General features: G+C 75.5%; 53 protein-coding genes and 2 pseudogenes (2 of these 55 only partly in view). 21 read left to right on the forward strand and 34 right to left on the reverse strand.

All coding sequences use genetic code 11. From position 1 onward, the window contains the following. Together IG69_RS0100770 and IG69_RS0100775 are read right to left on the reverse strand one after the other, a co-directional pair. Positions 1–512 carry the start of a cupin domain-containing protein gene (locus tag IG69_RS0100770; RefSeq protein ID WP_084696507.1) on the reverse strand. 724 nt of this gene lie to the left of the window's left edge, so only the first 512 of its 1236 coding nucleotides appear in the window; the start codon lies at positions 510–512; its stop codon lies beyond the left edge, outside the window. Continuing rightward, complete coding sequence (locus IG69_RS0100775) at positions 512–772, reverse strand: hypothetical protein (RefSeq protein ID WP_030526281.1); 261 nt, start codon at positions 770–772, stop codon at positions 512–514. The genes IG69_RS0100770 and IG69_RS0100775 overlap by 1 nt, the downstream gene beginning before the upstream one ends. 106 nt (positions 773–878) lie before the next feature. Between IG69_RS0100775 and IG69_RS0100780 the strand changes: the two genes are divergently transcribed. Next, positions 879–2750, forward strand: a complete 1872-nt coding sequence (locus IG69_RS0100780; RefSeq protein ID WP_030526282.1) for a DUF294 nucleotidyltransferase-like domain-containing protein — start codon at positions 879–881, stop codon at positions 2748–2750. Between the two features lie 10 nt (positions 2751–2760). Further along, complete coding sequence (locus IG69_RS0100785; protein ID WP_036828615.1) at positions 2761–3456, forward strand: exonuclease domain-containing protein; 696 nt, start codon at positions 2761–2763, stop codon at positions 3454–3456. Between the two features lie 37 nt (positions 3457–3493). Here IG69_RS0100785 and IG69_RS21925 read toward each other — a convergent pair whose 3' ends face one another. Then, a complete protein-coding gene (locus tag IG69_RS21925; protein ID WP_157577255.1) occupies positions 3494–3661 on the reverse strand; it encodes a hypothetical protein in 168 nt (55 codons plus the stop codon). Positions 3662–3742: 81 nt separating this feature from the next. Between IG69_RS21925 and IG69_RS0100795 the strand changes: the two genes are divergently transcribed. Further along, complete coding sequence (locus IG69_RS0100795) at positions 3743–4657, forward strand: LysR family transcriptional regulator (protein WP_030526284.1); 915 nt, start codon at positions 3743–3745, stop codon at positions 4655–4657. 18 nt (positions 4658–4675) lie between these two features. Here IG69_RS0100795 and IG69_RS0100800 read toward each other — a convergent pair whose 3' ends face one another. The 9 genes from IG69_RS0100800 to IG69_RS0100840 form a co-directional block, all read right to left on the reverse strand. Then, positions 4676–4888: a ferredoxin gene (locus IG69_RS0100800; RefSeq protein WP_030526285.1), complete on the reverse strand. Its 213-nt coding sequence runs from the start codon at positions 4886–4888 to the stop codon at positions 4676–4678. Further along, positions 4872–5969 (reverse strand): NADH-ubiquinone oxidoreductase-F iron-sulfur binding region domain-containing protein, encoded by a 1098-nt coding sequence (locus IG69_RS0100805; protein ID WP_030526286.1) that lies wholly within the window; start codon positions 5967–5969, stop codon positions 4872–4874. Before IG69_RS0100805 ends, IG69_RS0100800 begins: the two co-directional genes overlap by 17 nt. Beyond that, a complete protein-coding gene (locus IG69_RS0100810) occupies positions 5966–6529 on the reverse strand; it encodes a ferric reductase-like transmembrane domain-containing protein (protein ID WP_030526287.1) in 564 nt (187 codons plus the stop codon). Before IG69_RS0100810 ends, IG69_RS0100805 begins: the two co-directional genes overlap by 4 nt. Beyond that, positions 6526–7476 carry an FAD:protein FMN transferase gene (locus IG69_RS0100815; protein WP_051749971.1) on the reverse strand — a complete coding sequence of 317 codons (951 nt, stop codon included), beginning with the start codon at positions 7474–7476 and terminating at the stop codon, positions 6526–6528. Before IG69_RS0100815 ends, IG69_RS0100810 begins: the two co-directional genes overlap by 4 nt. A gap of 10 nt (positions 7477–7486) precedes the next feature. Continuing rightward, positions 7487–7777 carry a hypothetical protein gene (locus tag IG69_RS19800; protein WP_030526289.1) on the reverse strand — a complete coding sequence of 97 codons (291 nt, stop codon included), beginning with the start codon at positions 7775–7777 and terminating at the stop codon, positions 7487–7489. A 105-nt stretch (positions 7778–7882) separates the two neighbouring features. Continuing rightward, the gene (locus IG69_RS0100825) at positions 7883–10480 is read right to left on the reverse strand and encodes an MMPL family transporter (protein WP_051749972.1); all 2598 of its coding nucleotides are present in this window, start codon (positions 10478–10480) and stop codon (positions 7883–7885) included. A gap of 39 nt (positions 10481–10519) precedes the next feature. Next, complete coding sequence (locus IG69_RS20710) at positions 10520–11161, reverse strand: TetR/AcrR family transcriptional regulator (RefSeq protein ID WP_051749973.1); 642 nt, start codon at positions 11159–11161, stop codon at positions 10520–10522. A 185-nt stretch (positions 11162–11346) separates the two neighbouring features. Beyond that, entirely contained in the window at positions 11347–12210 is an 864-nt protein-coding gene (locus tag IG69_RS0100835) for a hypothetical protein (protein WP_051749974.1), read from the reverse strand. A gap of 40 nt (positions 12211–12250) precedes the next feature. Beyond that, the gene (locus tag IG69_RS0100840; RefSeq protein ID WP_030526293.1) at positions 12251–12964 is read right to left on the reverse strand and encodes a hypothetical protein; all 714 of its coding nucleotides are present in this window, start codon (positions 12962–12964) and stop codon (positions 12251–12253) included. Positions 12965–13076: 112 nt separating this feature from the next. On the opposite strand from IG69_RS0100840, the gene IG69_RS0100845 reads away from it, so the two are divergent. Continuing rightward, positions 13077–14795, forward strand: coding sequence for an aminotransferase class V-fold PLP-dependent enzyme (locus IG69_RS0100845; RefSeq protein ID WP_030526294.1), 1719 nt, complete (start codon positions 13077–13079; stop codon positions 14793–14795). A 16-nt stretch (positions 14796–14811) separates the two neighbouring features. Here IG69_RS0100845 and IG69_RS0100850 read toward each other — a convergent pair whose 3' ends face one another. Next, the gene (locus tag IG69_RS0100850; protein ID WP_030526295.1) at positions 14812–15129 is read right to left on the reverse strand and encodes a DUF952 domain-containing protein; all 318 of its coding nucleotides are present in this window, start codon (positions 15127–15129) and stop codon (positions 14812–14814) included. A 60-nt stretch (positions 15130–15189) separates the two neighbouring features. Here IG69_RS0100850 and IG69_RS0100855 point away from each other — a divergent pair, with 60 nt between their 5' ends. After that, complete coding sequence (locus IG69_RS0100855) at positions 15190–15675, forward strand: GNAT family N-acetyltransferase (RefSeq protein ID WP_030526296.1); 486 nt, start codon at positions 15190–15192, stop codon at positions 15673–15675. Between the two features lie 45 nt (positions 15676–15720). Here the strand turns inward: IG69_RS0100855 and IG69_RS23220 are convergent, their stop codons facing one another. The 5 genes and pseudogenes from IG69_RS23220 to IG69_RS0100880 all read right to left on the reverse strand — a co-directional run bounded on the left by IG69_RS23220 (position 15721) and on the right by IG69_RS0100880 (position 20783). Next, a complete protein-coding gene (locus IG69_RS23220) occupies positions 15721–16155 on the reverse strand; it encodes a DUF2690 domain-containing protein (protein ID WP_084696553.1) in 435 nt (144 codons plus the stop codon). A 46-nt stretch (positions 16156–16201) separates the two neighbouring features. Further along, a pseudogene (locus IG69_RS23225) lies at positions 16202–16543 on the reverse strand (DUF2690 domain-containing protein); the annotation flags it as partial. A 100-nt stretch (positions 16544–16643) separates the two neighbouring features. Next, positions 16644–18080 (reverse strand): annotated as a pseudogene (locus IG69_RS22405) (fused MFS/spermidine synthase); the annotation flags it as partial. Next, positions 18041–20125, reverse strand: a complete 2085-nt coding sequence (locus IG69_RS0100875; protein ID WP_030526299.1) for an NAD(+) synthase — start codon at positions 20123–20125, stop codon at positions 18041–18043. The pseudogene IG69_RS22405 and the gene IG69_RS0100875, both read right to left, overlap by 40 nt. Before the next feature lie 40 nt (positions 20126–20165). Beyond that, positions 20166–20783, reverse strand: coding sequence for a TetR/AcrR family transcriptional regulator (locus IG69_RS0100880; protein WP_051749975.1), 618 nt, complete (start codon positions 20781–20783; stop codon positions 20166–20168). A gap of 71 nt (positions 20784–20854) precedes the next feature. Here IG69_RS0100880 and IG69_RS0100885 point away from each other — a divergent pair, with 71 nt between their 5' ends. Continuing rightward, positions 20855–21487: a P-loop NTPase family protein gene (locus tag IG69_RS0100885; RefSeq protein WP_036828618.1), complete on the forward strand. Its 633-nt coding sequence runs from the start codon at positions 20855–20857 to the stop codon at positions 21485–21487. Next, positions 21484–23463, forward strand: a complete 1980-nt coding sequence (locus IG69_RS0100890; protein ID WP_030526302.1) for a YhgE/Pip domain-containing protein — start codon at positions 21484–21486, stop codon at positions 23461–23463. Before IG69_RS0100885 ends, IG69_RS0100890 begins: the two co-directional genes overlap by 4 nt. Positions 23464–23551: 88 nt before the next feature. On the opposite strand, the gene IG69_RS0100895 is transcribed toward IG69_RS0100890, so the two are convergent. Next, entirely contained in the window at positions 23552–24058 is a 507-nt protein-coding gene (locus IG69_RS0100895) for a DUF2231 domain-containing protein (RefSeq protein ID WP_030526303.1), read from the reverse strand. Positions 24059–24197: 139 nt separating this feature from the next. Continuing rightward, positions 24198–25184 (reverse strand): NADPH:quinone oxidoreductase family protein, encoded by a 987-nt coding sequence (locus IG69_RS0100900; RefSeq protein ID WP_030526304.1) that lies wholly within the window; start codon positions 25182–25184, stop codon positions 24198–24200. Positions 25185–25301: 117 nt separating this feature from the next. Between IG69_RS0100900 and IG69_RS0100905 the strand changes: the two genes are divergently transcribed. Then, positions 25302–26522: an MFS transporter gene (locus tag IG69_RS0100905; RefSeq protein WP_211250942.1), complete on the forward strand. Its 1221-nt coding sequence runs from the start codon at positions 25302–25304 to the stop codon at positions 26520–26522. An 84-nt stretch (positions 26523–26606) separates the two neighbouring features. Here IG69_RS0100905 and IG69_RS0100910 read toward each other — a convergent pair whose 3' ends face one another. Together IG69_RS0100910 and IG69_RS0100915 are read right to left on the reverse strand one after the other, a co-directional pair. Further along, positions 26607–27701 carry an alkene reductase gene (locus tag IG69_RS0100910; protein WP_030526306.1) on the reverse strand — a complete coding sequence of 365 codons (1095 nt, stop codon included), beginning with the start codon at positions 27699–27701 and terminating at the stop codon, positions 26607–26609. A 149-nt stretch (positions 27702–27850) separates the two neighbouring features. After that, the gene (locus tag IG69_RS0100915) at positions 27851–28243 is read right to left on the reverse strand and encodes a tautomerase family protein (protein WP_030526307.1); all 393 of its coding nucleotides are present in this window, start codon (positions 28241–28243) and stop codon (positions 27851–27853) included. 109 nt (positions 28244–28352) lie between these two features. Between IG69_RS0100915 and IG69_RS0100920 the strand changes: the two genes are divergently transcribed. After that, positions 28353–29150: a crotonase/enoyl-CoA hydratase family protein gene (locus tag IG69_RS0100920; RefSeq protein WP_030526308.1), complete on the forward strand. Its 798-nt coding sequence runs from the start codon at positions 28353–28355 to the stop codon at positions 29148–29150. Further along, the gene (locus IG69_RS0100925) at positions 29147–31297 is read left to right on the forward strand and encodes a molybdopterin-dependent oxidoreductase (protein WP_030526309.1); all 2151 of its coding nucleotides are present in this window, start codon (positions 29147–29149) and stop codon (positions 31295–31297) included. Before IG69_RS0100920 ends, IG69_RS0100925 begins: the two co-directional genes overlap by 4 nt. Before the next feature lie 200 nt (positions 31298–31497). Here IG69_RS0100925 and IG69_RS0100930 read toward each other — a convergent pair whose 3' ends face one another. After that, positions 31498–32103, reverse strand: a complete 606-nt coding sequence (locus IG69_RS0100930; RefSeq protein WP_211250943.1) for a TetR/AcrR family transcriptional regulator — start codon at positions 32101–32103, stop codon at positions 31498–31500. Between the two features lie 40 nt (positions 32104–32143). On the opposite strand from IG69_RS0100930, the gene IG69_RS0100935 reads away from it, so the two are divergent. From IG69_RS0100935 to IG69_RS0100955, 5 genes are read left to right on the forward strand one after another with little or no spacing between them, the layout of a single operon-like run. Beyond that, entirely contained in the window at positions 32144–33418 is a 1275-nt protein-coding gene (locus IG69_RS0100935; RefSeq protein WP_030526311.1) for an acyl-CoA dehydrogenase family protein, read from the forward strand. Further along, entirely contained in the window at positions 33415–34224 is an 810-nt protein-coding gene (locus tag IG69_RS0100940; protein WP_036828619.1) for an SDR family NAD(P)-dependent oxidoreductase, read from the forward strand. Before IG69_RS0100935 ends, IG69_RS0100940 begins: the two co-directional genes overlap by 4 nt. Then, positions 34221–35297, forward strand: a complete 1077-nt coding sequence (locus tag IG69_RS0100945) for a phosphotransferase family protein (protein ID WP_030526313.1) — start codon at positions 34221–34223, stop codon at positions 35295–35297. Before IG69_RS0100940 ends, IG69_RS0100945 begins: the two co-directional genes overlap by 4 nt. A 56-nt stretch (positions 35298–35353) precedes the next feature. Then, positions 35354–36103: an SDR family oxidoreductase gene (locus IG69_RS0100950; protein WP_030526314.1), complete on the forward strand. Its 750-nt coding sequence runs from the start codon at positions 35354–35356 to the stop codon at positions 36101–36103. Further along, entirely contained in the window at positions 36100–37065 is a 966-nt protein-coding gene (locus IG69_RS0100955; protein ID WP_425414786.1) for a 2-hydroxyacid dehydrogenase, read from the forward strand. The genes IG69_RS0100950 and IG69_RS0100955 overlap by 4 nt, the downstream gene beginning before the upstream one ends. Positions 37066–37232: 167 nt before the next feature. Here IG69_RS0100955 and IG69_RS0100960 read toward each other — a convergent pair whose 3' ends face one another. The 3 genes from IG69_RS0100960 to IG69_RS0100970 form a co-directional block, all read right to left on the reverse strand. Then, the gene (locus tag IG69_RS0100960) at positions 37233–37412 is read right to left on the reverse strand and encodes a hypothetical protein (protein ID WP_030526316.1); all 180 of its coding nucleotides are present in this window, start codon (positions 37410–37412) and stop codon (positions 37233–37235) included. 161 nt (positions 37413–37573) lie between these two features. Then, complete coding sequence (locus tag IG69_RS0100965; RefSeq protein WP_030526317.1) at positions 37574–38065, reverse strand: GNAT family N-acetyltransferase; 492 nt, start codon at positions 38063–38065, stop codon at positions 37574–37576. 16 nt (positions 38066–38081) lie between these two features. Next, entirely contained in the window at positions 38082–38513 is a 432-nt protein-coding gene (locus IG69_RS0100970) for a pyridoxamine 5'-phosphate oxidase family protein (protein WP_030526318.1), read from the reverse strand. A 103-nt stretch (positions 38514–38616) separates the two neighbouring features. Here IG69_RS0100970 and IG69_RS0100975 point away from each other — a divergent pair, with 103 nt between their 5' ends. Next, on the forward strand, positions 38617–39783 hold the full coding sequence (locus tag IG69_RS0100975; RefSeq protein ID WP_030526319.1) for a flavin-containing monooxygenase: 1167 nt from the start codon (positions 38617–38619) through the stop codon (positions 39781–39783). Positions 39784–39787: 4 nt separating this feature from the next. On the opposite strand, the gene IG69_RS0100980 is transcribed toward IG69_RS0100975, so the two are convergent. After that, positions 39788–41050, reverse strand: a complete 1263-nt coding sequence (locus IG69_RS0100980; RefSeq protein ID WP_030526320.1) for a saccharopine dehydrogenase family protein — start codon at positions 41048–41050, stop codon at positions 39788–39790. A 50-nt stretch (positions 41051–41100) separates the two neighbouring features. On the opposite strand from IG69_RS0100980, the gene IG69_RS0100985 reads away from it, so the two are divergent. Next, positions 41101–42315 (forward strand): glucose-1-phosphate adenylyltransferase family protein, encoded by a 1215-nt coding sequence (locus tag IG69_RS0100985; protein WP_030526321.1) that lies wholly within the window; start codon positions 41101–41103, stop codon positions 42313–42315. An 85-nt stretch (positions 42316–42400) separates the two neighbouring features. Here the strand turns inward: IG69_RS0100985 and xylB are convergent, their stop codons facing one another. Continuing rightward, a complete protein-coding gene (gene xylB, locus IG69_RS0100990; RefSeq protein WP_030526322.1) occupies positions 42401–43819 on the reverse strand; it encodes a xylulokinase in 1419 nt (472 codons plus the stop codon). A gap of 86 nt (positions 43820–43905) precedes the next feature. On the opposite strand from xylB, the gene IG69_RS0100995 reads away from it, so the two are divergent. Further along, a complete protein-coding gene (locus tag IG69_RS0100995) occupies positions 43906–44895 on the forward strand; it encodes a sugar-binding transcriptional regulator (protein WP_084696510.1) in 990 nt (329 codons plus the stop codon). Positions 44896–44952: 57 nt separating this feature from the next. Here IG69_RS0100995 and IG69_RS0101000 read toward each other — a convergent pair whose 3' ends face one another. After that, on the reverse strand, positions 44953–46023 hold the full coding sequence (locus IG69_RS0101000; protein ID WP_036828621.1) for an SGNH/GDSL hydrolase family protein: 1071 nt from the start codon (positions 46021–46023) through the stop codon (positions 44953–44955). Between the two features lie 135 nt (positions 46024–46158). Between IG69_RS0101000 and IG69_RS0101005 the strand changes: the two genes are divergently transcribed. Next, a complete protein-coding gene (locus IG69_RS0101005; RefSeq protein ID WP_051749977.1) occupies positions 46159–47052 on the forward strand; it encodes a ferredoxin family protein in 894 nt (297 codons plus the stop codon). A gap of 62 nt (positions 47053–47114) precedes the next feature. Here IG69_RS0101005 and IG69_RS0101010 read toward each other — a convergent pair whose 3' ends face one another. After that, positions 47115–48269 carry a S1 family peptidase gene (locus IG69_RS0101010; RefSeq protein WP_030526326.1) on the reverse strand — a complete coding sequence of 385 codons (1155 nt, stop codon included), beginning with the start codon at positions 48267–48269 and terminating at the stop codon, positions 47115–47117. Between the two features lie 254 nt (positions 48270–48523). Beyond that, positions 48524–50734, reverse strand: a complete 2211-nt coding sequence (locus IG69_RS20715) for a DUF998 domain-containing protein (RefSeq protein ID WP_051749978.1) — start codon at positions 50732–50734, stop codon at positions 48524–48526. Between the two features lie 623 nt (positions 50735–51357). Between IG69_RS20715 and IG69_RS0101025 the strand changes: the two genes are divergently transcribed. Next, positions 51358–52083, forward strand: a complete 726-nt coding sequence (locus tag IG69_RS0101025) for an HAD-IA family hydrolase (RefSeq protein ID WP_051749979.1) — start codon at positions 51358–51360, stop codon at positions 52081–52083. A 10-nt stretch (positions 52084–52093) separates the two neighbouring features. Beyond that, a complete protein-coding gene (locus IG69_RS0101030; protein ID WP_030526328.1) occupies positions 52094–53767 on the forward strand; it encodes an FAD-binding dehydrogenase in 1674 nt (557 codons plus the stop codon). 36 nt (positions 53768–53803) lie between these two features. Here the strand turns inward: IG69_RS0101030 and IG69_RS0101035 are convergent, their stop codons facing one another. The 3 genes from IG69_RS0101035 to IG69_RS0101045 form a co-directional block, all read right to left on the reverse strand. After that, entirely contained in the window at positions 53804–54943 is a 1140-nt protein-coding gene (locus IG69_RS0101035; protein WP_084696512.1) for a TDT family transporter, read from the reverse strand. 50 nt (positions 54944–54993) lie between these two features. Continuing rightward, entirely contained in the window at positions 54994–55920 is a 927-nt protein-coding gene (locus IG69_RS0101040) for a LysR family transcriptional regulator (protein WP_030526330.1), read from the reverse strand. Between the two features lie 69 nt (positions 55921–55989). Continuing rightward, a protein-coding gene (locus tag IG69_RS0101045; protein ID WP_211250944.1) for a zinc-dependent alcohol dehydrogenase family protein crosses the window boundary here: on the reverse strand, positions 55990–56013 show its final stretch. The gene runs 1095 nt beyond the window's last position; the window shows 24 of its 1119 coding nt (coding positions 1096–1119); its start codon lies off the right edge, out of view; its stop codon occupies positions 55990–55992.

Below are 56013 nucleotides of genomic sequence, written 5' to 3' on the forward strand. Positions count from 1 at the left end.
ACGACGAACACGTCGTGGACGTCGTAGTGGTCGTCGAAGCCGCGGTTCTGCGGCGGCGTGACGTAGGCGTTGACCTGCACCGGGTGGCCCAACGCCGTCGACAGCCCGCGGGCGGTGTCGGACACCGGGGCCCACGTGCGGTGCAGCCCCTGGAGGACGATCGTCGCGCCGTCGGCGAAGTGCCGCAGGACCTTGTCCTCGCTCACCTGGTCGGTGATGCTCGCGCCCACCCCGCCACCGAGGGTCAGCTCGCGCGCCTCGAGGGTCGAGCCCTCCTTGGCCATCCGCAGGAACGGCGTGCGCAGCCCGCGGCGGGAGAGCAGCTCGTCGACGGCGTCGGGGCCGAAGCCGTGCGTCGGGGCGGGCAGCTCGGTCGCGCGGGTCAGCAGCGGCGCGCGGTCCCAGTGCTCGGCCGCGAAGCGCTCCGGGGGCAGGGCGACGAACGGCCCGAGCCCCCGGCCGGTCCCCGTGGGGAGCGCGGCCGGGGGCCCGGGGTGGTGCGCGTCGGTCATCAGGACCCGTCGGCCCCGCCGTCGGCGCCACCGTCCTGCTCGCCGGGCGTGCCCGGCTCGCCGGCGCCGCTGTCGGCCGGACCCTCGGCGTCGCCGTCGGCGCCACCGTCCTCCTGGCCGGGGACGGTCTCCTGGCCCGCGCCGCTGTCGGCGGGACCCTCGGCGCCGGCGCCGCCGTCGGCGCCGCCGTCGTGCTCGCCGGGGATGCCGGGCTCGCCGGCGTCGCTGTCGGCCGGTCCTTCGGTCGGGTTCTCGCTCATCGTGCCCACCCTTTCGCCGGGGCGCCGGTGCGGCACCCGAGTGACCTCATCCCAGCAGGTCAGCGCCCCGTTGTGTGGCTCGCGTGCACGCTGGGACGATGGCTGCATGACCCTCGACGTCGAGCTGGCCGAGGTGCGCGACTTCCTCGCCGCCCACGAGCCGTTCGCCGGGCTGCCCCCGCAGGTCCTCGAGCGGCTGCCGGCGCGGATGTCGGTCGAGTACGTGCGCCGTGGGCGCGAGATCATCGGCCGCGGGCACGACAACCACCACCTGCACGTCCTGCGGGCCGGGGCCGCCGACGTCCGCGACGCCCAGGGCACGCTCGTCGACCGCGGCGAGGCCGGCAGCACCTTCGGGTCCATCACCCTGACCCAGGGCAACCCGTCGACCTTCTCGGTCACCGCGATCGAGGACTGCCTCCTCCTCCTGCTGCCCGAGGACGACTTCCACGCCCTCTGCCGCGAGCACCCCGACGTCGACGCGTTCTTCGACGCGCAGCGCCGCAGCCGGATGAGCGGGGCGGTCGCCGGGCTGCACGTCTCGGGGTCGGGGCACGCCATCCTCACGACCCCCGTGCACGAGCTCGTCGCCCGCGGCGTCGTCTCGGTGCCGGCGAGCGCGAGCATCCGCGAGGCCGCGACGACGATGACCGAGCAGCGCGTCTCCTCCCTCGTCGTCCTCGACGGCGACCGCCTCGTCGGCATCCTCACCGACCGCGACCTGCGCAGCCGGGTGCTCGCGGCCGGAGCGGACCCCGCGGCCGCCGTCACGACGGTGATGACGCCCGACCCGGTGACGGCGCCGGCCGAGTCGCTGGCCTTCGAGGCGCTGCTGACGATGACGAGCCGGCGCATCCACCACCTGCCGCTCGTCGACGCCGCCGGCCGGCCCGCGGGAGTCGTGACGACGACCGACCTCCTGCGGCTCGAGGAGGCGAACCCCGTCTACCTCGCGGGCGACGTCGCCCGGCAGGCCGACATCGAGGGCGTGGCCCGCGCGGCGTCGCGGCTGCCCCAGGTCGTCGAGGGCCTCGTCGGCCAGGACGCCAGCGCCGACGACATCGGCCGGGTCGTCACCGCGGTCGGCGATGCGGTCGAGCGCCGGCTCATCGCGCTCGTCGAGGAGGAGATGGGCCCGGCGCCCGTGCCCTACTGCTGGATGGCCCTGGGGTCGCGCGCGCGGCTGGAGCAGGCGCTCGCGACCGACCAGGACACCGCGCTCGTCATCGACGACGCCGTGGACGACGCCGGGCTCGCGTGGTTCGCGACCTTCGCCGAGCGGGTCACCGAGGCGCTCGTGCGCTGCGGCTACCCCCGGTGCACCGGCGGCGTCATGGCCTCGAGCCCGCAATGGCGCCGGACCCTGCGCGCCTGGCGCCGCGAGGTGTCCTCGTGGGTCGCCTCCCCGACGCCCGAGGCGGTGCTGCACTCGGCGGTGTTCTTCGACATGCGCCCGGTCCACGGGGACGAGTCGCTCCACGCCCGGCTCCAGCAGCACACCCTCGCGTCGACCCCGGGGGCGGCGACGTTCCTCGCGCACCTCGCCAAGGACGCCGGTGTGCACGAGCCGCCGCTCGGCTTCTTCCGCGGGCTCGTGCTCGAGAAGGCGGGTGAGCACAAGGACCGGCTCGAGATCAAGCGCGGCGGCATCCTGCCCGTCGTCGAGCTCGCCCGGGTCCACGCCCTCGCGACGGGGTCGCCGGCCGTCAACACCCGCGCCCGGCTCGAGGCCGCCCGGCTCGCCGGGGTGATCGGCGACGAGCTCGCCGACGACCTGCGCGACGCCTTCGAGTTCATCGGCTACGTGCGGCTGCGCCACCAGTCCGCGCAGGTCCGGGACGGACGCCCGCCCGACAACTTCGTCGACCCCGCGACCCTGTCGAGCTTCGAGAAGCGCCACCTGCGCGAGGCCTTCGCGATCGTCCGGTCCGCGCAGCAGTCGCTCGGCCGCCGCCACCTCACGCAGTTCGTCTCGTGAGCGGGGCCCGGTGAGCCTGCTGCGCCGACCGGTCGCCGCGCGCCGCGAGCGCGCCCTGCGCCGGTGCGCCCCGGGGCCGCTCGCCGACCTGCTCGCCTCCCCGTCGCCGGAGCGGGACACCCCGCTGGAGCGCCTGCCGCTGCTCGCGGTCGACATCGAGACGACCGGCCTGGACCCGGTCCGCGACCGCGTGCTGGCGGTGGGCTGGGTGCCGGTCGACGGCGGCCGGGTCGACCTCGGCGGGGCCGGCGGCCACGTCGTCGCCGACGCGGGCGAGGTCGGCCGCAGTGCCACCGTCCACGGCATCACCGACGACGCGCTGGCCGCCGGGCTGCCGCTGGAGGACGTGCTCGGCGCGCTCCTGCGGGCGCTCGCCGGGCGGGTGCTGCTCGCGCACTTCGCGCGGATCGAGACGACCTTCCTCGGGGCGGCCTGCGAGCGGCGGTGGGGGGCCGGCCTCCCCGTCGAGGTCGTCGACACCTTCGAGCTGGAGCGCCGCGCGCGGGGCGGGGGGTGGGACGCCGCGTCCGAGCCCGGGGCGCTGCGGCTGTGGACCGCCCGCGCCCGCTACGGGCTGCCGGTCTACCGGGCCCACGAGGCGCTGACCGACGCCCTCGCCTGCGCCGAGCTCTACCTCGCCCAGCGGGCGCACCTCGACGAGGAGGCCCCGGAGACGACGACGACCCTCCGCCACGTCGTGGCGTGAGGGTCGGTCTGCGTGCTGCTGGGCCCCCGGTGGGTGCTCAGATGTGACGCGGGGTGGCGGACTGCGCGAGGAGGTAGATCTCGTGCGTCTCGCGGACGAGGTCGCGGTCGACCTGCCCGTCCCAGCCGCGCCCGGAGAGGCGGTTGGTGCGGAGGGTCTGCGCGAGGTGACGGGCCTTCTGGACGGAGAGCGATGCGGCGTTCATGGGTCCTATGTTCCGCCTCCTGACCGTGCAGCACAACGCGACTTTGCTTCAGAATCCCGCAGTATCGCTTAACATTGGTGCATGCTCGACCCGCACCGTCTCACGGTCTTCCGCTCGGTCGTCGCCAGCGGCTCGGTCCAGGCCGCCGCCGACAACCTCGGGCTCACCTCCTCGGCGGTCAGCCAGCACCTCGCGGCGCTCCAGCGCGAGACCGGGCTGACCCTCTTCCAGCGCTCGGGCCGGGGCATCGTGCCGACCGAGGCCGCCCTCGTCCTCGACGCCCAGAGCGACGAGGCGATGAGCCAGTGGAGCCGCCTCGAGCACGTCGTCTCGGACCTGCGCGACGGCCGGTCGGGGCGGCTGTCCATCGGCTACTTCGCGAGCGCCGGGTCGGCGTGGATGCCGAGCCTCGTGCGGCGGCTGACGACCGAGTTCCCCGACCTCGTCCTCGAGCTGCGGCTCAACGAGGTCGAGCAGCGCGGGCCGCGCCCGGACCTCGACCTGGCGATCGACCCGCCCGACACCCCGCTGCCCGCCGGCCTGCGCCGGGTCGACCTCACCGACGACCCGTTCGTCGCCGTGCTCCCGCGCGACCACCCGCTCGCCGGCGAGGCGCAGATCGCGCTGACCGACCTGCGCGGCGAGACGTGGGTGAGCAGCGACTACCCCCATGCCGTCGGCCACCGGCTGCTCGTGGCCGCGTGCGCGGCGGTCGGCCTGCGGCCCCGGTTCACCGTGCAGGCCCAGGACCACCACACGGCCATCGGCTTCGTGGCGGCCGGGGTCGGCGTCTCGGTGATGCCCGGCCTCGCCGCGCGGGGGCTGCCGCCATCGGTCGTGCGCGTCGACCTCGCCCCGCCGGCGCCGGTGCGCCACCTCTCGGCGGTCGTCCGGCAGCTGGGGGCCTCGAGCGCCCCGGCCGAGCGCGCGGTGCAGCTCCTCGAGGAGCTCATCTCGCACCCGGCCTGGTCGCCGCGGCGCCGCTCGGCCCGCTGAGCGGCGGCCCGGCCGCGGTCAGGGCCGGTCGGACCAGTAGAGGGCGCGGGCGGGACAGAACGTGAGGGCGCGGTCGCCGTCCGGGCGGGGGACCTGCGGGTCGTCGACGACGGGGTAGCCCCACTCGTCGAGGCGGACCCGCCCGGCGAGGAGGGTGGCGCACACCCCGTGGCCGGTGCAGGCGACCCGGTCTACCCGCAGGGCCGGTGCGGCGTCAGGCGTGGTGGGCACGGGCGAGGCTCCCTTCGGTGGGACAGGTCCCGACGGCGTGCGCGTCGAGGTGGGGGCCGAGCACCTGCAGCGCCGAGGCGGCGAAGCGCGAGACGCCGTCGGGGAAGCGGCAGGCGCCGCGGTCGGGGAGGAGGCCTGCGTGCCGGCGCACCTCGTGGGTGGCGGCCGGGCCGGGGTCGGCGAGGAGCCGGTCCCAGGCGCCGGCCAGCGCCGGCACGCCGAACATGCACGGCCCGCACTGCCCCGCGGTCTCGCCGGCCGCATACCGCAGGTACCCGGCGACGGTGCGGACGGGGCAGCGCTGCGGGTCGAGGAGGTCGAGGATGCCGGGCCCGAGGCTCGCGCCGACCCGGGCCAGGTCGTCGGAGGACCAGCGCAGGGCGCGCAGCCGGTGCAGCGGCACGAGGGCGCCCCCGAGCCCGCCGACGACGACGTGCTCGGCGCCGCGCGCGGGCTCGGCCGCCGCGAGGAGCTCGGCGAGGGGGGTGCCGGCCTGCGTCTCGAGGACGCCCGGCCAGGAGACCGCACCGGTCAGGGTGACCAGCCGGGGGCCCGGCTCGGCCTCGGTGCCGAACGACCGGAACCAGGTCGGGCCGTGCTCGGCGACCTGGGCGACGCGCCACACCGTCTCGGCGTTGAGGACGACGGTCGGCGGCACGCGGCGGCCGTCGGCGTCCCGGCCGCCGGTGACGAACGGCCGGCGCTTGGTCATCGGCCGGGCCAGGCCACCTTGCGCGGCCGAGACGAGGGCGCTCTCCTCCGAGGACACGTAGCGGCCGGGGACGTCGAGGACGTCGAGCCCGGCGGCGGTGAGGAGAGCGGCCGTCCGCGACCCGCGGTGGGCGGCGAAGCGGATGGTGCGGCGCCGGCCGGGCGCCACGAGGTGGGCGCCGCGCAGGAGCTCCTCGAGGTGGTGCTCGACGACGAACGCGTCCTTGGCGGCGCCGATCTCGCCGTCGCAGGCGTTGACGACGAGGTGCGCGCCGTGGTCGTGGGCGGCGTCGACCTTGACGCCGGTGCTGAAGGCGGCCCCGCCCCGGCCGGTCAGGCCGGCGGCGTGGAGGTCGTCGACGAGGCTCACGACCACTCACCCCCGAGGACGACGTCGCGGCGGGCGCGGTCGGCGTGCGTGGCGAGCAGCCGCCACAGGACGGCCACGACGCCGATGCCGCCGCACGCCACGGTGACGGCCCGCAGGCCCGGCTGGTCCGAGGTGCCGAGGGCGAGCCCGTGGACCAGGGCCGACGGCCACAGGGCGTAGGTGGCGCGGTGCACCCAGCGCCACACCCGCTCGGGCAGGCGCGGCCGCAGCCACGACGTGGCGGCGACGACGGCGAGGAGGTCGACCGCGAGGGTGCCGAGGCCGACCCAGAACGGCTCGTACCCGCTCGTGAAGGGCAGCACCGCCGACACCGCGTCGATGCTCACGTAGGTCTCGGCGACCGCCGTCGCGACGTGAGCCGTGACGAAGGTGAGCATCCCGAGGGAGAGCCAGCGGTGGACGGCCATGACGACGGTCGCGGAGCCGCCGTGGGGCCGGCGCCGGCCGGCCGTGACGACGCCGAGGACGACGACGGCCGTCAGCAGGGCGATGCTCGCCACGCCGGTCGCGCGCGAGAGGTACCAGAGCGCCTCGTTCACGAGGTCGCCTCCGTCGGGTCGGGCCAGCCGGGGGTCGTGACGACGGCGTGGCCGGTGTCGAGCCGGGCGGGCAGGCCGGTGCCGGCCAGCCAGGCGGGGGCGTCGTCGCCGAGCACGACGGCGGCGGTGGAGGCCGCGTTGGCCTCGAGGGCGCTCGCAGCGACCACGGTGACCTGGGCCCACGTGGCCGGGGCCGTGGCCCCGGTGCGGGGGTCGAGGACGTGGTGGCGGGTGCTGCCGTCGGCGACCGCCCAGGTGCGCCGCCGGGTCGAGCTCGTCGCGACCGCCTGGCCGCGCCGGAGGGCCAGGACCTGGACGACGTGGCCGTCAACGTCCTCGACGCCGACCCGCCAGCCCCCCTCCGGGGCCGGGCCGCCGACCGCGAGGTCGCCGCCCAGGTCGACGAGGAAGCCGCCGCGCAGCCGGGTCGCCAACCGGTCGGCGAGGACGTCGGCGGCGTGCGCCTTCGCGGTCGCCCCGAGGTCGAGCAGGCAGCCGGCGGGGACCTCGACGCGGTCGGTCGCCGGGTCGAGGTGGACGCTGCGCCAGCCGGGGACGGACGCCGCCGGCCGCAGGGGCGCGGTGCGGCCGCGAACGACGGCGAGGTCGGCGTCGTAGCCGGACGCGGCGACCGCCCGACCGACGGTCGGGTCGACGAGCCCGTCGGTGAGGCGGGCCGCGCGCAGGGCCGCCCGCAGGCTGCTCGCGAGGACGGGGGAGGCGACGAGGCCGGCCGGCCCGTGGGCCGCGGCGGCGGCGAGCCGGCTCACCTCCGAGTCGGGGCGGAAGCGCGAGGCCGCGCGGTCCAGCGCCGCGAGGTGGTCGCGCACGATCGCCTCGGCCTCGGCGAGGGCGACCGGCTCGGTCACGAGGAGGCGGACGGTCGTCCCGATCGCCTCGAGCTCGGCCACCGTCGGCGAGGTGAGGGTCGACGGGGCGGGGGGCACGGCGGGCGCCTCAGGACCCGTGGGTCGTCGACTGCGACGACCCGCTGCTGCCGGAGACCCCGCCGGGGGAGGAGAACCCGGAGGTCCCGGAGGAGCTGCTGCTCGAGCCGGACGAGGTGCTCGAGCCGGACGAGCCCGACGAGCCGTCGTCGGAGGAGCCGGTCGTCGCCGCGCTCGCGGTGGTGGTCGTCGTCGCGGTCGCCAGGTGGTAGCCGGCGACCCCGGTCGTCAGGGCCGCCGCGGCGACGGCGCCGGCCGTCCAGGCCTTGGCCTGTTGCAGGGCACGAGGGGTGGTACGCATGGTGGTCGCCTCCGGGGTCGGGACGTGCTGACCCCTCGACGGTCCGCCCCGGCGCTGTGGCGGACCTGTGCGACCTCGATGGCTCCTCTGTGCCCTGCCGGCGGGTCAGGCGCGGGGCGCGACCGGCTCGCGCTCCGCGGCGTCGGTGGTGCCGGTCGGCGCGTGCCGGGCGTCCTCCTGCGCGAGGTGGTCGGCCAGCCTGACGCCCTCGACGTCGAGGTCGGGCAGCAGCCGGTCGAGCCAGCGCGGCATCCACCAGGCGCGCTCGCCGAGGAGGTGCATGACGGCGGGCGTCAGCGTCATCCGGACGACGAACGCGTCGACGAGGACGCCGACCGCGAGACCGAAGCCGATCGGCCGGACCATCACGAGGTGGCTGTAGGCGAAGCCGAGGAAGACCGACGTCATGATGACCGCCGCTGCCGTGACGACCTTGACGCCGTGGACGAAGCCGGACCGCACCGCGGTGCGGGCGTCCTCGCCGTGGGAGTGCGCCTCGTGCATGCCCGAGACGAGGAACATCTGGTAGTCCATCGCGAGCCCGAAGAGCACGCCGATGAGGATGATCGGCATGAACGACAGGATCGGGCCGGGCTGTGTCACACCGAACCACGACCCGAGCCAGCCCCACTGGTGAACCGCGACGGTCGCTCCGAAGGCCGCCGCCACGGAGAGCAGGAACCCGCCGGTGGCGACGAGCGGCACGACGACCGAGCGGAAGACGACCATGAGGATGAGCAGGGAGAGCCCGACGACGACGGTCAGGTAGAAGGGCAGTGCCCCCTGGAGCCGGTCGGAGATCTCGATGTTCGCCACCGTCTGCCCGGTGAGGCCGATCTCGATGCCGTCGTGGCGCTCGAGGAGCGAGGCGGTGCGGCGGATGCCGTCGATGGTGGCCGGCGTTCCCTCGTCGGCCGGGCCGGTGCTCGGGACGACCTGGAACGCGAGCGTCTCCTTGTCCTCGCTCACGCCGAAGGGCACGACGCTGACGACACCGTCGACCCCGCGCAGCGCCGAGGCGATCGTGGCCTGCGCGTCGAGGACCTGCGCGTCGGTGCGCGTGCCGTCGACGGCGGGCAGCTCGGCGACGGCGACGACGGGGCCGTTCATCCCCGGGCCGAGCTCGTCGGCGACCGCGGTGTAGGCCGTGTACGCGCTGGACCCGGTCGGCTCGCTGCCGCCGTCGGGGAGGCCGAGGCGCATGTCGAGGGCGGGCACGGCCATGACGCCGACGAGCGCGACGACCCCGAGGACGGTGAGCCACGGGTGACGGGTGACCGCCGAGACGTACCAGGCGCCGTGCTCCTCGGGCCGGTCGCTCGCGGCGTCGGCGCGGCTCGTGGCATCCCCCGGCGTCGCGAACCCGGCCTTGCGCCAGGCCCGTCGGGAGACCACGCGGGTGCCCATGAGGCTCATGACGGCCGGCGCGACGGTGACCGCGACGAGCACCGAGACGGCGACCGTGGCGGCCGCGACGAGGCCCATCTCGGCGAGGATCGGGATGCCCGAGAGCACGAGGGCGGCGAGCGCGATGACGACGGTGGCGCCGGCGAAGGTGACGGCCGAGCCGGCGGTCGCGACCGAGCGGGCCACCGACTCGCGCAGCGGCGTGCCGTGGAGGATGTTCGCGCGGTGCCGGTTGACGATGAAGAGGGCGTAGTCGATGCCCACCGCGAGGCCGAGCATGAGCGCGAGCGCCGGGGTCGTCGTGTTGAGCTCGACGAAGGCCGTCATCGCCATCGCGCCGCCGAGGCCGACGCCGACGCCGAGGAGCGCGACGAGCAGGGGCAGGCCGGCCGCGACGAGGCTGCCGAGCACGAGCACGAGGACGAGGAGCGCGACGGCGAGGCCGAGGATCTCGCCGGGGCCGATGAACTCCAGCGCCTGGGTGATCTCGACGCTGTAGCTCGGGGTGATGCCGGCGGCCTCGAGGATCGGGTCGCCCTTCTCGGGGATGAGCGCACGGTCCTCCGGCGGGATCGACTGCGCGTTGTCGTCGAACTGCACCTGGATGACGGCGTAGCGGCCGTCCTCGCTGAGCAGCCGGGTCCCGGCGGAGGCGTCGGCGACGGTCTTGCCGTCGGCGTACTGCGCCTCGCCGGCGAGGAGCTGCTCGCGGGCGTCGGCGAGCTTCTGCTCGCCCTCGGCGACCTGCTGCCGACCGGCCTCGACCTGCGCGCGCAGGTCGGCGGTCGCCTGCCCCTCGGGGTCGGTCTTCTCGAGCTGCGCGAGGAACGACTCGCCGCCCGCGAGCCGGCCCTTGGCGTCGGCGAGCTGCTGCGTGCCGCTCTCGAGCTGCGCGCGGCCCTCGTCGAGCTGCTTCTTGCTGTCGGCGAGCTTCTGCGCCGACTCGTCGAGCTGCTGCTGCGAGGCGAAGGGGTCGACGACGCGCTCGACGTGGGGGACCGTCTTCCAGGCGTCCATCGCCTCCGTCACGGCCTGCTTCTGCGCGTCGGTGAACGAGCCGGAGTCGCTCTCGAGCACGACCCGTCCGAAACCGCCTGCGGCCGCGGGGATCTCGGTGCCCAGGCGCTGGACCACGCGCTCGAACTCGGTGCCGGGGATGGACACCTGGCTCGTGAGCGGCGTGCCGACGGTGCCGGCGAGCGTGCCGGCGACGGCGAGGACGGCGACCCAGGCGGCGAGCACGCGCCAGGCGTGAGCGGCGCACCAGCGGCCGAGGCGGTACAGGGCGGTGGACATGCGGGCCTCCGGGGCGGGAGAGGGTCGGGCGGCGGTGGGTCAGGCGGGGCGGACGGCGGTGTCCGGGAGGGCAGGACGGGAGAGGCTGTGCAGGGCGGCGGCGAACATCGCGAGGAAGCCCGGGGCGTCGGTGTCGGTGGGCTCGGTGACGGCGTGGCGGGCCCAGACCCGCAGGGCGGCCTCACCGGCGCCGACGACGGTGCTCGCGAGGGTGGCGACCTCGAGCTCGGTCGGGCCCGGCCCGAGGCGCTCGCGCAGCCAGGCCTCGAACCAGTCGAGCCAGGCGTGCAGCTCGGCGAGGATGAGGCCCTTGGCGTGCGGGGAGGCCTCGCCGGCGGCGGCGAGGGCGCCGATGCGCTGGACGAGCTCGAGGTCGGAGGGGTCGTCGACGACCGAGAGGAGGGAGTCGCGGACCGGCTCGCCGGCCGGGCGGTCCTCGAGGCGGCGGCTCAGCGAGGCGAAGAACTCCGCGACGCTCGCGGTGAGCACCGACTCCACGGAGGGGAAGTAGTTGAAGAAGGTGCGGCGCGAGACCCCGGCGCGGTCGGCGACGGCCTCGGCGGTCACCGCGTCGACGCCCTCGTCCCGGACGATCTGGTACGCCGCGAGGGCGAGGTCGTGGCGGGTCCGCTCGCGCTTGCGGTCGCGCAGCGAGGTCGTCACGCAGGTCGCTCGGCTCACCGGACCAGCGTAGGCACTCGTTGCACGCCGGTGCAAATCTGCACCCCCATGCATTCGACAACCCTTCCCGCCCGGCGCCTCACCTTTTCGGGGTCACCCCATCCGCGAACGCGGGTGAAACCGCCGGGAAAGGCCGGCGTGTTCACACACGTTCGCGAAGAGACGGGAGGAGCGGCGGGGCGGGGTCAGGTGGTGCGGGTCAGGCGGTCGACGGCCCGGCGGGCGGCGGTGGCGGCGTCCTGCGCGGTGCGCTCGTCGCGGGTGCTCGCGAGCTGCGCCCGGCGGGCGTCGTGCTCGACCTCGGAGGATGCCGTCAGCTGGTCCTCGAGGTCGGCCACGGCGGCGCGGGCCTGCGCCAGGCGCGCCGCGACCTCCTCCCGACGGCGCGCGGCCGAGGTCGCCCGTCGCCGGGCGTCCTCCGCGGCCACGCGGGCCTGCTCCAGCGCGCCCTCCGCCCGCTCGGCCGCCGTGCGCGCTGCCGCGAGCGCGGCCTCGTCGCGCGCCGCCCGGTCGGCGGTCGCCGCCCGCCGCGCCGGCGGGGTGTCGGCCCCCAGCGCGACGACCCGCGAGAGGTCGACGGGCTCGAGGCCGCTCGCGCTGACGGTGTCGACCATCCGCCCCGTCGCGAGGGCCGACCCGACCCCGGCGTCGACCATCGCCGAGCGCAGCGTCTCCTCGACCGCCCCGACGACCGCGGCGGACACCGGCTTCCCCTCACCACGCACCGCGTCGACCGCCTGCCGGGCCACCGCCCGGGTCAGCTCGCGCCGCTGGGCGTCGAGGGCGCGCAGCTCGGCGGCCGCCAGCGTGCCCTGCGCCGCCCGCAGCCGGGCGCCGAGCTCGAGCACGCCCTCCACCTGCTCCGGGTCGTCGCGGACCAGCCGGTTGAGCACCCACGCCCCGGCCGTCGGCTTGCGCAGCGTGCGCAGGCGCGCGGCCAGCTCCGCGTCACCGGACGACTTCGCCTCCGCCGCAGCCGCGTTGCGGGCCGCGGTGAACTCCTCCGGCAGCAGGCCGTAGAGCTCGTCGGCGACGTCCTCGATGCTCACCCGCCCATCGTCGCAGCCGGAGCACCGGCCGGCACGCGGCTCAGCCGCCGAGCGACCCGACGGCCCGGGCGACGATCAGCAGCGACACGAGGAGCGCCGCGGTCGCCTGGCTGGCCATGAGCAGCTTGGCCCGGGTGCTCAGCGGCATCGTGTCAGTCGGGCTGAACGCGCTCGAGTTCGTCACCGACACGTAGAGGTAGTCGACGAACAGCGGCACCCATCCGCTCGTGCGGCTCGACGACACCGCGACCTCCGCGACGGTGTCGTGGTCCTCGTCCTGCGAGAAGCGCCAGTCGGCGGGCGGCAGCCGGTCGCGGCGCTCCCGGTGCCGGGCGACCGGGCCGCCGCGGTCGAGCTCCCAGTAGAGGAGCGCGTAGCCGACGACGCCGGTGAGCCACACCTGCATCCCGCCGAGCAGCAGGCCTCCGGGGTCGGCCGACGAGTCCGAGAGCGTCGCCACGAGCATCCCGAGCGCGACGAGGTTGCTGAGGATGACGACGCACGCCAGCCCGACCGACACCCACCGCGACCACCGCGTCCGCCGGACGAGGCGTACCGGGTTGACGAGGACGAGCGACAGGAGCAGCAGCACCTCGACCGCGGGGATGGCCAGGCGCGGCCCGACGAGCAGCGGCTGCGGCAGCAGCGCGTACGTGACGATGGCGACGAGGACCGCCACCGCCGGCGGCAGGCGGTGCTCGCCCTCGCCCGCCCGGCGGTGCTCGAGCTCGGCGTCCAGGTCGTCGTGCGCCATCTCCGGACCGTATCGCCGCATGCCGGTGCCCGGGCGGGCTGCAGCCGCACCGACCCCGCGCGGAGGACCGACCGCCGGAGCCGGGCGGGCCGGTCGTGGGACGCTGGGGGACATGGCCGACAGCCCCAGCACCGACCGCCGCGCCGACGCCCTCCTCCGGCGGATCCGCGAGTCCGTCATCGGGGAGGACCACGTGATGCAGACCCCGTACGGCCCGCGCCGCGTGACGTACGCCGACTACACCGCGAGCGGTCGCGCGCTGTCGTTCATCGAGGACTTCCTGCGCGACGAGGTCCTGCCCGCGTACGCCAACACGCACACCGAGTCCAGCGGCACGGGCCTGCAGACCACCCGGCTGCGGGAGGATGCCCGCCGGATCATCCACGACGCCGTCCACGGGGACGACGACACCGTCGTGGTCTTCGCCGGGTCGGGCTGCACCGGCGCGATCGACAAGCTCGTCGGGGTCCTCGGCCTGCGCGTCCCGAGCGCCCTCGAGGACCGATGGCACCTGACCGACGCGATCCCGGCCGAGGCGCGGCCGGTCGTGTTCATCGGGCCGTACGAGCACCACAGCAACGAGATCCCGTGGCGCGAGACGATCGCCGACGTCGTGACCATCCGCGAGGACGCCGACGGACGTATCGACGCGACCCACCTCGAGGCGCGCCTCGCCGAGCACGCCGGCCGGCCGCTGCTCATCGGGTCCTTCAGCGCGGCGAGCAACGTCACCGGCATCGTCAGCGACACCCATGGCATCTCCGCGCTGCTGCACCGGCACGGCGCGCTCGCGTTCTGGGACTTCGCCGCCGCCGGCCCGTACGTCGACATCGAGATGACCGCGCCGGGCGACGGTGACCCGCTGGCGTACAAGGACGCGATCTTCCTCTCGCCGCACAAGTTCATCGGCGGCCCCTCGACCCCCGGCGTCCTCGTCGCCCGCCGCGAGCTCTTCGCCAACCGCGTGCCGGTGACCCCCGGCGGCGGCACGGTCGCGTACGTCAACCCCGAGGACCACGCCTACCTCCCCGACCCCGCGCACCGCGAGGAGGGGGGCACGCCGGCGATCATCGAGTCGATCCGCGCCGGGCTCGTCTTCCAGCTCAAGGAGGCCGTCGGCGTCGACACCATCCGCGCCCGGGAGGAGCGCTTCCTCGAGCGGGCCGTCACCGCCTGGCGCGACGAGCCGGCGCTGGAGATCCTCGGCAACCTCGAGCTGAAGCGGCTCTCTATCGTCTCGTTCGTCGTCCGCTCCCCCTCGGGCAGCCACCTGCACCACAACTACGTCGTCGCGCTGCTCAACGACCTCTTCGGCATCCAGTCCCGCGGGGGATGCTCGTGCGCCGGCCCCTACGGCCACCGGCTGCTCGGCATCGACCTCGAGCGCAGCCACGAGTTCGAGCGCGAGATCACCGGCGGCTGCGAGGGCATCAAGCCCGGCTGGGTCCGGGTGAACTTCAACTACTTCCTGTCCGACGCGGTCGCCGACTACGTCGTCGAGGCGGTCCGGATGGTCGCCCGCGACGGCTGGCGCCTGCTCGGCGACTACACGTTCTGCCCGGAGACCGGGATGTGGCGCCACCGCCGCGGCGTCGTCGAGCCGCCGGTGCGCCTGGCCGACGTCGTCTACGGCGACGACGGCTCGGTGACGATGCCGGCCTCGGACGCGCGCGGCGGCGAGGAGATGCTCGCCGAGCACCTGCGCGAGGCCGCCGCGGTGCTGGCCGCGGCCGACGCGCCGGACCTCGGCCGGCCGGACCACCACGTCTCGGCCGACTTCGAGCACCTGCGCTGGTTCGACCTGCCCGACGGCGTCGTCGTCCGGGCCTGAGCCCGACCCCGCCTCGTCAGAGGGTGCGGGTGGCGGTGACGGCGCCGGCGTCGAGCGGGCCGTAGAGGTGCGGGAACTGCTCGTCGGTGCCCTCGGGCGCCTCCCACCGCACCGGTGAGCTGAGCCGCTGGGGGTCGATGGTCAGCAGGACGAGCTCGTCGTCGACGTCGGCGTAGAACCGTTCCAGGACACCGGGCCACTGCTCGCTCGTCGAGAGGTGGATGAAGCCCACCTCGCCGAGGGAGAGGCCCTGCGTCGACTGCTCGTAGCGTCCGATCGCGCGGGCCTTCTCCCACTGCTCGGCGTGGGCGATGTGGAAGAGGTCGTCGGTCACGGCAGCAGGGTGCCACGAGTCGGCGGCGTCGGCCCGTCGGGGAGGCGTAGGGTCCGGCGGGTGAGCCAGCGCACGCGCCCCGCGACCCGTGACGACGTCCCCGCCATCCAGCGGATGGTCCACGCCCTCGCCGAGTACGAGCGCGAGCCGGACGCCGTCGAGTCCACCGAGCGGCACGTCCTCGAGGCGCTCTTTCCCGACGGCGGCGCCACCTCGACCTTCGCGCACGTCGCCGAGGTCGACGGCGAGGTCGTCGGGATGGCCGTCTGGTTCCTCAGCTACTCGACGTGGACCGGCCGCCACGGCATCTGGCTCGAGGACCTCTGGGTCGACCCGGCGCACCGCGGCTCGGGGCTCGGCAAGGAGCTGCTCGCCGCGCTGGCGCAGGTGTGCGTCGAACGGGACTACCGCCGCTTGGAGTGGTGGGTCCTCAACTGGAACACCCCGAGCATCGGCTTCTACGAGTCCATCGGGGCCGTGGCGCAGGGCGAGTGGACGACCTACCGGCTCGACGGTGCCGCGCTGGCCGCCCTCGCCGCCGGCTGACCGGCCGGGGTCGGTCCGCCCGACCCCGGCCGGCCACTCAGGGGCTCAGTACCAGGGCGTCCACGCGGCGTAGACCGTGTTGGTCGCACCGTTGGGGTCGATGATCCCGCGGGCGCGCGCCTTGAGCGGGTCCTTGTCCCAGAGCATCGTCGTGTAGCAGTCCTGCCCGCCCTCGGGCGTGTAGCAGGTGGGCGAGTGCTTGCCGTCGCTGCGCGCGACGTAGCCCTGGGGGACGTACGTCTGGTTCGCGACGGGCTTGACCCCGTGGACGTGGGCCCACGCCGCGTGGCAGTGCACGGAGTACATGAGGTCGACGTACCCCCGGGCGTTGCCGGAGCCGTCGCGGATGATGGTGTGGTAGATGACCTGCTGGTCGGCGCGGCAGCCGACGTCGCGCGGGTGCTTGCCGTTGACGTCGCCGGGGCCGATGGCGGCGAAGGCCGGGGCGGCGGCTCCGACGGCGGTGCCGACGGCGAGCAGTGCGGCGGCCGCGAGGCGGCCGGTCCTGGTGCGGCGGGTCCTTGTCCCACACCATCGTCGACCAGCAGTCCTGGCTCCCGAGCGCGGCGCCGCACGTGGGTGACTGCTTGCCGTCGTTGCGCTCGACCTTCGCGTGCGCGACGTAGGTCTGCCCCTGGTTCGGGCGCGTGGAGTGGGCGTGGGCCCAGGCGGCGTGGCAGTGAACGGAGTACATGAGGTCGACGTAGCCGATCGTGTTGCCGGCGTTGTCGTGGAGGAGCTTGTGGTAGATCGTCTGCTGGTCGGCGCGGCAGCCGGCCTCGGACGGGTGCTTGCCGTTGACATCGCCGGGGCCGATGGCGGCGAAGGCCGGGGCGGCGGCTCCGACGGCGGTGCCGACGGCGAGCAGTGCGGCGGCCGCGAGGCGGCCGGTCCTGGTGCGGGGTGAGCAGCTGGTCGACGGGTGCGTGGTCGTCGGTGAGGACCGGTGAGTCGCCCACCCACGCCTCCAGGGCGACGCCGTCGATGACCACCCAGTCGAGGTCGCGGGCGGCGATGGCCGCCCGCCACCCGGCGACGTCGATCGGTGCGGCGGAAGCGAGCACGACGAGGTTCCCGCCCCCCTCGCCCCGGGTGGCCGCCGGCGTCGCGGCGAGTGCCACGTGGTCGAACACCGTGCCGAGCGTGCGGACCTCGGCCCGGGCGAAGCCCAGCGGCTCGTGGTCGATGAGGTTGGCGGCGTAGAGCCCGTCGTCGGTCAGCACGCGGCGGACGTCGGTCAGCGCCTCGCGCGTCGTCAGGTGCCACGGCACGCTGACGCCCCCGAACGCGTCGCCGACGACGAGGTCGAGCGTGCCGGACCCCACGGCGCGCAGACCGACCCGGGCGTCCTCCACGCGCACCCGCAGGTCGGGCCCGGTCCGCAGGCCGAGGCGCTCGGTGTCGAGGGCGACGACCCCGGGGTCGATCTCGGAGACCGTCCTCACCGTCCCCGGGCGCTCGGCGGCGAGGAACCGCGGCAGGGTCAGGCCGCCCCCGCCGAGGTGGTGGGCGCGGACGGCGCCGTCGGGCAGCTGGCTCGCGGTCGCGGCGGCGAGGGCCTTGACGTAGGCGAACTCGAGCCTCGTGGGGTCGGCGAGGTCGACGGTCGAGTGGCGCAGGTCGTCGAGGACGAGCACCCGCTCGGTCGGCCGCTCGGGGTCGCTCGTGACGACCGCGCAGTGGTACTTCGTCTCGACGTCGCAGCCGCTCGGCGCGAGCGCGGCGCCCAGCCCGCCGACGACCGTGACGACGGCGGCCGTGCCGGCGAGCCCGCGGCGCGACCCCGCCTCGACGACGACTCCGCCGACGACGAACAGCACGCCGAGCCCGACCATGATCCAGGTGACCGGCACCCGCGAGACGAGGACGAAGCCGGTGAGGACCGTGCCGAGGATGGCCCCCGCCGTGCCGAGCCCGGACAGTCGGCCGACGACCGAGCCCGTCTCCTCGAGCGTCGACAGGCGCAGCGCGGTGACGACCGGATGGACCGCCGACAGCAGCGCCCCCGGCACGATGATCGACCCGCCCGCGGCCACGAGGAGGAACGCGCCCCCGGCCAGCCCTGCGGCGCCGCGCACGAGGAACGGCGTCGCGGCGACGACGGCGCCCGACACGACGAGCAGCAGCCCGAGCACCGCCCGGCCGTCGTGCTCGTCGGCCCACCGCCCGCCGAGCCACGACCCCGCCGCGATGGCGGCGAGCGCGAGGCCGATGACGAGCGTGCTCGTCTCGAGGGTGAGGCCGAGGTGCGGTGCGAGCAGCCGCAGCGACACGATCTCGACGACGAGCACCGCTGCGGAGCAGCCGAACACGAGCGCGACGGCCGTGCGCGCACCGATCCGCGGCTCGCGCCGGTCGGACTTCCTCACGCCGACGGGACGTTCGCCTCGAGCTCGGCCAACCACGCGGCGGCGACGGCGTCCGACGGCATCCGCCAGTCACCGCGCGGCGAGAGCGACCCGCCGGCGACGACCTTCGGCCCGTTGGGGATCGCCGAGCGCTTGAACTGGTTCTGGAAGAACCGGCGCAGGAAGACGCCCATCCACTGCCGGATCGCCGGCAGCTCGTGTGCGACGCGGTCTCGCTCGGGGTAGCCGGCCGGCCAGGCCCCGGCGGAGGCGTCGCTCCACGCGTGCTCGGCGAGGAAGGCGATCTTGCTCGGCCGGTACCCCCAGCGCAGGACGTGGAAGAGCGTGAAGTCGTGGAGGCCGTAGGGGCCGATGGTGTCCTGGGTCGACTGGATCTTCTCGCCCTCGCGCGCCGGCACGAGCTCGGGGCTGATCTCGGTGTCGAGGATGGCCAGCAGCGTCTCGTCCGCCCCGGCGTCCCCGAGCTCGCCGTGCGAGACGACCCAGCGGATGAGGTGCTGGATCAACGTCTTCGGAACGCCGGCGTTGACGCCGTAGTGCGACATCTGGTCGCCGACGCCGTACGTGCACCAGCCCAGCGCGAGCTCGCTGAGGTCGCCGGTGCCGAGGACGATGCCGCCGCGCTGGTTGGCGGCGCGGAAGAGGACGTCGGTGCGCAGCCCGGCCTGGACGTTCTCGAACGTCACGTCGTACACCGGCTCGCCGTCGCCGGCGGGGTGGCCGAGGGCCTTGAGCATCTGCGTGGCGAGCGGCCGGATGTCGACCTCCTCCCACTCGATGCCGAGCGCCTCCATGAGCGCGACCGCGTTGCTCTTCGTCCCGGCGCTCGTCGCGAAGCCGGGCATCGTCAGGCCGAGGACGTGGGTGCGGGGCAGGCCGAGCCGGTCGCAGGCCTTGACCGCGACGATGAGCGCGTGCGTCGAGTCCAGGCCGCCCGAGACGCCGATGACGATGCGCGGCAACCGGGCCGGGTCTCCGCCGCCGATCGAGCGCATCCGCTGCTCGAGCCCGGAGACCTGGATGTTGTACGCCTCGTAGCAGTCCTGGGCCAGGCGCGACTCGTCGTCGGGCACGAACGGGAACCGGTCGACGACGCGGCGCAGCCCGAGGTCGCCGGCGGGCGGCCGCAGCCGGAACGGGACGACGCGGAAGCCGGACTCGTCAGCGGCGTACGCGGAGGCGTTGTCGTCGAAGGAGCCGACGCGCATCCGCTCCTGGCGCAGCCGGTCGAGGTCGACGTCGACGACGGTGCGCCGCGGGCCGTCGGGGAACCGCTCGCTCGCGCCGAGCAGCTCGCCGAGCTCGTAGGCCATCGTCATGCCGTCCCACGAGAGGTCGGTGCTCGACTCGCCCGCGCTCGCGGCCGCGTAGAGGTAGGCGGCGTCGCAGCGGGCGCTGGCGCTGCGGGCGAGGAGGTGGCGGTCCTCGGCGCGGCCGACGGTGATGGGGGAGGCCGACAGGTTGAGCAGCACCGTGGCGCCGGCGAGGGCGGCCTCGTGGCTCGGCGGCACCGGCACCCAGAGGTCCTCGCAGACCTCGGCGTGGACGACGAGCCCCGGCACGTCGTCGGCGGTGAAGAGCAGGTCCGGCCCGAAAGGGACCTCGCCGTCGACGTCGGAGCCGGGCCACTGCGGCCGGACGAGGTTCTGGCCCTCCTGCCCGGTGCCCGCGGCGAACCAGCGCTTCTCGTAGAACTCGCGGTACGTCGGGAGGTAGGACTTCGGGGCGACGCCGAGCACCTCACCGCGGTGGATGACGACCGCGCAGTTGTAGAGCCGGTTCGCGTGCCGCAGCGGCGCTCCCACGACGACGACGGGGGTGAGGCCGACGGTCGCCTCGGCGAGCGACACGACCGCGCGGTCGACCGCGTCGAGGAGGACGTCCTGGAGGAACAGGTCGTCGACGGCGTACCCGGAGAGGGAGAGCTCGGGGAAGAGCGCCACCGCCACGCCGTCGTCGTGGCAGGCCCGCACCTGCTCCCCGATGCGCCGCGCGTTCTCCGCGGGGTCGGCGAGGGCGACGGGCAGGGTGCACGCCGCGACCCGGGCGAACCCCTGGGCGTAGACGTTCCGGAACTCCATGACCCGAGGCTAGTCGGCGCGCGCCGCCGCCGGCCGCGGGTCAGTCGGCGAGGACGACCGCCTGCATGAAGCGCGTGGCGGACTCGACGAGCTCGTCGAGGGCGGTGTCGTCGGGGGCCTCGAGGGCGCGCAGGGCGACCTCGTTGAGCCCACCGACGACGCAGACCGCCTCGAGGTGGCTGAGCCGGCGGACGGCCGTGCCGGCCTCGCGGGCCTGGTCGAGCATCCGCAGGAGGGTGTCGGCGTGGCGGTCGACGACCTCCTGCCGGGCCGCGACCCCGCGCTCGCCGATCGTCTGGACGTCGACGACGTGCGCGCGGCCGAGCGCACGGTCCTCGGTGACGTAGGTGAGGAAGGCGCGCGCGGCGTCCTGGAGCTGCACCGTGGCGGGGGTGGCGCCGGGGGAGAGCGCGGCGTCGACGGCGTCCATCAGCTCGCCGCTGCGGGTGCGGTAGAGCGCGAGGAAGCACTCCTCCTTGTCGTCGAAGTGCTCGTAGAAGGTGCGCTTCGAGGTGCCGGCGAGGCGCGCGACGTCGGCGATCGTCGTCGCCGCGAGGCCCTTGTCGGCGACCGCGGCGGCGAGCCCGGCCTCGAGGCGCTCGCGCACCGGTCGGGTGCGGTCGAGGCCCGGGACGGCGGTGGTGGAGGTGCGGCTCATGCTGGTACTGTATCGTACCAACGAAGCCGGTACCAGTCGGTACCACCCGTTCCCAGCCCAGGAGCATCCTCGTGCAGCTCACCGCCGACGCCGTCGCGGTCGCCGGGACGCGCAGTCCCCTCGTGCGGCCGACGTCCTTCACCGCGCCGCCCTCCCACGTCACGCCGGTGGCCGGCGACCCCGGCTACGGCCAGGTCGCCCTCGCCCTCGCCCTCGGCGGCCGGATGCCGGTGGCGGCGGGGAGCGTCCTCCTCGACGGCCTGGACGACGCCGCGCGGCTGCGCCGGCACGTCGCCCTCGTCGACGTCCCCGAGGTCTCCGCCCCCGAGGACGGGCTCGCCGTGCACCACGTCGTCTCCGAGGAGCTCGCCTTCGCCGGACGCCCCTCCGGTCGTGCGGCGGTCGCCGAGTTCCTCGACCGGCACGGCGTGCTCGCCGCGGCGGACGAGCCGTTCGAGCGGCTCGCCGCGCAGGAGCGCGTCCGGGTGCTCACCTCCGCCGCCGCCGAGCGTGCGGCCACCCGGGTCCTCGTCGTCACCAACCCCGATCGCCGCGGCGGTGACCCCCGCCTGTGGTGGCCGATCCTCACGGCGCACGCCGCGTCCGGCCTCACCGTCGTCGTCCAGATGACCCACGCGACGATGCGCCAGCTCGGGCTCGTCGTGCGGGCCGAGCTCGGCTCGACCGAGGAGGTGGCCGCGTGACCGCGCTGCGCCTCGCCCTCACCGAGCTGCGCCGCATCGGCGCCAGCCGGGTCGGCCGCCTCGCGCTCGTCGCGATGGTCCTCGTGCCGTCGATCTACGGCGGTCTCTACCTCTACGCGAACGACGACCCCTACGGCCGCCTCAGCGAGGTGCCGGCGGCCCTCGTCGTCGAGGACGAGGGCACGACCCTCTCCGGCGGCGAGCGGCTCCAGGTCGGCGACCAGGTCGCCCAGGAGCTCCTCGACAAGAAGACCTTCGACTGGGCGAAGGTCAGCCGCCAGCGCGCGGACTCCGGTCTGCGCGACGGCGACTACGACCTCGTACTCGTCCTCCCGAAGGACTTCTCCACCGACCTCGCGAGCAGCGCGACGAACGACCCGCGGCAGGCCCGGCTCGAGATCCGCACGAACGACGCGAACAACTACCTGGCCCGCACCATCGCGAACACGCTCGTCAGCCAGGTCACCGCCTCGGTGGCCGAGCAGGTCAGCAGTACCGCCGCCAGCCGCTTCCTCGAGGGCTTCTCCGACATCCACGCCCAGGTCGTCGACGCCGCCGACGGCGCGCAGCAGCTGGCCGACGGCGCGCAGAAGGCGTCCACCGGTGCGGGCGACCTCGCCGACGGCGCCGACCAGCTGCTCGCCGGGCAGAAGAAGCTCTCCGCCGGCGCGAGCGACCTCGCCGACGGCGCCGGCGCGCTGAGCTCCGGGCTCGAGACGCTGCGTTCGAGCACCTCCTCCCTGCCGAGCCAGACGAAGCAGCTCGCCGACGGTGCGCGGCAGGTGAGCGACGGCGACGCGAAGGTCGCCGCCGCCGGCCGGCAGGTCGCGGACGCCGCCGACACCCTCCTCGGCGACCTCACCGCCACGCGGGGGCAGCTCGCCGACGACCTCGCCGCGGCCGGACTCACCGACGAGCAGGTGCAGACCGTCCTCGAGCGGGTCGACGCCCTCTCCGGGCCGGTCACCGACGCGAACGCGAAGGTCCAGTCGACCGCCGACGACCTCGACGCCCTCGCCTCCGGCGCCGACCGTGTCGCCGACGGCGCCGAGCAGCTCGCCGCCGCGGCGCCGCGCCTCAGCCAGGGCATCGCCGACGCCGCCAGCGGCAGCGCGACGCTCTCGTCGGGCGCGCAGCAGCTGGCCGCCGGTGAGCGGGAGGCGGTCTCGGGCACCTCGCGCCTGGCCACCGGCGCGCACGACCTCGACGACGGTCTCGGCGACCTGTCCTCCGGCGCGACGAAGCTCGCCGACGGCCTCGCGAAGGGCGTCGACGACATCCCCGACCCCTCGGCCGAGCAGCGCAAGGCGATGGCGCAGACGATTGGCAGCCCCGTCGCGGTCGACCGCGACGCCGAGGCCGCCGCGGCCAGCTACGGCGCGGGCCTCGCCCCGTTCTTCATGAGCCTCGGGCTGTGGATCGGCGGGTTCGTCCTCTTCACCCGGATGCGCGCCCTCTCGTCACGGGCCCTGGCCGCCGGGCAGCCCGCGTGGCGGGTGGCCCTCGGGGGCTGGCTCGCGCCGGCGCTGCTCGGCGGGGCGCAGGCGCTCGTGGCCTTCGGCGTCGTCGCGCTCGGTGTCGGCATCGACGTGGCGCACCCGGTCCTGCTGGGGCTGTTCATGGTCGGGGTGTCCGCGGCCTTCATCGCCGTCATCCACGTGCTCATGGCGCGGTTCGGTGTCGTCGGCCAGTTCATGGCCCTCGTGCTCATGGTGCTCCAGCTCGTGAGCGCCGGCGGCACCTTCCCCTGGCAGACCCTGCCGGCGCCGCTGCACCCCCTGCATCACGTGCTGCCGATGGGCTACGCGGTCGACGGCGTCCGGCGGCTCATGTACGGCGGGCCGATGGCGCCGCTCGCGCTCGACGTCGCCGTCGTCGGCGGGTGGGGCCTGGCCGCGCTCGCGCTCGCGGCGCTCGCCGCGCGTCGCGCCGGGACGTGGACCGCGGCCCGGGTCAAGCCCGAGCTCGTCGCCTGACCCGGGCCGCTGCTGCCCGCCCCCGGACGTGGCCGGACCCGCCGGTGGTCACCGGCGGGTCCACACGCGGTCGCGGGGAGGGGGTCCGTCAGTCGGAGTCGCCGCCGCCCTGGGCCGGCTGGGAGCCCACGCCGCTCCAGACGGCCTTGGCCCCCGAGTGGCCGACGAGGACGACGTCGACGGTGAGGCCGACGGCGGCCAGCACCCCGACGACGAGGAGGATGCGCAGCGCCCCCGAGGCCTTGCGCGGGCCGTCCGCGACCTCGCGCGGCGTCCGCTTCCACAGGAGGTAGATCGCCCAGCTGAGGATGGCCACACCGAGGACGATGATCGGGAGGACGTCGCCGAGCTCGGCATGGGCCTCGACGAGCTCACCCTCGCCGACGCGCCGCTCCAGCGCCTCGCCGGACTCCTTGGCGACGAAGCCGCTGATCGCGGTGACGGTGGCGAGCAGGGGGAGGGCGATGCCGATCCGTGCCCGGAGCTTCTCGGAGAGGGCGAAGAGGACGAGCAGGAGCGCCGTCAGCGGCGCGAGGACGACGACCGCGTGCACGACGAAGGCGTGCACGGGGATGCCGAAGATGGTGTCGAACACGGGAGTACCTCCCAGGCAGGGCGTGGCTGATCCACGGGTGTGGACACACTCTGCCGCTCACCGGGGCTCCGGACCGTCAAGAGAGCGTCAAGCCCACCTGAGACTTTCGGGCAGTGTCCGAATGTCGCATCGCCGCAGGTCAGGGGGTGAGCAGGACCTTGCCGGTCGCCCGGCGACCTTCGACGGCCTCGAGGGCCGCGACGACCTCGTCGAGGGCGCGGACCTCGCCGAGCACGGGGTCGACCGAGCCGTCGCGCAGGAGCGGGAGCAGGGCGTCCCACTGCGTGCGCAGGTAGGCGCTGCCCGGACCGGCCGGGTGCGTCCACCACGCACCCCACCCGACCCCGACGAGCGAGAGGTTGCCCAGCAGCAGCCGGTTGACCTTCACCTCGGGGATGGAGCCGGCCGTGAACCCGATGACGAGGTGCCGGCCGCCGGGGGCCAGCGCGCGCAGCGAGTCGGTGAGCCGGTCCCCGCCGACGGGGTCGACGGCGACGTCGACGCCCCGGCCGGCGGTGAGGTCGGCGACGGCCTCCCGGAAGCCGTCGACCGGGAGCACCTCGTCCGCACCGGCTGCCCGGGCCACGTCTCCCTTGGCCTCGCTCGAGACGACGGCGAGCACCCGGGCGCCCCACGCGCGGGCCAGCTGGACCGCCGCGGTGCCGACGCCGCCGGCCGCGCCGTGGACGAGCACCGTCTCGCCGGGCTGCAGCCGGGCGCGCTCGCGCAGGGCGAAGTCGCAGGTCAGGTAGTTCATCGGCAGGGCGGCGCCCTGCGACCACGTCGTGTCGTCCGGGAGCGGGAAGACCATCGCGGGGTCGACGGCCACGGCCTGCGCGAAGCCCCCGAGGACGCAGAACGCCGCGACCCGGTCGCCGGGCGCGTACTCGCTGCCGGCCGGCGCCGAGCGCACGACCCCGGCGACCTCCGACCCCGGGACGAACGGCGGGTCGGGGCGCATCTGGTACTGCCCGCGGGTCAGGAGCACGTCGGGGAAGCAGACCCCGGCGGCCGCGACGTCGACGACGACCTTCCGCTCGGCGCCGTCGGCCTCCGCCGGGTCCGGCAGGTCGACCACCTCCACGGCCTCGGGTCCGTCGAGCCGGGTCACCTGGGCTGCGCGCATCCCGCCATCCTAGGAACGACGGGACGCGGGGCGGCCGCCGTGTGAACACCGGGTGACATCCGGCCCGGATCCGCCGAGCCGGGAATGCCCGGGGCGCCGCGGGGCCTTGCACTCCCCGTGCCCCAGCCCCGACACGCCTCCCTCGCCACGTTCGCCCTCATCCTCGGCGGCATCGCCATCGGCACGACGGAGTTCGTGACGATGGGCCTGCTGCCCGAGATCGCGGACGGCGTCGGGGTCTCGATCCCCACGGCGGGGCACGCCATCTCGGCCTATGCGGCCGGCGTCGTCGTCGGGGCGCCGCTCATCGCCGCGCTCGGGGCGACGCTGCCCCGCAAGGGCCTGCTCGTCGGGCTCATGGTCGCGCTCGCCGTGGGCAACTCCCTCAGCGCGCTGGCCCCGGGCTACGAGACGCTCGTCGGCGCGCGCTTCCTCGCGGGCCTGCCGCACGGTGCCTACTTCGGGGTCGCGGCGCTCGTGGCCGTCGACCTCGCGCCCGCGGGCCGCGCCGGCCGGGCCGTCGGCACGGTGATGCTCGGCATCCCGGTCGCCAACGTCCTCGGCGTGCCGGGGGCGACGTGGCTCGGGCAGACGCTCGGCTGGCGCTCGGCCTACTGGCTCGTCGTCGTCCTCGGCCTCCTGACCGTCGCGCTCGTCCTCGCCCAGGTCCCGCACCTGCCGGGCGACCGCAGCCGGACGGTCCGGTCCGAGCTCTCGGCGCTGACCAACGTCCAGGTGCTGCTGACCCTCGCGGTCGCGGCCATCGGCTTCGGCGGCATGTTCGCGATGTACTCCTACATCGCGCCGACGGTCACCGACGTCACCGGGCTGCCGGCCTCCGCCGTGCCCCTCTTCCTGCTCGTCTTCGGCGCCGCCGGGTTCGTCGGCAACCTCGTCGCCGGACGGATGGGCGACTGGTCGGTGCTGCGCTCGATCGTCATCGGGATGGTCGGGCTCGGGGTCGCCCTCGGCCTCTTCGCCCTCGTCGCGCAGTGGGCCGTGCCGGCGCTCGTCGTGCTCGCGCTCGCGTCGGTCCTCGCGTCGGTGCTCGTCATCAACCTCCAGCTGCGGCTGATGCAGGTCGCCGGCGAGGCACAGACCCTCGCGGCGGCGGGCAACCACGCGGCGCTCAACCTCGCGAACGCGCTCGGCGCCTGGCTCGGCGGCGTCGTCATCGCCCGCGGCTACGGCTACACCGCGCCCTCGTGGGTCGGCGTGGGGCTCGCGGTGCTCGGCCTCGGGGTGCTCGGGGTGTCGGTGCTCCTGCACCGGCGCACCGTCCGCGCCCGGTCCGAGGAGCAGCGCCCGGTGCCGGCCGGGGCGACGACCTCCGCCTGACCGCCCGCAGGATCCTCCGAACGCGTGTGAACCCGCCGGGGGCTCCCGGCGGGTTCACACGCGTTCGCTGCTGGTGGGGCGGCCTCAGGCCGACTTCTGCTCCTGCTCGTCGTCGAGGAACGGGTAGTCGGTGTAGCCCTCGGCGCCACCGCCGTAGAAGGTGTCGGCGTCGGGCTCGTTGAGCTCGGCGTCCTCCTTCCAACGGCGGGGGAGGTCCGGGTTGGCGAGGAAGAGGCGCCCGACGACGACCGCGTCGGCGTGCCCGCCGGAGACGAGCTCCTCGGCGCTCTCCTTCGTCGTCACCTCGGCGAAGCCGGTGTTGAGGAGGAAGACGCCGTCGTGGAGGTCGCGGATGCGGGCGGTCACCTCGGCCTGCGGGTCGGCGAGCACCGACACGTACGCGATTCCGAGGTCGCGGATGCCCTCCATGAACGCCGTGTAGGTGGCGAGCACGTCGGCCGGGTCCTCCTCGGTGGCGCCCTGGATGTTGTGCGCCGGCGAGAGCCGCAGGCCGACCTTGTCGGCGCCGATCGCGTCGACGACGGCGCGGACGACCTCGACGCCGAAGCGGGCACGGTTCTCGGGGGAGCCGCCGTAGCCGTCGGTGCGGTGGTTCGAGCCGGGCGCGAGGAACTGGTGGATGAGGTAGCCGTTGGCGCCGTGGACCTCGACACCGTCGAGGCCGGCCTCGACCGCGCGGCGGGAGGCGTCGACGTACTCGTCGACGACGGAGGGGATCTCGTCCTCGGCCAGCTCGCGCGGCACCGGGTGCGGCTTCATCCCGTCGGCGGTGAACATCTCGCCGGGGGCGGCCAGCGGGCTCGGGGCGACCGTCTCGAGGCCGTGCTTGTTGTCCGGGTGGGCGACCCGGCCGGCGTGCATCAGCTGGACGACGATGCGGCCGCCCTCGCCGTGCACGGCGTCGGCGACCTTGCGCCAACCCTCGACCTGCGCGTCGCTGTGGATGCCGGGGGTCGTCAGGTAGCCCTGGCCGACGGCGCTCGGCTGCGTGCCCTCGGTGATGACGAGGGCGGCCGAGGCGCGCTGGCGGTAGTACTCGACCTGGAGGTCGGTGGGGACGCCGTCCGCGTCGGCGCGGTTGCGGGTCAGCGGCGCCAGCACGATGCGGTGCGGCAGCTCGCCGAAGGGGGTGGTCAGGGGGGTGAACAGGTCGGGCACGGGGTGTCCTGTCTCTCGGGGGTGGGGGCGCGAGCGGCCCGCCTCGTGGGCGGCCGTCCCGTCATCCTGTTGAGGGTTCAACGACCTGCGGGCCCGGCCATTCCCCCGAGACCGGTCGCTGTCGAAGCCTCGAAGTGGGCCCGGCCGGCTCAGAGGTCGCCGGTGAGGAACTGTGCGACGCCGTGGCCGAAGGACCAGTCGGCCGTCGTGTTCTCGACGACCGACACGATGAGGTCGGTGCCGGCGAGGCCGCACTCGGCCCCCAGCCGCTCGGCGAGCCCGGCGTACAGCGCCTGCTTCTGCTCGGTGCTGCGGCCCTGCTGCACGACCTGCACGAGGACGACGTCGTCGGTGCGCTCGAAGCCCAGCCCGGTGTCCTCGACGACGATGCCGCCCGGCTTGTGCTCGGTGATCAGCTGGTAGCGGTCGCGGGGCGGGGCCGCGAAGCGCTCGCGCATCACCTCCTGGACGACGTCGGCGAGGCGGCGGAGCTCGGCGGCGTCGCGCCGGCCCTCGATGACGTGGAGGTGGACGAGCGGCACGGGCTTCTCGTCGGGGTGCGACGGGCGGGACCCCGGCGACAAGGCCGGGTCCGCGGGCGGGGTGTTCCGGGCCGGGACGCCGGCGGTCGCCCGCCCGTACGCTGACCGCATGTCCGCGCCCGTGTCCTGCACCGTCGACGGCGGCATCGCGCAGGTCCGCCTCGACCGCCCCGACAAGCTCAACGCCCTGACCCTCGACTCGCTCGAGGCGCTCGTCGAGACCGCCCGGTCGCTGCGGCGCGACCGCACGCTGCGCGGTGTGGTGCTCGGCGGCGCCGGTGACTCCTTCTGCGCGGGGCTCGACTTCGCGACGGTGCTGCGCGAGCCACCGCGGGTCGCGCGGGCGTTCGTGCCCCGGCCGTGGCGCGGCACCAACCTCTTCCAGGAGGCGTGCTGGGCCTGGCGGCGGCTGCCCGTGCCGGTCGTCGCGGCCGTCCACGGCCACTGCTACGGCGGGGGTCTGCAGATCGCGCTCGCCGCCGACCTGCGGATGACGACGCCGGACGCGCAGTGGTCGGTGCTCGAGGCGCGGTGGGGGCTCGTCCCGGACATGAGCGGGGTGCAGGCGCTGTCTCAGCAGGTGCGCCTCGACGTCGCCAAGCGGCTGACGATGACGGGCGAGGTGCTCAGCGGCACGCGCGCGGTCGAGCTCGGCCTCGCGAGCGAGGTGCACGAAGAGCCGTTCGTCGCCGCGACCCGCTTCCTCGAGGAGGTCGCGACGCGCTCGCCCGACGCGGTCGCCGCGACCAAGCGCATCTTCGAGCGGACGTGGAGCGCCGGCCCGCGCCGGACCTTCGCGCGCGAGCGGCTGGAGCAGGCGCGGCTGCTGGGGCGCGGCAACACGAAGGTCGCCCGGGAGGCCGCGTTCCGGCGCGAGGCGCCCTCGTTCGGGCCGCGCGCGCGATGACGGCCACGACGCAGCGGGCGTCCTGCACGCTCTGCGAGGCGATGTGCGGCCTCGTCGTCACGAAGGGCTCCTCCGGCGCGGTCACCGGCATCCGCGGCGACGACGCCGACCCGCTGTCGCGGGGGCACCTGTGCCCCAAGGCGTTCGCGCTGCCGCAGCTGCAGGACGACCCGGACCGGCTGCGGCGCCCCCTCGTCCGCGGGGCCGACGGCGAGCTGCACGAGACGACGTGGGACGAGGCGTTCCGGCGTGCGGCCGAGCTGCTGGCCGGCGTCCAGCGCGAGCACGGTGACGACGCGCTCGCCGTGTACCTCGGCAACCCGAACGTCCACAGCCTGGGCGCGCTGACCCACCACCCGACGCTCGTGCGGCTGCTGCGCACCCGGACCCGCTTCTCCGCGACCTCGGTCGACCAGCTGCCGCACCACGTCGTCGCGCACGCGCTCTACGGCCACCAGTTCCTCCTGCCGGTGCCCGACATCGACCGCACCGACCTCCTCGTGCTCGTCGGCCACAACCCGATGGCGTCCAACGGCTCGCTGTGGACGGTGCCGGACTTTCCCGGGCGCCGGCGCGAGCTCGCGTCGCGCGGAGGGCGCCTCGTCGTCCTCGACCCGCGGCGCACCGAGACCGCCCGCGTCGCGGATGCGCACCACTTCGTCCGGCCCGGCTCGGACGCCGCGGTGCTGCTGGCCCTCGTCCGGGAGGTGCTGGCCTCCGGCCGGGCGCGGCCCGCGCCGTGGGTCGACGGCGTCGACGCCGTCCGCACGGCCGTCGAGCCGTTCACGCCGGAGCTCGCCGAGCGGGTGAGTGGGATGCCGGCCGAGGCCGTGCGCGCCCTGGCCCGCGACCTCCTCGACGCGCCCTCGGCCGCGGTCCACGGCCGGATGGGCGCCTCGACGCAGGCGCACGGGGTCGTCTGCCAGTGGGCGGTCCAGCTGCTCAACGTCCTCACGGGCAACCTCGACCGGCCGGGCGGCACGATGCTGACGACCCCGGCCGTCGACCTCGTCGGGCGTGGCGTGCTCTCGCCGGGAGGGTTCTCGCGCAGGCGCACCCGCGTCCGCGGGCTGCCGGGGTTCGGGGGCGAGCTGCCGGTGTCGACCCTCGCCGAGGAGATCGCGACGCCCGGCGAGGGACGGGTTCGGGCGCTGCTGACCATCGCCGGCAACCCCGTGTCGTCGACCCCCGGCGGGCACCGGCTCGACGCCGCGCTCGGCACGCTCGACGCCGTCGTCTGCGTCGACTTCTACCTCAACGAGACGACCCGCCACGCCGACGTCGTCCTGCCGCCGACCGGCCCGCTGGAGCGCGACCACTACGACCTCGTCTTCCACCTGCTCGCCGTCCGCGACACCGCGCGCTTCACGCCGGCCGTCCTGCCCAAGGACCCCGGCGGGCGCCACGACTGGGAGATCGCGCGCGACCTCGGCCTCGCGTACCTCCGCGCCCGGGGCGCCGGTCCGCGGCAGCGGCTGTCGCGGGCCGCGGTGGCGCTCGAGGCGCGGCTGCGGACCTCACCGACCCGCCAGCTCGACGTCCTGCTGCGCACCGGTGGCGCGGGCCTGTCGGTGCGCCGGCTGCGCGCGGCCGGGCCCGGTGGGCTCGACCTCGGCCCGCTGCGGCCGCGGCTGCCCGGCCGGCTGCGGACCCGGGACAAGCGGGTCGACCTCGCGACGCCGCTCGTGCTCGACGCGCTGCCCGGGGTGCTCGCGGCGCTCGAGGGTGGCGGTGACGGTGGGCTCGTGCTCGTCGGCCGGCGCCACCAGCGCGACAACAACTCGTGGCTGCACAACGCGCCGGTCCTCACGAAGGGGCGTCCGCGGCACGCGCTGCTCGTCCATCCCGACGACCTCGCGGCGCACGGGCTCTCCGACGGCGAGCGGGTGCGGGTCACGTCGGCGGTCGGCGAGGTGGTCGTCGAGGCGGCGTCCAGCGCCGACGTCATGCCGGGGGTCGTCTCGCTGCCGCACGGCTACGGGCACGCGCGCGAGGGCGTGCGGATGCGCACCGCCACGACGCTGCCCGGGGTGTCGGTCAACGACCTCACCGACCCCGGCGTCGTCGACCCGCTGAGCGGCAACGCGGTCCTCAGCGGCGTCCCGGTCACCCTCGCCCCCGCCCCGGCGCCGGCTACACCGCAGTAAGTGACGCTGCAACGTCACGTACGCCGGCTACACCGCAGTAAGTGACGCTGCAGCAGCGCGTACTGCGGCGTACCCGCGGCGGGACACGGGGCGCGGTCGCCGCTGACCGACCCACAGCCGCCCGCCGACCCCCGACCCATCACGAACGTGTGTGAGATCGCCGGTGATGCCCGGCGATCTCACACACGTTCGCGGAGTCGTCAGGGGGAGTCGGGGGCGTCGGGGGTGAGGGTGACGAGGGCGCGCAGGGCGGCGACGCAGTGCTCGACGAGGGCGTCGCGCCCCTCTGCTCGCTCGGCCGGTGGCAGGGCCGACCACTGGAGGGCGCGGTCCTCGAGGTAGGCGACCCACCCCCGCGCGGCCGGCGCGGCGGCGGCCGGGAGGTCGAGCTCGCGCCGGGCGAGGTCGGCGACGAAGGTCGTCACGGTCTCCATCGGGTCGTCGGGGGCGGCACGCGACAGCTCGGTCCGGCCGCGGACGAGGGCGACGTACCACTCGCGGCGGCGCTTGACCTGGTCGAGGAAGCGCCCGACGACCTGGCGCACCGCCTCTTCGCCGTGCACGCCCTCGTCGGGGGCGACGTTGCGCCGCACCCGTCGACCGGCCGCGGCGACGACGGCCCGGTGGTAGTCGGACTTCGTCGGGAAGTAGTGGAAGAGCAGCCCCCGCGAGACGCCGGCCGCGGCCGCGACCTCGTCGACGGACAGGTCACCGACCGGCCGCTCGACGAACATCCGCAGCCCGATCCCGACGAGCTGGCGGCGCCGCTCGTCGGGCGTCATCCGCACGCGCGCCGCCGTTCCCACGCTATTGAGCATTGCTCAACAGGGGTCTAGGGTCAAGGGCATGGACTTCGCACCGTCCGCCCGCGCCGCCGACCTCGCCACCCGGGTCCGCACCTTCGTCGACACCGAGGTCGCGCCGGTCGAGGAGCGCCTGCTCGCCGACGTCGCGGCCCGCCGGGCGCGCGGCGAGGACCCGTGGCCCCCGACCACCGAGGTCGAGGACCTCAAGGGCAAGGCCCGCGAACAGGGTCTCTGGAACCTCTTCCTGCCGGCCAGCGAGGGCGACGCGTGGGCCGAGCGCTTCGGCACCGACGGCGGGACGGGGCTGACCAACCTCGACTACGCGACCGTCGCCGAGCAGACCGGCCGCTCCACCCTCGCGCCGCTCGTCCTCAACTGCAACGCCCCCGACACCGGCAACATGGAGGTGCTCCTGCGCTACGGCACCTCCGAGCAGCAGGAGCAGTGGCTCGTCCCGCTCCTCGAGGGCCGCATCCGCAGCGTCTTCCTCATGACCGAGCCGGGGGTCGCCAGCTCCGACGCCACGACGATGGCCGCCACCGCCACGCTCGACGGCGACGAGGTCGTCGTCGACGGCAACAAGTGGTGGACGACCGGCGCCGGCCACCCGGACAGCCGGCTCGGCATCTTCATGGGCCTCACCGACCCCTCGGCGCACCGCCACCGGCAGCACTCGATGGTCCTCGTGCCGATGGACGCCCCGGGCGTGCGCGTCGAGCGGATGCTCAGCGCCCTCGGTCACTTCGACGAGCCGCTCGGCCACGGCGAGGTGTCGCTCGACGGCGTGCGCGTCCCCGCCGGCAACGTCCTCCTCGGCCCCGGCCGCGCCTTCGAGATCGCGCAGGGGCGCCTCGGCCCCGGGCGCGTCCACCACTGCATGCGGCTCGTCGGCCTCGCCGAGCGGGCCCTCGAGCTCGCGTGCGAGCGCTCGAGCACCCGGGTCGCCTTCGGCAAGCCGCTGGCGAACCTCGGCGGCAACCGCGAACGCCTCGCGCGGGCGCGCATCGCCATCAACCAGGCGCGGCTGCTCGTCCTGCACGCCGCGTGGAAGCTCGACACCGTCGGCATCGAGGGCGCGCTCTCGGAGGTCAGCGAGATCAAGGCCGCGGTGCCGCAGATGGCGTGCGACGTCATCGACCTCGCGATCCAGCTGCACGGCGGAGCCGGCATGAGCGAGGACTTCCCGCTCGCCGCGGCCTACGCCGGGGCGCGCAGCCTGCGCCTCGCCGACGGGCCGGACGAGGTCCACCTCGGCGTCGTCGCCCGACACCTGCTCAAGCCCTACACCGCCCGAGCCCAGGAGGCCACCCGATGACCCGCCGCGCCCTCGTGACCGGAGGGGCGTCCGGCCTCGGCCGCGCCCTCGTCGAGCTGCTCGTCGCCCGCGGCGACCGGGTGCTCGCCGTCGACCTCGCCGAGGAGCGTCCCTCGTCCGTGCCGGCCGGCGCGGAGTACCGGCGCCTCGACGTGCGCAGCCAGCAGGACTGGGACGCCGCGCTCGCGTGGGTCCGCGAGGAGTGGAGCGGTCTCGACCTGCTCGTCAACAACGCCGGCATCGCGACCGGCGGGCGCATCGACGTCGAGGCGATGGCCGACTGGGAGCGCGTCGTCTCCATCAACCTCCTCGGGGTCGCGCGCGGGTGCCACACCGTCACACCGCTGTTCAAGGAGCAGCGCGCCGGCCACATCGTCAACGTCGCCTCGCTCGCCGGGCTCGTCCACGGCCCGGGGATGTCGAGCTACAACGCGACGAAGGCCGGTGTCGTCGCCCTCTCGGAGACGCTGGGGTTCGAGCTCGGCCCGTGGGGCGTCGACGTCTCGGTCGTCTGCCCGGCGTTCTTCCGGACCAACCTCCACGAGTCGTTCGCCGGCAAGGACACCGCGATGCAGGAGGCCGGGATCCGGCTCATCACGAAGGCCTCGGTCGACGCCTCCGACATCGCTCGCATCGTCCTGGACGGCATCGAGAAGAGGAAGCCGATCATCCTCACCGACCGGATGGGCAAGCAGGCGTACTACGGCAAGCGCTTCCTGCGGCCGCTCTACGACCGGATGATGGTCGGCCAGGCCAAGCGGCTCGCCCGCAAGGCGGGTGCCGACCCGCAGGAGTACCTGCCGTGACCGAGGTCGCCGGGGCCGCACGCGTGCGCGACGAGGACGCCTTCGACGTCGGTGCCGCTGCCGACTGGTTGCGCGAGAACGCTTCCGACGCAGCGGGTCTCGACGGTGACCCCGGGGTGAGGCAGTTCGCCGGCGGGGCCAGCAACCTCACCTACCTGCTGCGCTGGCCCGGGCGCGACCTCGTGCTGCGCCGGCCGCCGTCGGGCACCAAGGCCAAGGGCGCGCACGACATGCGGCGCGAGCACGACCTCCAGGCCGGTCTCGCGGCGTCGTTCCCGCTCGTGCCGACGATGGTCGGGTACTGCGGCGACGAGTCGGTCATCGGCTCGGAGTTCTACGTGATGGAGCGCGTCGCCGGGACCATCCTGCGCAAGGACGTCCCCGACTCCCTCGGCCTCGACCGCGACGCCGTGAAGACGTTGTGCGAGAACGCGGTCGACGTCCTCGTGCGGCTGCACGACGTCGACGTCGACGCCGCCGGGCTGCGCGGCCTCGACCGCGGCGACGGGTACGTCGAGCGGCAGGTCGGCGGCTGGGCCGGCCGGATGCGGCGCGCGCACACCCCGGACGTCCCGGACCACGAGGCGACGATGGCGTGGCTGGAGGCACACCGCCCGGCCGACCGGCCGCACACGTTGATCCACAACGACTTCCGCTTCGACAACCTCGTCCTCGACCCCGACGACCCCACCCGTGTGGTCGGCGTCCTCGACTGGGAGCTCGCCACCGTCGGCGACCCCCTGATGGACCTGGGCTCGGTGCTCGCCTACTGGGTGCAGACCGACGACGACCCGACCTTCTTGGCGCTGCGGCTCCAGCCGACGCACACCCCCGGGATGCTGACCCGCGACGAGGTCGTGGCCCGCTACTGCGCCGCCCGCGGCGTCGAGGTCTCGCCGCGCGACCTGCTCTTCTACGAGGTGTTCGGGCTGTTCCGGCTCGCCGTCATCGCGCAGCAGATCTACTACCGCTTCCACCACGGGCAGACGACCAACCCCGCGTACGGTGCCTTCCGGGACGTCGTCGCCCACCTCGACCAGCGGTGCGCCCGGCTCCTCGCCGAGCGCGCCTGACCCGCAGCACCACCCGACCGACCACGCCCACCACCGACGACGACGAAGGACCGACCGTGCCGACGACGATCATCACCGGGGCCAGTTCCGGCCTCGGGGCCGAGATGGCCCGCCAGCTCGCCGCCCGCGGCTGGGACCTCGGGCTCTGCGCCCGCCGCACCGAGCGCCTCGAGGAGCTGCGCGACGAGATCGTCGAGCGCACCGGGCGCCGGGTCGTCGTCCGCGCCCTCGACGTCACCGACGACGACGCCGTCTTCGAGACGATGCGCGCCTTCCGCGACGACTTCGGCACGATCGACCGCGTCGTCGTCAATGCCGGCCTCGGCAAGGGCGCGCCGCTCGGCACCGGCCGCTACGACGCCAACCGGCAGACCGCGATGGTCAACTTCGTCGCCGCCCTCGCGCAGACCGAGGCCGCGATGGAGGTCTTCCGCGCGCAGAAGCGCGGCCACCTCGTGATGATCTCGTCGGTCTCGGCGATGCGCGGGATGCGCAAGACCGTGACGACGTACGCCGCGACCAAGGCGGGCGTCGCGGCGCTCGCCGAGGGCATCCGCAACGAGATGCTCGGCGAGCCGGACCTCGACATCCGGGTGTCGGTCATCTACCCCGGCTACATCCGCTCGGAGATGAACGAGAAGGTGTCGCACACCCCGTTCATGGTCGACACCGTGCCGGGCGTCACCGCGATGGTCGAGGCCATCGAGAAGGAGAAGGCGCACGCCCTCGTGCCCGCGTGGCCGTGGGTGCCGGTCGGCAAGGCGCTGCGCCACCTGCCGCTGCCCGTCGTCCGAAAGATCATGTGACCGTGGGCGTCGTCGTCCTCAGCCGCCTGCCCGGTGACGCCGTCGAGCGGCTGCGCGCCGAGCACGAGGTCCGCTACCGCGACGAGGACTCGCCGGTGCCGGTCGGTGACCTGCCCGTGCTCCTCTCCGGGGCGCAGGCCGTCGTCGTGACGCTCGGCCACCGGGTCGACGACGCCTTCCTCGACGCCGCCGGGCCGGGCCTGCAGGTCGTCGCCAACGTCGCGGTCGGCTACGACAACATCGACGTCGACGCGTGCCGGGCCCGCGGGGTCGTCGTGACCAACACCCCCGGCGTCCTCACCGACGCCACCGCCGACATCGCCTTCGCGCTGGTCCTCATGGCGACCCGGCGCCTGGGCGAGGCCGAGCGCGAGGTCCGCGGCGGTACGGGCGGCGGCGGATGGGGGATGTTCCACCTGCTCGGGACGTCGGTGCAGGGCAAGGCGATCGGCATCCTCGGGCCGGGTGCCATCGGCCTCGCGACCGCCCGTCGGGCCAGGGCCTTCGGGATGTCGGTCCTGCTGTCCGGCCGGTCGGCGCCCGACCCCGAGGCGGTGGCCGAGCTGGACGCCGAGGTCGTGGGGTTCGAGGAGCTGCTCGAGCGGGCCGACGTCCTGTCGGTCCACGTGCCGTTGTCACCCGCGACCCGTCACCTCGTCGACGCCGCGGCCCTGGCCCGGATGAAGCCCGGCTCCTACCTCGTCAACACCGCCCGCGGGCCGGTGGTGGACGAGGCTGCCCTCGCCGCGGCGCTGGGGTCGGGGCACCTGGCCGGCGCCGGGCTCGACGTCTTCGAGGACGAGCCGCGGGTGCATCCCGACCTGCTCGGGCGCGAGGACGTCGTGCTGCTGCCGCACATCGGCTCGGCGACCGTCGAGACTCGTACCGCGATGGCCGGCCTCGCCGCCGACAACGTCCTCGCCGTCCTCGCCGGCCGGGAGCCGCTGACCCCCGTCCGCTGACCCGCCGCCCGCCGCCCCTCGAGTCGAGTGCGGAAGCGGCGGCCAGGGCTACCGCGAGCGCCCTCGACTCCGGTCACGCCGCGTGTTTGTCGGGGTCGAGGGCGCGGGTGGCTGCTCGGGCGACCACGTCCGCACTCGACTGCGGATGAGTGGCTCTGCGGAGGCGCTCAGGGCCAGAGGACGCCGGCGTTGCGGTGCCAGAGCTCGCTCGAGGCGTCGCGGCCCTCCTGCGGGTCGGGGAGCTCGGAGGCCTGGGTCGTCGTCATCGACCCGGGGTCCACCCTTGGGACGCCGACGTGCACCCGGCGCGCGAGGTCCTCGTCGTCCGTGCTGCGTTCCGCACCCATCGTGTCCTCCGTGGTCGGCTCCCTCCATGCTGACAGGTCGAAGGCGTCGCGAGAAGGCCCACGGCCCGGCGGGGTCGAGGGCGGAGGTGGTCGCCGGGGCTGCCACGAGCGCACTCGACTCCGGGGAGTGGAGGGCAGCGGCCGACGAGGCGCGGGTGCGTTCAGAGGGGGCGGTGCATCACGTGGAGGCCGACGCGCCCGTGCTGGCGCGAGTCGAACGCCTCGGGCACGGTGCCGACGACGACGAACCCGAGGTCCTGCCAGAGCGCCACGGCAGCGGCGTTGGTCTCGACGACCGCGTTGAACTGCATCGCGGCGTACCCCCGGTCGCGCGCCCACGCGAGCACCCACTCGCCGAGCGCCCGCCCGACCCCGCGCCCCCGGGCAGCCGGCGCCACCATGAACGACGCGGTGGCGACGTGCGCGCCCCGGCCGGGGCGGTTGGGGCCGGTCTTCGCCGAGCCGAGCAGCTCGCCGGTCGTGGCGTCGACGGCCACGACACAGACCGACGGCGCGCCCTCGTCCCACAGCGCGCGCACCTCGTCGTCCGCGAGGCCGGACGGGTAGGCGTAGCTCTCTCCGTCGTCGACGATGCCGTGGAAGACGGGCAGGAAGGACGCCCAGTCGGCGTCCTCGACGGGCCGGATGATCATCCGGTCAGGTTACGGCTCAGGCGTGCTCGGGCCGCATGTGCATCCAGGGCCGCGTGAGCGAGAACGACCGCCCGGTCAGCTCGTCGACGGTGATGGCGACGACGTTGAGCTTGACCGTGTCGACCCACGGACGCAGCGGCAGCTCCTCGGTCTCGTCGGCCTCGTGTCCCTCGAGGGTGCGGGCGCGGCCGCGGACGACGACGCTGCGCGCCTCGTGCTCGTCGACCTCGTCGACCTCGAACGCGACGTCGGCGTTCATCGTCAGGCCGAGCAGCTTGCTGCCCTCGGCGGTCCGGACGACGATGCGGTCCTGCGCGTCCACGGCGTAGTTGATCGGGGTGATGTGGACCTCGTCGGCGAGGTGGAACGCGAGCCGGCCGAACTCGTGGGTGCGCAGCAGGGTCCAGGCGTCCTCGGTGCTGAGGCGGGCGACGGGCGACTCGGTCATGGGGGCCTCCTCGGGGGCGGGTGGCGACCTGCTACTACGTACTGTAGTGGATCCCGTCCGCGATCCGCCGCCGGTGTGACGCATCCGGGGTTACGCTCCGGACGTGGAGAACCCCGGCACCGAGGACGTCGTCGTCGTGGGGGCGGGCCCGGGCGGGCTCGCCGTCGCCGCTGCCCTGCGGGCGCGGGGCGTCGACCCGCTCGTCGTCGACCGGGCCGCGCAGGTCGGCGATTCCTGGCGCAACCACTACGACCGCCTCCACCTGCACACGCCGCGCGGCTGGTCGCACCTGCCCGGCTACCAGATCCCGCGCCGGTTCGGCCGCTGGGTCGCGCGCGAGGACGTCGTCCGCTACCTCGAGGAGTACGCCGCCCACCACCGGCTGCGGCTGCGCCTCGGGACGGCGGTCACGCGCATCGACCGGCCGGAGGAGCCGGGGCCGGATGCCGCCCGCCCTGCGCGCTGGCGCGTCGACCTCGCCGACGGCACCTCCCTGAGCGCCCGTGACGTGGTCGTGGCCACCGGGTACAACCACACCCCGGTCGAGCCCTCCTGGCCCGGGCTCGACGGCTACCCCGGCGAGGTGGTTCTGGCCCGCGACTACCGCAACGGCCGCCGCTGGGCCGGTCGCGAGGTGCTCGTCGTCGGCACCGGCAACACCGGCACCGAGATCGCCACCGACCTCGCCGAGCACGGGGCGCTGCGCGTCCTGCTGTCGGTACGGACGCCGCCGCACATCCTGTCCCGCACCCGGTTCGGCGTGCCGGCGCAGGCCACGGGCATCGCCGTCCGGCGCCTGCCGCCCAAGGTCGTCGACCGCGTGGCGGGCGTCCTCGCCGCCGTCCAGGAGCCCGACCTCACCGAGCACGGGCTGCCCCGCGCCGGCAAGGACCTCTACAGCCGGGTGCTCGAGGGGCGCATCCCCGTCCAGGACGTCGGCGTCGTCGGGGCCATCCGGGCCGGCCGCGTCGAGCCCGTCGCCGCGGTCGAGTCCTTCGACGGGCCCGAGGTCGTCCTCGCCGACGGCACGCGCGTCACGCCGGACGCGGTCCTCGTCGCCACCGGGTACCGCGCCGGTCTCGAGCCGCTCGTCGGCCACCTGGGGGTGCTCGGCGAGCGCGGGCTGCCCGCCACGCACGGGCACGTGCGGTCCGAGGTGGCGCCGGGGCTGTGGTTCACCGGCTTCACCAACCCGATCTCCGGGATGCTGCGCGAGCTGCGCATCGACGCCGAGCGCATCGCGCGCGCCGTCACGCGCGAGCGCGGCTGACGCGTCAGGACAGGCGCTCGACCTCGAGCGTGAAGCGGTGCGCCCGCAGCCGCTCGACGAGCGGGGTGCCCAAGCCCGTCGCGGGGGTGAGGACCCCCGAGGCGTCGGGCAGCCCGGCGTCGTCCTCGGCGAGGGCGAGCGCGGACTGGCCGAGCATGACGGCCGTGCCGGAGTAGCCCGGGTCGTAGGGCGCCGCGACGACGGAGCGGTAGCGCGCACCGTTCGTGGCCTCGGCGGTCACCTCCATCCGGAAGCGGCCGCCCGCCATCGCCTCCTCGCTCGGGCCCTCGCCGGGCGCGGGCAGCACGCGGTCGAGGACGGCGCGGGTCGGCGCGAAGGCCATCCCGCCGACGGCGCCGAGCAGGCCGGCCGAGACGACGGACGCCGTCACCGCGCCGCGCGGGCCGGCGCCGTAGTCGGAGTACTCGGTGTAGCGGAAGCCGTCGCCGTACCCGAGCAGCGAGGCCGAGCGGGCGACGACGCGGGTGTTGAACGCGGCCATGACGAACGGGCCGGTGAAGTGGCCGTTGTCGGGGTCGCGGCGCACCGGGGAGGCCTTGGTGGCGCGGTCGACGACGCCGGCGACGCCGCCACGGGCGGGCAGGCGCGGCCCGCGCGGGGGTCGGCCGCCCTCGGCGAGCGCCCAGGGGTCGGCCGCGATGCGGCGGGTCTCGGGGTCGGCCCGCATCTCGAGGGCCTGGGTGCGGGCGGAGTCGATGGTCCCGCCGCTGAAGCCGCCCTTCATGCTGCGGACGGCCAGCCGGGTGCGGCCGAGCTCGGCGCCGTCGGCGCGGGCGGCGTCGGCGCAGAGCATGACGCCGAGGTCGCTCGGGATCGAGTCGAACCCGCAGGCGTGGACGACGCGGGCGCCGGAGAGCATCGCGGCCTCGTGGTTGCGGGCGACGCTGCGGTGCACGAACAGCACCTCGCCGGTGAGGTCGCAGTAGTGGGTGCCGGCCTCGGCGCAGGCGGCGGCGAGCGGCATCCCGAACTTCGCGTACGGGCCGACGGTCGTCACGACGACGCGGGTGCGCGCGGCGAGGTCGGCGACCGCGGCCTCGTCGAGGGCGTCGAGGACGACGAGCGGCCAGTCGGCGGCGGCCCCCGGCAGGTCGCGCCGCACGGCCTCGAGGCGCTCGCGGGAGCGTCCGGCGAGGGCGATGCGCACCGGGGCCGGTGCGTGCTCCGCGAGGTGGCGGGCGGTGAGCCGGCCGACGAAGCCCGTCGCGCCGAAGAGGACGATGTCGAGCTCGCGCGCCGCAGTCATGGCGCCACCGTACGGGGGAGCGGGTCCCCACGGTGGGGCAGCATGGGGTGATGAGGGCGACGACGCGGGTGCTGGGTGTGGTGCAGGCCGGCGGCGCCGGGTCGCGGATGGACGTCCTGACGCGCGAGCGGGCCAAGCCCGCGCTGCCGTTCGGCGGCTCGCACCGGCTCGTCGACTTCGCGCTGTCCACGCTGGCCGGCAGCGGCATCACCGACGTCTGGCTGTCGGTGCAGTACCGCGCCGGGAGCCTGCACGGTCACGTCGCCGGCGGTCGGCCCTGGGACCTCGACCGCACCCGCGGCGGGCTGCGCTGGCTCGTGCCCGAGGAGGGCGGAGGGTCGCCGGGGCAGGAGGGCTTCGCCGCGGGCAACGCCGACGACCTGCACCAGTACGCCGACGCGATCGAGTCCTTCGGGGCCGACGCGGTGGTCGTCATGAGCGCCGACCAGGTGCTCTCGCTCGACCTGCGCCCCGTCGTGGAGCGCCACCTCGAGCGCGGCGCCGACTGCACGGTCCTCACGACCGAGGTGACACGGACCCGGGCGCGCGAGAAGACGCTCGTGCACACCGGCCGTGGAGGTCGCGTCCGCCGGGTCGAGGAGAAGCCGGACGACCCCGCGTCGACGACGATCGCCGCCGAGGTGTTCGTCTACCGGCCGGGGGCGCTCGTCGAGGCCGTCGGGACGCTGCGCCGCGAGGACGTCGAGGACGGGCTGGGGGACTTCTCCGAGCGGCTGCTGCCTCTCCTCGTCGCGTCCGGCACGGTGCTCGCCGAGCCCCTGCCCGGGTACTGGGCCGACTGCGGCACCCCGGCCGCGTACCTCGCCGCCCATCGTGACCTGCTGGCCGGCCGGGTCGACGCGTTCGACGAGCCGGCGGTCCCGCTGCTCACCCGATGGCCCGAGCGGGCGCCCGCGCGAGTGGATGCCGGTGCGCTGGTGGAGGACTCGCTCCTCGCGCCGGGGTGCCGGGTGCGGGGCACGGTGCGGCGCAGCGTGCTCGGGCCTGGGGTCGTCGTCGAGGCCGGCGCGGTCGTCGAGGACGCCGTGCTGCTGGAGGACGTCGTCGTGCGCCGGGACGCCCGCGTCGCGACGGCGGTGCTCGACGAGCGGGTCGTCGTCGGGCGGGGCGCCCAGGTCGGTGCGCGACCCCGCGGGACGCGGCTCGTGGACGACCACGTGACCCTGCTCGGACGCGAGGTCGTCGTCGCCGGTGGGGCCGCGCTGCCGCCCGGCTCGCGGCTCGAGCCCGGCGCGACGGCCTGACTCCCGCTCGCCGTCATCCGCGTGCGGTCCGGGCGTGCAAGAGTCGACACATTCGTCGGTTTCTGCACGTGAGGGGCGGGGCGGGTCAGACGGCTCCGGGGTGGGTGGTGGCCAGCGCGTCCGCGTAGCGCCCGCGCGCCTCGGCGCCGCGCTCGGGTGCGACGGGGTCGGCCGTGGCCTCGACGGGGACGTCCCAGGCCGGGGCCTCGGCCCCGCCGGCCACCGCCCAGGCCGCCTGCCGCGCCGCACCGACCGCGACGTACTCGCCGGGGGCCGGGACGGCGACGGGGGCGCCGAACAGGTCGGGCGCGATGCGCTGCACCGCAGCCGACTTCGCCGCCCCGCCGATGAGCAGCACGCGCTCGACAGGGCAGCCGGCGTCGCGCACGGCGTCGACGGCGTCGGCGAGCCCGAGGAGCATCCCCTCGACGACGGCGCGGGCGAGGTTCTCGGGGGTGGCGTTCGTGCGGGTCAGGCCGTGGAGCGAGCCGGTCGCCTCGGGCAGGTTGGGCGTGCGCTCGCCGTCGAGGAACGGCAGGAGCGTCAGCCCGCCGGCGCCCGGCTCCGCCGCGAGGGCGAGGGCGTCGAGGCCGGCGAGGTCGACGCCGAGCATCGACGCGCCCGAGGTGAGGACGCGCGCCGCGTTGAGCGTGCAGACGAGGGGGAGGAAGGCGTCCTCGGCGTCGGCGAAGGACTGGACGAACCCGCGCGCGTCGGCCGTCGGGCGGTCGTGCCGGGCGAAGGCGGTGCCGCTCGTCCCCAGCGAGACGACGACGTCGCCGCGGCGCAGCCCCAGCCCGAGCGCGGCACCCATGTTGTCGCCGGTGCCCGGGGCCACGACCATCCCGTCACGGGTGCGCCCCACGACCTCGGCCGGGCCGGCGACGCGCGGCACCGCGAGGTCGCGGCCGGCGGCGAGCCGGAGCAGGTCGGGCCGGTACTCGCGGGTGGCGGCGGAGAAGTACCCGGTGCCCGAGGCGTCCCCTGCGTCGGTCGTCCACTCCTCGAACCCGCCTGCCGCCGAGAGGATCCGGCCGGTCAGCCAGTCGTGGGGGAGGACGACGCGCGCGGCCCGGGCCATCGCGTCCGGCTCGTGGTCGCGGACCCAGCGCAGCTTGGCGGCGGTGATCGCAGCGAGCGGGACGACCCCGACCGCCTCCGCCCACGCGGCGGCGCCGCCGAGCTCGTCGACGAGGTCGCGGGCGGTGCCGGCCGAGCGGGTGTCGTTCCAGAGCAGGGCCGGCCGCACGACCTCGTCGGCGTCGTCGAGGAGGACCATCCCGTGCTGCTGGCCGCCCACCGCGAGTGCCGACACACCGTCGAGGAGACCGCCGGACGTCGCCTCCTCCCACGCCTGCCACCAGCGGGCGGGGTCGACCTCGGTCGCGTCCGGGTGCGTCCCGCGCCCGATCCGGACGACCTCGCCGGTCTCCGCGTCGCACACGGCGACCTTGCAGGACTGGGTCGAGGTGTCGACCCCGGCGACGAGGGGGCGCTGGGTCATTCGGTCGGACCTTCCACGAGGCGGTTTCTCGGGCGTGCTCACGTGAACGATAATGCGCTCACGTGAGAGCCGAGAGGAGGCACCCCGTGGTCGAGACCGTGCTCGGCGAGCCCGCCGCCGCGGCCCGCCCGCCCGAGCCGCTGCGCGCGTCCGAGGCCGTCCTCGCCGCCGAGGTCGCCCGCCGCCACTACCTCGCCGGCGAGAGCAAGGTCGAGATCGCCGGGGCGATGGGCATCAGCCGCTTCAAGGTGGCCCGGCTGCTCGACGCCGCGCGCGCCACCGGCATCGTCCGCATCGAGATCGTCGAGCCGGGCGGGGTCGACGGCGACCTCTCGGCCCGGCTGCGGCAGGCCTACGGGCTGCGCCGCTGCGTCGTCGTCGACCGGGGTGACGACGCCCCCCGGCTGCGGGACCACGTCGGTGCCGCCGGGGCCGACCTCCTCGTCGACCTCGTCGGACCCGACGACGTCCTCGGCCTGCCGTGGGCGCGCACCGTCAGCGCGATGCTCGAGGCGCGCCCGGCGCTGCCGTGCGTCCCCGTCGTCCAGCTGAGCGGCTCGATGGTCATCCCGGGCGAGACGAGCCCCGTCGACATGGTGCGCGTCGCGGCCGGCCTGACCGGCGGCGAGGCCCACGTCTTCTACGCGCCGCTCATCCTCGACGACGCCGACAGTGCCGCCGCGATGCGCCGACAGGCCGCCGTGGCCGCCGCGATGGCCGAGGTCGACCGCGTCTCGGTCGCCGTCGTGAGCATCGGCGCCTGGCGCCCCGGCCACTCGACCATCCACGACGCCGTCGACCCGGGCGTGCGCGACGCCGTCGCGGCCACCGGCGCGGTCGGCGAGGCGCTCGGGGTCTTCGTCGACGCCGAGGGGCGCGCCGTGCACCCCGAGCTCGTCGACCGGATGGTGACGATCGACGCCGAGCGGCTGCGGGCCGTCCCGGAGGTCGTCGCGCTCGCGACCGGTGCCGCCAAGGCCGCTGCCGTCCGGGCCTTCCTCCTCGGGGGATGGGTCGGGTCGCTCGTCACCGACCGCTCGCTCGCGACCGTGCTCGTGCGGGCCGCCGGCGCCTGACCCCGGTGGGCCGGGCGCCGGCGGCGTCCGTCATCCGACGTGCGTCGTCGCCGGCGGTCAGCGCGCCGCGACGGCCGCGCGGTGCTCGGCCGCCTGGCGGGCGGAGGCGCGACGGTCCGCGGCGTCCACGCTCGCGCGGTCGTCGACGTCGACCCCCGCGCGCCGGGCGGCGACGAGCGCCTCCGGGCTGTGCAGGTCGGGCAGGACGAACCGCTCGGGCCGGATGGTGCGGTCGACCGACGCGTAGCGGCGCTGGTCGGCGGCGAGCCGGTCGGCCGAGGCGGCTGCCGCGGCGCGCACCGTGCTCGTCGCCCGGACCGTCGCGCCGGTCAGGAGGGGGCTGACGGTCGGGGTGTAGCCGCTCGCGTGGCCGGCCTTGTTCGGGTGGTAGCTGTTCTCGATGGGGTTCGACAGCCCGTTGAGCCACTCGGGGCTGTCGCACACCGCGTGCCCGACGAACCGGCTCGTCGGGTTCGCGAACGAGAAGCCGGCCGCCGCGGCGCGCCGGGCCGTGACCGTGTTGATCCGGTCGGCCATCGCGTTGAGGCGGCTCTCCTCGTCGGGCGAGAACCACGTGAGGGCGTTGCAGTCCTCGCCGTCGAAGATCCGCGGGTAGCCGACGACGGTGACCTTCGCGTTCGGCGCCTTGGACCTGATGCCCGAGTAGAGGGTCGCGAGCCGGCCCGGGAGGGTGCCGTCGACGAACGCCTGCGCGCCGTCGATCGCGCCGTTGCAGTCGCTCATCCATCCGGGCTGGGCGCACTCGGTGAGGACGTCCGCGAAGCCGGCGTCGTTGCCCCCGATCGAGATCGAGACGTAGCGGGTCGTCGACGACAGCGCCGGCAGCTGGGTGCTCGTGACGTCGGCGACCGTGGCGCCGGAGCACGCGCGGAACGTGAGGGCGTAGCCCCGGGCCGAGGCGATGAGCGAGGGGTAGGCGGAGACCGAGCGCAGGCACGAGGTGCCGTCGGCGATGTAGTCGCGCGTCCCGGTGCCGGAGGAGTAGCTGTCGCCGAGCGCGACGTAGGCCTCGCCGGCCGCGTGCGCCGGCGCGGTGGCGCCGAGGGCGGCGAGGGTGGTCAGGGCGGACACGGCTGCGGTGGTGGCCACGGCACGACGTCGGGACATGGGTCTTCCTCCTGGGTGTGGACGGTGCGGATGCGGTGGTGCGGGGTGGTGCTGGTCGGTGGGGGTTGCTCGGGCGGCGGTGGACCCGGTGACCGGGGCCGGTCCGGGCCGGACGCGCCGCGTAGCATCGCGGGAATGGCCCTCACCGACCTGTCCCGCTGCTCGGCCGCCGCCCGCGACCGCGGCGAGCCGCTCGCCGGGTCCGCGCCCGTCGCCAGCCGGTGGCTGCTCGTCGAGCACCCCGGCCCCTGGGCGAAGCAGCCGCTCGAGACCGCGCCGTTCGCGGGGCGCGTCGGCGAGGAGGTCGAGGCGCTCTGTGCGTCCTTCGGCGGCCGCTCCCTGCTCGTGCGCCGCCCCGGGCGGCGTCCGGCGGACGTCGACCAGTGGCACTGGTGGGCCGTCGACACGGTGCGCGGCACGTGGGTCCGCGGCACGTGGCGCACGGCGGACGACGTCCTCGCCGCGGCCCGCTCGCTCGGGACCGAGCTGAGCGCCAGCGACACCGACGCCGACCCGATGGTCCTCGTCTGCACCCAGGGCACCCGCGACGCATGCTGCGCGGTGCGCGGCCGGCCGATCGTCGCGAGCCTCGCCCGCGAGTGGCCCGACGAGGTCTGGGAGTGCACGCACCTCGGCGGGCACCGCTTCGCCGGCACGCTCCTCGCCCTGCCGGAGGGCGCCTGCTACGGCTACCTCGACCCCCGCAGCGCGGCCGCCGTCGTCCGCGGTCACCTCGACGGTCGTGTCGACGGCGCGCACCTGCGGGGTGTCACGCGGTGGGAGCCGGCGGTCCAGGCGGCGCTCGCGCGCGTCGTCACCGACCACGGGCCCGCGGGTCTCGGGGACGCAGTGCCCGGCAGGGTCGACGCCGAGGGGGACGTGACACGCGTCGAGGTCGAGGGCTCGGGGCCGGTGCCCGAGCGCGTCGTCGTCGAGGTCCGGACCGAGACCGTCACGGACGCCGCGCTCAGCTGCGGCGCCGGCCCGAAACCGGCTGTCGTGCACCGCACCGAGGTCATCGGCGCCTGACGACGCCGCCGGCGCGGCCCGCCCCACCAGGGGACGGGCCGCGCTGCGGGGCGGGTGGTGGTTCAGGAGGTCGCCACCGTCACGCCGTAGTACGACGCCGCGTCGACGACGGGCTGGTAGAAGCTGTAGCTCCCGGCCCCGTAGCCGGCGTTGAAGCCGCAGTCGACCCCCGTCGGCCCGCCGGACGTCATGCCCTGCGCGTAGTTGTTCGTGCCGATGTACGCGCCGCCGGAGTCGCCTCCCTCGGTGCAGACCGAGGCGCGCGCGAGGCCGGTGACCGTCGTCCCGCCGGAGTAGTTGACCGTCACGTTGTAGGCCTGCACCTGGCCGCAGGTCCATCCGGTCGTGTTGCCGGCCTTGCAGATGTCGGTGCCGACGGCGTTCTTGCTCACGCCGTACACCGGGACGTAGCCGGACAGCGCGCCGCGGGTGTCGACGTACGCACGGCCGGTGTCCTCGGCGTCGATGTCCATGAGGCCCATGTCGACGCTCGGGGCGCCCGAGCGGAAGCGGCTGTTCGTGCCCTTGCCGATGTGGGTGCCGTTGGCGTCGTAGATGTCCGGGAGGCCCTCGACGCAGTGGCCGGCGGTGAGCAGCACGTTGTTGCCGGAGGACGTCGTGCCGGGGAAGCCCAGCGAGCAGTTGGTGCCGGGGACGAGGTCCATGATCCGGCCGGGCACGACGTCGGCCTGCGTGCTCAGCGGGGCGCCGGTCTCGACGACGACACCGTCGACGGCGGCCAGCCGCTCGCGGAGGGCGGCCGGGGCGTCGGCCTCGACGGTCGCGACGACGCGCTGGTTCGCGAGGTCCGGCGTCAGCGAGACGAGGCCGGCGTGGCCCTTCGCCGCGCGCTGGGCCGTGCGCGACAGGGCGTCGAGCTCGCGCTGGCCCTTGCCCTGGCGAGCGGTCAGACCGCGGGCCTCGACGGCCTGCTGGTCGCGGGTGGAGTCGACGACGACGACCATCGTGTCGCCGCGGTAGTAGGCGCCGTCCGTCGCGACGTCGAGGGAGTCGAGGCGGCGCTGCTGCGTGGCCTGGCGGTCGAGCTTGCGCTCGGCCTGGGTCACGCTGATGCCGTCGCGCTGCGCGACGAACCCGGCGACGACGTCATCGGGGAAGGGCAGGGGGGCGGCGCTCGGGGCGGCCCAGGCGGCGGTGGAGGCGGCGGCCAGGGCGGCGCTCGTGGCGAGCCCGACGGCGAGGACGCGGTGCTTCATCAGGGGTGCTCCTTCGGGGTGGTCGCCGTGTCGTCGGACGTGGCGGCTCGGCCACCGGGATGTCCGGGGCCGGTGTCCACCCCCTCAGGAGCACACGCGGATCGCAAACCGGGGCAGCCCGATTGACCGAAAGTTGACGCGATCCTTCCGCGTGGCGGTGGAACCCCTGACCACCCGCTGGTGTGCCGCGGAGGTTCGGCTGACCTTCGGCCCGCAAGGTGGTGGCGCCGGACGTGCGCTCGACGCGCCGGGGGTCAGGGCGTCGGCGAGGCGCTGGGGGAGGTGGTGGGCGAGGCGCTCGGGGACGTGGTGGCCGAGGTGGTCGCCGACGGGGCGGGACCGGCTCCGGCGACGGGCGTGGCGGGCACCGTCACGACCTGCGGCACACCGGCCGGCTCGCAGGTGCGGGCCGGGTCCGCGGGGCGGGTGTCGACCCGGTCGCCGTTGACGAGCGAGACGTTGTCGTACGCGGGTCGGCCCTCGATGACGTCCCGGTAACGGTAGCGCGTCAGCGACGAGAGCCGGCAGTCGGTGCCGAAGGTCAGGACGTCGAACGCCGACGGCTGGCCGACGAGCTCCTCGCCGCCCTCGGCCCCGATGAAGTGGGTGAGCGGGCCGCCGCCGGTGAACGTGCCGGCCTGGATCCGGTTGCCCTCCAGGTCGGTCGAGTGCATGTGGCCGTTGAGGAGCACGCCCGCGTCGAGGCCGGCGACCGCCCACGGCTCGTGGCTGACGACGACGTCGGGGGTGGTGCGGCCGGTGAACGCCGTCCGGAACGCGTCGCGGGCGGGCAGCTGCTTGGCGCGCGAACCGGTGCCGGAGTCGCCGAACCACCGCGGGTCGTTGAACCCGGCGATCGTCACGCCGCCGACCGTGACCTCCTGGTAGTCGTCCCCCGGCGGCTGGAGCAGGATCACGTTGGGGATGCGCTGCATCCGCCGCAGGAGCGCGGTGTCGGTCGCGCTCGTGGCGTCGTGGTTGCCGCGCACGAAGACGTACGGCACCCCGAGCGAGCCGATGCCCCTGAACATCCCGGCGGCCTCGCCCTCGGCGACGGTGCCGAAGTTGACGAGGTCGCCGCTGTCGACCACGACGTCGATGCTCTCCGTCTCGATGACCGAGCGCATCAGGGAGTACTGGTTGCCGCCGTGGAGGTCGCTGACGAAGAGGATGCGCAGGGCCGGGGCCGACTCCAGGGAGCCCGCGGCGTACTTCTGCTGGAGGGCGGTCGAGAGCGCGAGGAGGTTGCGGACGTACGGCGTCGCCTGGGTGGCGCGGGACTCGACGTCGTCGAAGAGGCCCTGGTTCTGCTGGAAGGTGCCGAGCACCTCGGTCGCGCGCCAGGCGGTCTGCCGGCTGGGCTGGTAGGTCGTGTACATCGACGCGCCGGTGCCGAGGGTGGCGACCGTCCAGGCGACCGCAGCGGCGACGACGAGCGGGCGCGGCGGGCGCCGGCGCCGGATCACCGACCACCCGCCGACGAGGACGAGGACGAGGAGGAGGGCGCCGGCGGCGAAGCGCACGACGACCTCGAGCGCGACGTCGCGGATGGCGGTGTTGAGCTCCTCCGGGCCGGGGCGCAGGGTGGCGAGGCTGACGTTCGGGCGGGCCAGGACCTCCGTGATGGACGCGCGGACCTGCGGCACGGCGCGCACGCCCGGCGCGAGGCCGGAGAAGGAGAACTCGACGTCGCCGAAGGTCGTCTCGGCGACGAGCCGGCCGACGGCGGCCGGGCTCGCGTCGAGGCTGACGGTCGCGCGATAGCTGCGGGTCTCGGCGGTGGCCGGGAGGAGGGCGGTGGTCGCGAGCCCGGCGGTCGTGCACGCGCCGACGAGCACGACGGTGCCCAGGCCCTGCCGGACGCGGCGGGAGCCGACCCGGTGCCCGGCACTCCACCAGACCCCGACGGCGGTGACGAGCGGCCAGAGGGCGGTGAGCGTGGCGACGAGGCGCTCGTGGAATCCGAAGAAGGTCGCGTCGAGGCCGACGCCCAGGGAGGCGACGGCGGCGAGGAGCACCGCGGAGGCCGGCCACGCGACGCGGCGCCGCAGGACCTCGGGGCCGTCGCGGCGGGCGGCGAGCGCGGGCCAGAGCGCGAGCAGGACGAAGGACGCCGTGGCCACGGCGGTGTGCGCGGCGGAGGACTCGGTGCGCGAGGGGAGCGGGAGGGCGGCGACGCCGAGGGTGGCCAGGCCGCCGAGGGCGAGGGCGGCGCGGCCGGCGGGGCGGGCGGCGCCGAGGCACCACGCGGTGAGGCAGTGGCCGAGGCCGGTGACGACGAGGGCGGTGGTCATCACCCAGCGGTGGGGGGTCTCGAGCGAGGCGAGGGCGCTGATCGACTCCCGGAGCGGGTCGAAGCCCGGCCCGACGAGCCCGGCGGCCCACGTCCAGCCGCCGACGAGCGCGGTAAGCGTCAGGGCCCCGCTGACGACGGCGGTCCTGAGGTGTCCGGCGGGGCGGGCCATGCGTGGCAGCCTAGGACGGCCGCCTGCACGGGCCCCGCGCCCGGGGGTGGGGTCGGGCCGAGCGGCCGACGGCGCGGCCTCGTCCGTCCGGCCGGGCGGATGGTGTGCTCTCCCCACCTCCTGTCACCGCGGAAGGAATCCCTTGCGCCCGGCAACCACTGCTTCCACGTGGAAGGTTTCCCTTCCGCTGCGCAAGGAGCCGGCCGCTCGCCCCGCCGATCTCGCCGTGCCGGGTCGATCTCGCCGAGCCGGGGCGGCATGACACGGCGGCGGGGCGAGGGCAGGTCGGCCGGGCGAGATCGGGTCGGCACGGCGCGCGATCCTTGCGCGGCGACATGTTTCCCGTGCGGGTGGCAACCATGTCCGTGCGCGGTGGAAGGGAAACCTCCCGCGACGCACGCAGTGGTTGCGGGTGGAAGGGAAACCTTGCGCGAGGCACGCAGTGGTTGCGGGTGGAAGGGAAACCTTCCGGGGTGCATGGATCCTGGGAGAGCACACCATCGCCCCCGAGGTCGGGCCCGCACTCCCGGCGCCCCACCCGAGGGCAGCATCCTCCTCCCCGGGGGGTGGGACCCCGGGCACGCGCGTCGGTCCGCGCCAGGACCCGACCTAGGGTGGATCGCATGACGTCCTCCACCCCGCTGCCCGAGGCGCTGCGGCGCGACTTCGGCGCCGTCCTCTTCGACATGGACGGCACGCTCATCGACTCCATCGCCGCCGTCGAGCGCAGCTGGCTGCGCTGGTGCGAGGAGCACGGCGTCGACCCGCGCCGCCTCGCGGGCTCGCACGGCGTCACCGCGCGCAACCTCATCGCCGGGCTCCTGCCCGAGGACGAGCGCGATGCCGCCCACGACCGCATCGTCGCGCTCGAGGTCGCCGACGTCGACGCGATCGAGGTCCTGCCCGGGGCGCTCGACCTCCTGACCACGCTGCGGGACGCCGGCGTCCCCGCCGCCATCGTCACCTCCTCCAGCGACCCGCTCGCCGAGGCACGCCTGGCCGCCACCGCCCTCCCCCACCCTGAGGTCGTCGTCACCGCCGACCACGTGGAGCGCGGCAAGCCGTTCCCCGACCCGTGGCTGCTCGGCGCCGAGCGGCTCGGGGTCGACCCCGCCGACTGCCTCGTCCTCGAGGACGCGGTCGCCGGCCTGCGGGCCGCGCGCGAGGCCGGCTGCGGCGGGCTCGTCGCCGTGACGACGACGATGACCCGCGCGGAGCTCGACGAGGTCGCCGACCTCGTCGTCGGCTCGATCGCCGACCTGCGGGTCGAGGTCTCCGACGGGCGCGTCCGGCTGCTCGGGGTGGCCGGTGTGGACGGGCCCTCCCCGCAGGAGGGCGGCGCCGCCTAGGGTGCATCCCGTGGATGCCGACGTCGTCGTCGTGGGTGCCGGCCTCGCCGGCCTGGTCGCCGCGTGCGAGGTCGCGGACGCCGGGGGGTCCGTCGTGCTGCTCGACCAGGAGTCGGCGGTCAACCTCGGGGGCCAGGCGTGGTGGAGCTTCGGCGGGCTGTTCCTCGTCGACAGCCCCGAGCAGCGTCGGATGGGCATCCACGACTCCCTCGACCTCGCGTGGCAGGACTGGCAGGGCAGCGCCGGCTGGGACCGGCTCACCGCACCCGACGGCTCGCCCGGGCCCGACCACTGGGGCCGCGAGTGGGCGCGCTCCTACGTCGAGTGGGCGGCGGACGGCAAGCGCGAATGGCTGCGCGAGCAGGGCGTCTCGTTCTTCCCCGTCGTCGGGTGGGCCGAGCGCGGCGACGGCACGAGTGGGGGACACGGCAACTCGGTCCCCCGCTTCCACATCCCGTGGGGCACCGGCACGGGGGTCGTCGCGCCGTTCGAGCGGCGGGTGCGCGAGCACGTCGCGGGCGGGCGCATCGTGTACCGGCCGCGCCACCGCGTCGACGAGCTCGTGACGACCGGAGGCGTCGTCACGGGCGTGCGCGGCTCGGTGCTCGTCGACGACGACGCGCCGCGCGGGGCCGCGAGCAGCCGGGAGGTCGTCGGGCCGTTCGAGTACGGCGCGCAGGCGGTGCTCGTCTCGTCCGGGGGCATCGGCGGCAACCACGACCTCGTCCGCGCCAACTGGCCGCGGCAGCTCGGCGACGCGCCGGGGACGCTCCTGACCGGCGTGCCCGCGTACGTCGACGGCCGGATGATCGGCATCACCGAGGCGGCCGGTGGGGCCGTCGTCAACCGCGACCGGATGTGGCACTACGTCGAGGGCGTCCGCAACTGGGACCCGGTCTGGCCGGGGCACGCCATCCGCATCCTGCCGGGCCCGAGCGCGCTGTGGTTCGACGCCCGCGGCGACCGGCTGCCGAGCCCCTACCTGCCGGGGTTCGACACCCTCGGCACGCTGGACCACCTGCGGCACACCGGGTTCGACCACTCCTGGTTCGTCCTCAACCGCTCGCTCGTCGGCAAGGAGTTCGCCCTGTCGGGGTCCGAGCAGAACCTCGACCTCACCGAGCGGCGCTGGCGCGACGTGCTGCGCCGCCCCGTCACGCCCGTGCCGCCGGCGGTCCGGGCGTTCCTCGACCACGGCGAGGACTGGCTGACCGCCGACACCATCGGCGGGCTCGTCGCCCGGATGAACGAGCTCGAGCCCGACACCCCCATCGACGCGGCCCACCTCGAGCGGCAGGTCGTCGAGCGCGACCGGCAGGTGGAGAACCCGTTCACGAAGGACGCCCAGGTCGCGGCCATCCGGGTCGCCCGGCGCTACCGCGGCGACCGCCTGACCAAGCGCGCCTTCCCGCCGCACCGCATCCTCGACCCCAAGTACGGGCCGCTCGTCGCCGTCCGGCTGCGGGTGCTGTCGCGCAAGACCCTCGGCGGTCTGCACACCGACCTCGCCGGGCGGGTGCTCGACCCCACCGGCGTCCCGGTGCCCGGCCTCTACGCCGCCGGGGAGGTCTCGGGCTTCGGCGGGGGCGGTGTCCACGGCTACCGGGCGCTCGAGGGCACCTTCGTCGGCGGCTGCCTGTTCAGCGGCCGACAGGCCGGCCGCGCCCTCGCCGCCGCGCTCTGACCCCATCGGCCGGCGGTCGGCCGGCGCGCCCCGGCGTCACCCCGCCGTGCGGACGGATGCCCCGAGCGCCCGCAGCGACAGCGTCGCGCAGAGGGTCCAGGTGCCGCAGAGGACGACGAGGAAGCCGGCGCCCACCACCTCCAGCGCCGGCGACCCGGTGGTCCGGCCGAGCTGGTGCGCGCCCAGCGACAGCGTGCCGACGGGGAAGGTGAGCGCCCACCACCCCGGCGTGAACGCGATGCGCGCCGCGAAGGCGCGGACCGTGACGACGAGCGCCCACGAGGCCAGCGGCGCCCCGACGGTGAGGGTCACGAGCCCGTACCCGACGGCCACCCGGTGCGCGAGCACGGCGGCCTCGGGGGTGAGCAGCCCCGCCGAGGCCGCCGACAGCGAGACGGCCGCCGCGGTCGACTGGCCGACGATGCCGAGCGGGATCCAGGCCGACGGCGCGACCGCGGGGTCGAGCGGGCTGACCCGCCAGTGGTGGTGGTAGACAACCGCGAAGACGAGCGAGCCCAGGACGAGGGCGAGCGCGAAGCACGTCCACGCGAGCAGCACGAGGAGCAACCGCGGCCCGCCGGCGCCCAGGTGCGGCACGAGGGACGCGCCCGTCGTCGCCGACACCATCGGCGGCACGACCGGCAGGCCCCACGCCGGCGACGGCGGACCCGGGTGCCCGCGGACGAGCAGCGCCGCGAAGCCGAGCGCGGTCACGAGCCCGAGGAGCGTCCCGGCCGTCCAGAGGACCGCGTCGACCACGACGGGGTCGACGAGCGAGCCGACTCCGGCAGCGGGGAGCACCGCGAGCGTCCCCGCGCCGACGGCCAGCAGGCCCATCGACACCGTGCCCCACGACGGCAGCGTCGCGAGGTCGGTCACCGACGCCCGCAGCGTGCCCGGCCGCCTCGCGCACCGGACCGCGAACGCCGCGGTCAGCCCGACGAGGGCCGTCCAGCCGAGGACGTGGACGACGAGCGCGGCGTCGTGCAGCGAACGGGCACCGCCGGCGTGCGCCTGGAGCAGCGTCGCGAGGATCCCGGTACCCATCACCGCGGGGTACCAGACGGGTCCGGGCGGCGGGAGGGGCCGGGTCGTCGTGACGGGCGTCGTGACGGGCGGCGTCGCGGCCGTGGCCGGGGTCGCCGGCGCCGGGCTCGTGGACACGTGGGCGGTCATGGTCCGAGCCTTCCCGCCCGGACGGGCCCCGGCCAGCCCTCGCGCCCCTGTCAGGTGACAGGCGTGGCCTGTGACGGGTCCGGGCGCAGCGCAGCAGCCACGAGGGTCACGAGGTCGCGCGCCGGTCCCCGGGCGGGGAGCCGGCCGCCCTGCCACACGGCGGTCAGCGCGCGGCGCAGCGCGAGCCCCGTCGTCGTGACGACGACGAGGTCCCCGGCGTCGACGAGGTGCGCCGCCGAGCGACGGCTGACGAACGCCGGCGGCCCGCCGGCGGCGACGGAGGCGAGCAGGGCGGTCGTCGTGTCGAACACCGCCTCCGGCGGGGGCGGGACGACGCCGGCCTCCTCGAGCGCGGCCTCCCAGACGCGCCGGGTGCCCGAGCCCTCCTCCCGGCTGCTCAGCGCGCGCGTCGCCAGGTCCTCGGCGACGAGGAGCCGGCGGCGGCGGGCCCAGAGGTCGTCGGGCGCGGCGACGAGGACGAGCTCGTCGACGCCCACGCCGCGGTGCCCGAGGCCCTCGAGCGGCACGGGCCCCTCGACGAACCCGAGGTCCGCCGCGCCGGAGCGCACGGCATCGACGACCGCGGCGGAGTTCGTGGCGTGCAGGGTGACGTCGGCGACCGACTCGCGGCGGGCCCGGACGAGGACGCGGGGCAGGACGGTCTCGGCGACGGTGAGGCTCGCGTGGACGCGCAGCTCGCGGGAGCGGTCGCGCCGCAGCGTCGCCAGGGCCTCGTCGAGGTCCTCGGCGCGGGCGAGGAGGTCGGCCGACCACTCGACGACGAGGCGACCGGTCGGGGTCAGCGCCGAGCCGGAGCGCCCCCGCGTCACGAGGTCGAGCCCGACGTCGGCCTCGAGGGCGCGCAGCCGCTCGGACGCCGACTGCTGCGTGATGCCGTGCGCGCGACCGGCGGCCGCGATGCCGCCCAGGCGCGCGATGTCGGCGAGCAGCCGCAGCGAGGCGAGGTCGGGTGCCATGCGCCCACCGTACGAGCGGCGGGCCGCCGGGCCCGCCGGGTGCGCCGGGAACGCGTCGCCGCGCCCGGGTCAGCGCTGCGGCTCGAGCAGCAC

This window comes from Phycicoccus jejuensis (assembly GCF_000720925.1).
In the GTDB taxonomy this organism is placed as follows: Bacteria; Actinomycetota; Actinomycetes; order Actinomycetales; family Dermatophilaceae; genus Phycicoccus; species Phycicoccus jejuensis.

Excerpts from the sequence above, each read along its gene's own strand:
- IG69_RS0100775 (WP_030526281.1), bottom strand. The coding sequence starts at position 772 with ATGAGCGAGAACCCGACCGAAGGACCGGCCGACAGCGACGCCGGCGAG.
- IG69_RS0100780 (WP_030526282.1), top strand. The coding sequence starts at position 879 with ATGACCCTCGACGTCGAGCTGGCCGAGGTGCGCGACTTCCTCGCCGCC.
- IG69_RS21925 (WP_157577255.1), bottom strand. The coding sequence starts at position 3,661 with ATGAACGCCGCATCGCTCTCCGTCCAGAAGGCCCGTCACCTCGCGCAG.
- IG69_RS0100795 (WP_030526284.1), top strand. The coding sequence starts at position 3,743 with ATGCTCGACCCGCACCGTCTCACGGTCTTCCGCTCGGTCGTCGCCAGC.
- IG69_RS19800 (WP_030526289.1), bottom strand. The coding sequence starts at position 7,777 with ATGCGTACCACCCCTCGTGCCCTGCAACAGGCCAAGGCCTGGACGGCC.
- IG69_RS0100825 (WP_051749972.1), bottom strand. The coding sequence starts at position 10,480 with ATGTCCACCGCCCTGTACCGCCTCGGCCGCTGGTGCGCCGCTCACGCC.
- IG69_RS0100840 (WP_030526293.1), bottom strand. The coding sequence starts at position 12,964 with ATGGCGCACGACGACCTGGACGCCGAGCTCGAGCACCGCCGGGCGGGC.
- IG69_RS0100845 (WP_030526294.1), top strand. The coding sequence starts at position 13,077 with ATGGCCGACAGCCCCAGCACCGACCGCCGCGCCGACGCCCTCCTCCGG.
- IG69_RS0100875 (WP_030526299.1), bottom strand. The coding sequence starts at position 20,125 with ATGGAGTTCCGGAACGTCTACGCCCAGGGGTTCGCCCGGGTCGCGGCG.
- IG69_RS0100880 (WP_051749975.1), bottom strand. The coding sequence starts at position 20,783 with ATGAGCCGCACCTCCACCACCGCCGTCCCGGGCCTCGACCGCACCCGA.
- IG69_RS0100900 (WP_030526304.1), bottom strand. The coding sequence starts at position 25,184 with ATGCGCGCAGCCCAGGTGACCCGGCTCGACGGACCCGAGGCCGTGGAG.
- IG69_RS0100920 (WP_030526308.1), top strand. The coding sequence starts at position 28,353 with ATGTCCGCGCCCGTGTCCTGCACCGTCGACGGCGGCATCGCGCAGGTC.
- IG69_RS0100925 (WP_030526309.1), top strand. The coding sequence starts at position 29,147 with ATGACGGCCACGACGCAGCGGGCGTCCTGCACGCTCTGCGAGGCGATG.
- IG69_RS0100935 (WP_030526311.1), top strand. The coding sequence starts at position 32,144 with ATGGACTTCGCACCGTCCGCCCGCGCCGCCGACCTCGCCACCCGGGTC.
- IG69_RS0100940 (WP_036828619.1), top strand. The coding sequence starts at position 33,415 with ATGACCCGCCGCGCCCTCGTGACCGGAGGGGCGTCCGGCCTCGGCCGC.
- IG69_RS0100960 (WP_030526316.1), bottom strand. The coding sequence starts at position 37,412 with ATGGGTGCGGAACGCAGCACGGACGACGAGGACCTCGCGCGCCGGGTG.
- IG69_RS0100965 (WP_030526317.1), bottom strand. The coding sequence starts at position 38,065 with ATGATCATCCGGCCCGTCGAGGACGCCGACTGGGCGTCCTTCCTGCCC.
- IG69_RS0100970 (WP_030526318.1), bottom strand. The coding sequence starts at position 38,513 with ATGACCGAGTCGCCCGTCGCCCGCCTCAGCACCGAGGACGCCTGGACC.
- IG69_RS0100980 (WP_030526320.1), bottom strand. The coding sequence starts at position 41,050 with ATGACTGCGGCGCGCGAGCTCGACATCGTCCTCTTCGGCGCGACGGGC.
- IG69_RS0100985 (WP_030526321.1), top strand. The coding sequence starts at position 41,101 with ATGAGGGCGACGACGCGGGTGCTGGGTGTGGTGCAGGCCGGCGGCGCC.
- xylB (WP_030526322.1), bottom strand. The coding sequence starts at position 43,819 with ATGACCCAGCGCCCCCTCGTCGCCGGGGTCGACACCTCGACCCAGTCC.
- IG69_RS0101000 (WP_036828621.1), bottom strand. The coding sequence starts at position 46,023 with ATGTCCCGACGTCGTGCCGTGGCCACCACCGCAGCCGTGTCCGCCCTG.
- IG69_RS0101005 (WP_051749977.1), top strand. The coding sequence starts at position 46,159 with ATGGCCCTCACCGACCTGTCCCGCTGCTCGGCCGCCGCCCGCGACCGC.
- IG69_RS0101010 (WP_030526326.1), bottom strand. The coding sequence starts at position 48,269 with ATGAAGCACCGCGTCCTCGCCGTCGGGCTCGCCACGAGCGCCGCCCTG.
- IG69_RS20715 (WP_051749978.1), bottom strand. The coding sequence starts at position 50,734 with ATGGCCCGCCCCGCCGGACACCTCAGGACCGCCGTCGTCAGCGGGGCC.
- IG69_RS0101025 (WP_051749979.1), top strand. The coding sequence starts at position 51,358 with ATGACGTCCTCCACCCCGCTGCCCGAGGCGCTGCGGCGCGACTTCGGC.
- IG69_RS0101035 (WP_084696512.1), bottom strand. The coding sequence starts at position 54,943 with ATGACCGCCCACGTGTCCACGAGCCCGGCGCCGGCGACCCCGGCCACG.
- IG69_RS0101040 (WP_030526330.1), bottom strand. The coding sequence starts at position 55,920 with ATGGCACCCGACCTCGCCTCGCTGCGGCTGCTCGCCGACATCGCGCGC.